This window comes from Halocatena pleomorpha (assembly GCF_003862495.1).
GTDB classification, from domain to species: domain Archaea; phylum Halobacteriota; class Halobacteria; order Halobacteriales; family Haloarculaceae; genus Halocatena; species Halocatena pleomorpha.
Map to the genome: position 1 here is coordinate 56475 of NZ_RRCH01000031.1, position 55869 is coordinate 112343.

A 55869-nucleotide genomic window follows, 5' to 3' on the forward strand; every position below is an offset into this window, starting at 1 on the left:
GGATCGACGGGACTTGGAACGCCCCCTTCGAGGAGGATGCGCTCCGATTCCCGAGTCGGATCCGGAACGGGAACCGCGGACAACAACGCCTCCGTGTATGGATGCTTCTGATCGGAGAACAGTTCGTCTGTGCCAGCAACCTCCACGACCTTCCCGAGATACATCACCGCAACGCGGTCACAAATGTGACGAACTACTGATAAATCGTGTGCAATGAACAGGTAGGTGAGTCCAAACTCCTGTTGGAGATCTTCGAGGAGATTGATGATCTGTGCCTGAACGCTCACGTCGAGCGCACTCACCGGTTCGTCACAGACGATGAAATCCGGATCGACGGCGAGCGCGCGAGCGATGCCGACACGCTGTCGTTGTCCACCCGATAGTTCGTGTGGATACCGGTCACGCTGCGTTGGATCGAGACCAACTTCGCTCAGCAGTTCAGTGATACGGGCGTCCAGGAGATCCCGTTTCGCTCGGTTGATCTCGATCGAGAGTGTCAGTCCCCTGCTTCGTTCACTGATACTAATATCGATATCCTCCTTCGAGAGCACTTCTGTCCGGAGTTCGAGCGAGCCGACTTCTTGATCTCGAATCGTCACGGCGATGTCGCTTTCTTCGCGTTCGACCAGTTCTCCGAGAAGCGATTCAGTACCGGTCAGCTCGACATCTTGGCCGCCGAACACGTTGGCCGAAACGTCGAATGTTGGTTGATCGTGAATTTCGAGCGGCTCAGCGATCGTGCTTCCGACAGTCTGCCGAGGATCCAGACTCGACAGTGGATCCTGAAAAATCATCTGCATGTCCTGGCGCTTCTCTCGGAGTTCTGACCGGCCCAGATCATTGAGCACGTCGCCGGTAAACAGGACCGTTCCGTCGGTCGGCTCGGTTAGCTGTAGAATTGACCGACCAGTCGTCGACTTTCCACAGCCGGATTCACCGACCAACCCCAACGTCTCGCCTTCGTACACGCTGAGGTCGATGTCGTCGACGGCTTTGACCGTTCCTTCCCCGAACAGTTTGCCGAGAATACCGTCAGCTCGGGAGAAATGCTTCGTCAGACCGCGGGCAGACACCAGCGGATCCTCGTCGGTGTCGACATCGTGGCTGGATGTAGCGCTGACCCCCTCCGGACGGTATCGGCTGGTGTCGTAGTCCGGGAGAATGCATTTCGCGCGGTGATCGATCGACTCCGGACCGTTCTGGAGGTAGGGAATCTCACCCTCCTCACACTCGGGCTTGGACCACGGACACCGGGACGCGAAGTGACACCCATCAGGCATGTTGATGAGGTCCGGAACGTTGCCCTCGATTGGTGTGAGTCGATCCGTTCCTTCGTGGGGAATCGATTCGAGGAGCGTGTAAGTGTACGGATGGGACGGGTTGGTGAAAATCTCCTCGACAGGACCTTCTTCGACGATCTCGCCGGCGTACATAACTGCCACACGATCGCACGTTTCAGCGACGACCCCGAGATCGTGTGTAATAAACAGCACAGACATTCCGAGATCGTCCTGAAGATCGTTGATGAGGTCGAGAATTTGGGCCTGAATAGTGACATCGAGCGCCGTCGTCGGCTCGTCGGCAATGAGGAGTTTCGGACGACAGGCGAGCGCAATGGCAACGAGCACGCGCTGGCGCATCCCACCGGAGAACTCGTGTGGGTACTCATCGATTCGCTGAGCAGGTTCAGGAATTCCCACCTCCGCGAGCAGTTCGATCGTCTCCTCCCGGAGTTCCGCACTCATCCGTCCGGGAATGAGTGATTCGCTGATGGCGTTGCGCCACGTATCGGCCTTCTGTTCTCCATGGCGGTGAAGGTTGAGGCTTTCTGCGACCTGCTCGCCCACTGTGAGCGCGGGGTTGAGCGAAGTCATCGGATCCTGAAACACCATTCCGATGTCTCCACCCCGGACATCCCGTAACACCGGTTCGGGCGCAGCCATGAGGTCGACATAGCCGTCCTCGATGTACAGGTAGCCGTCCTCGTTTTCACGCACGATCGCGTCGGGATACAACCGCGCGAGCGATCCGAGCGCGTCGGCCCGGTCCGGGATGGTAACGTCGGGGGGAACAGCCGATCTGTCGACATGACCCTTGTTGATGTAGATAAACCCGTCGTGACGCCCAGTAACGATCTGATCGGGATACTGTTGTGCGACCCGTCTCACAACCTCCGGATCGTGAAACTCGATCTGTCCATCGACGATCTCTCCCGGCGAATCGACAAGATCCATCGTCGACAGGGCAGTGACGGACTTTCCTGATCCACTTTCCCCGACGAGACCCACGGTCTCCCCCTCGCGGATCGTGAGGTCGATCCCGTCAACCGCTTTCACCATACCGCGGTCGGTATCGAACTGTGTTTTAACGCCTGACAGAGAGAGTAAATCGGACACGGTTGGGAGCTGTATGGATAGGACAGTTAAATCGTTTAGGAATTATGATTATGACACGAACTGCCGGAAGACGTGCCAGCGAGGGTGTTCTTGAGGGAGCCACAGCACCGCTCTCAGTTCACACGGTAGTGGTTCTGTTGTCGGCTCTGATCCGATCAAGCAGGTCAGTCAGCGTTTGCTGCGCGAACCGTTCTTTGCGCTCTGTTCGCGCGTCGACACTGTCGATCAGATGCCGGGTGACGGTGGTCTTCGAGTCGTTCGATCCCCACGGTGCGGCGTTGGCGACAGCAATGTAGACGGTCCCGACGGGCTTCTCATCAGTACCACCCTCTGGTCCCGCAATGCCGGTGGTTGCGACACCCCACGTCGTGCCGGCAGTGTCACGGACGGCTTGGGCCATCTGGCGGGCGACCGACTCGCTCACCGCGCCGTGTTCGTCGAGCGCCTCTCGTGTGACAGCGAGTAGCTCCCGTTTAGCTCCGTAGGAGTACGTCACGACCGCGCGATCGAAGTAATCGCTTGATCCCGGAACGTCTGTGAGCAGCGAGCCGACTAGTCCACCGGTGCAGGATTCCGCCACCGAAACTGTGGCGTCCGCCGCCCTGAGTGCGGTCCCTACGCGCCGTTCGATCGGATCCTCGGTGTCATCGTTCTGTGACATACCGCTATGCAGACGATCCACGCCAATGTATCCACTCACTATCGGACCTCTGGGCGGTCACCTCCAGACACGACAAAAACGGATCGCTGTTCGAGGGGCAGTTGCTCCAAAACGCCGTTATCTCCCCACGAACGCCGTGATCGTTGCTGCCACTCGTTCGGGTTCACTCACGATCCCCTGATGGCCCATGCCCTCTAATTCGACCAGTTGGCTGTTCGGGAGTCGCTCGTGGAGCGTTCGGACGCCGTCCCGGAGGTGTTCGGGACCGTCTTCGCTCACCAACAGCAGCGTCGGCACGGAGAGATCGAGCGTCTCGTCCAGTCGGTACCGCTCGATCGCACGGTTCTGTCGAACAGCGATCTCGGCGTGGTCCAGCATTTCGGGAGTGAGAAGGTGATCGATGTGCTCCAATCCCGTCGCTTTCCGGAGATACAGCGCCATGGCTTGGCGTCGTTCTCCCGTCTCGATCAACGACTCCATCTCCGCCGCGAGTGTCGCGTCGTTCCTGTGATTCCCGACGAGTAGCGCCGGCTCATACAGGATGAGACGCTCTACTGGCGTCGTTCGTGCTGCCTCCAGCGCACAGAGTCCGCCGAAGGAGTGACCGAACACGGTTGGTGGCCCGTCGATCTTTTCCACGACCGCGCTGATGTCGTCACTCTCTCGATCGAGGCTGTACGCCGCTGCGTCGCCGCTTTGGCCGTGGCCGCGTCGATACGGCGCGACGACGGTGGTGTCTGTGACCAATTGTGGACGAAGGTGCGTCCAGAGGCTCTCTCCGAGTCCGCCGCCGTGAACGAGCACGAGCGGCGGTCCGTCTCCGACTTCTCTGTAGGCGATTTCCGCGCCATCAGTTGAGGTGACTGTCTGCATCGGTGGACGACGGTCGGAGACCTGTCTGGGTAAGGCGTTCTCTCATCTGTGAGGGCTTTTATACTCGACAAGGGAGTGCTCGATGAGCCACGCCTGTGCGCGCCGCAGACGTTCCGACAGCGACGACGCGGAGATCCCCAGCGTGGTGGCAACCTCTGTGAGCGTCGCGGTTCTGGGAATCTCGAAATATCCCATCTCGTAGGCGGTGTACAAGGCCTCACGCTGGCAGTCGGTCATTTTCGTCGGTTCGTTCCGGCTCTCCCCTAGGGTGGACTCCGTGAGGCGGTGAACGGAGAACGAGGCGGCGTTTTCGCGCCAGAACGCACAGTATTCGAGAAAGGCCGCCCGGTCAGCGAACCACCGCCGTTGAACCCACCCCTCTGGGACGACGGTGATGCGCTCGACGATCGACTCGTTGTCCGACAGCGCCCGAAGCCGTTCAGGTTGAGAGACAGTGGTTCCGAGCTGTTCCTCCATGGAAGCCGCCGGCAGCAGCTGATACTCCCGTGTGCTCCGTCCGCGGGCAATCAGCGAATGGGAGCGAACGAACGTCGACGCCTCGAACGCCCGTTCTAATGCCCCGAACGCCTCACCCGTGGCCCGAGTGACAAATGGCGGAAGGCCGGCCTGGTTTGGCTGACCCACCGTCAGATCGAGCGTCATTTCAGGAACGGCGGTCGCAACGTCGGTGAGCGGGAGCCGCCGGTATGTAACCTGATATTCGGCAATGAGACCCATCCCACTCGATCACGAACCGAGAGGAACATACACGTATTGATCGGATGTCGTACGATTACGGCTGGACAGTACAGCCGATGGGACGGGACGCGACCACCGTGACCGTCGTCGTCTCCGAAAACGGTGTGTAACGGATCCGATGCAGTTCGTCTCGACGGCACCCGCGTGCGTCCCTTTCGACCGCATCGAAAGCGACAGGAACGGCCACACACGAGGAAAGGTATGGAGTACGATCGGCCGCTGTTCTATCACGTCATGGAGTACGCGGCGGCGGCAGAGCGCGACACCGTGGATATGGTGAGCGGTAATCCGGACTGGGGACCGCCGGACGCGCTTCGAGAGGGTCTCATCGAGTACGCGAGCGGCGATCCCAGCCAGTTCCAATATCCACCGAGCGCGGGTCTGTCACAACTCCGCCAAGAGATCGCTGACAGGCGGGCCGTCGAGACGGAGCGGGTCATCGTCACCAACGGCGCTGGGGAAGCCAATCACCTCTCGATGGCTTCTGGCTTAGAGCACCATTCAGGCGACGAAGTGCTGTTGGCCGACCCTGTTTACCCCTACTACGCCGGCCGGACGCGGCTGCTGGGGGCGACACCCACGTTCGTTCCGGCGGACCGAACGGGACAGCTCGATCCGGACCGGGTACGCGAGGCGGCGAGTGAGGAGACGGCACTGATCGTCGTGAACAGCCCGAACAACCCGACGGGAGCGGTGTACGACCGGGATACGATGACTTCGCTCGTCGCCATCGCGGAAGCGAACGACGCGCTGGTGGTGAGCGATGAGGTGTACGACCATTTCGATTACACTGGCACCTTCGAGAGCGCGCTGTCGATCGACTCAGAGCACCGGATCGTGACGAACTCCTTCTCGAAATCGCTGGGCATCACAGGACTCCGCGTCGGATACGCCATCCTCCCAGAACGGTTGGTCGAGTCGATTCGAACCCGCCACATGCTCACGAACGTCGCCGGCAGCCGTCCCGCCCAGCACGCCGTTTACCGGGCACTCCGGGACACCGACCGCTCGTACTACGAACGAAACCGTGAGCGACTGCGCGACCGGATTGAAACGTTCACCGAAGCACTCGACGCGATCGGGGCGGAGTACACCCGTCCCGACGGCGGCTTTTACGTGCTCGCCCGGTTCGACGGCGTTCCCGGAACGCTCGAAAACACAAAACAGCTCATCGACGAGGCAGGCGTCGCTGGGATGCCCGGCGAGGCGTTCGGACAGGCGCGATCGGACTGGTTCCGGTTCGCGCTCGTCACCCAACGAGTCGACGACGCGGCTACCCGGCTCGAAGCCTTCATATCCGGCTGACGACGGTGTGCGCTGTGGAGGGTGAGATCGACGGCTACACAAGTTGGGACGGGATAGTCGGCGTATGAGCGACATCGAGGTCGAGGCGGTCGATTCCATCGAAACCATTGACGAGGAGGCGACGGTGGACGAAACCACCATCCCCTCCGGGGTCGACGCGCCGGAGTACGTCCTCTACGGTGGCAAAGGCGGGGTCGGAAAAACGACGTGTGCGGCCGCAACAGCGCTTGCAAGCGCGAACGACGGCACACCGACGCTGATCGTCTCAACCGATCCAGCGCACTCGTTATCAGATATCCTTCAACTCCCGGTTCCCAACGAACCGGCGCGCATCAGCGAGGAACACCCGTTGTACGGCGTGGAGATCGATCCCGAATCAAACGACGGACAGGGCGGGGCAACCCTCGATGGACTGTTCGATGGACTGGACGGACAGGGGTTCGGATTCGGGGTCGGAACGGGAATGGGTATGGGAATGGACGGTGAAAGCGGCGACACCGGGCCGACTGATCAGACTGCTGTTGATTCGGGACCGATGTTTCCCGGAGCCGATGAAACGGCCGCTGTACAGCTGTTACTCGAATATTTCGACGATCCCCGATTCGACCGCGTCGTCGTCGACACCGCTCCGACCGGCCACACGCTTCGATTGCTGTCTCTGCCCGATATCATGGATTCGATGGTCGGGCGCTTTCTCTCGCTGCGCGAACAGATGCGGGGGGCGCTCGGCTCAATGCCGGGACCGTTCGGTGCGCCGGACGCCGGTGACGGCATGGATCAGTTGGAGGCGTTCAGCGACCGGATCGAACACCTTCGGTCCGTCCTCCGGGATCCGGATCGCACGGAGTTCCGGGTGGTGCTCGTTCCCCAACAGCTGAGCGTCATCGAATCAAAGCGACTGCTCGATCGGCTCGAGGAGTTCGGGATCGCAACCGGTACTATCGTCGTCAACCGCGTCACCGAAACCGTCGAGCACCTCTCGGGCGTTGATCAGGGGGAGGTTGTGACACCCAACGTCGACGACTGTACGTTCTGTCAACACCGATGGGAGAGTCAACAGGAAGCACTCCAGCGCGCCCAATCGGTGTTTCGGGGTCGAGAGATCAAACGCGTCCCGTTGTTCGCGACCGAGATCCGTGGTCCTTCGATGCTCCGTCTGGTTGCAACGTGTCTGGATTGATTTTCGCCGTGATCGGCGTACAGCCAGACACTCGTGAACCGCCTGTTTGGGAACGACAGTCACGACGCCGGACGAAAGCCCAAGAGCAGCACGTCACAGCAACCGAAGGAGCTGTCGATACGCCCAATCACGAACGCCGTCCGGGAGGAATCGTGTTTTGAGCGCCAGTGTCCCGAACGACCCAGCTGGATAGCGCGCGTCGGGGTTAGGCGAGACGCCGGCTTCGAGGATCGTCTCCGCAACCGTTTCGGGAGGGACGGCGATGGGTGATTGCCCCCCGAACACTTCGGTGTCTTCATAAAACGTGTAGACGGCGTCGTAGCCGTCGGACTGATCGAGTTTCGAGAGTTCGGAGTCCGCCCGATCAGCGAACTCGGTCGAAACGGGACCAGCCTGAACGAGCGAAACATCGACGCCGTCGTCTTCGACTTCGACTCGGAGCGCGTCGCTCAGCGCTTCAAGTGCGTGTTTGGAGGCGCTGTACACGCCCATCCCAGGTACGGAAACACGTCCGACGACGCTGGAGACGTTGACGATCGTTCCGGTGCCGTGTTCGCGCATCGACGGAAGAACAGCACGGACGAGCCGGTGGGGTCCGTACACGTTCACGTTGAACTGATCGTCTAGCAGTTCAGTCGGAACGTCCTCGACCGGACCGAATTGTCCGTAGCCAGCGTTGTTCACGAGACAGTCGATCCGGTCCTGTTCGTCAAGGATACGGTCGACGACAGCCGTGATTGAATCCTCATCAGTCACGTCAAGCGCCGCAGTTTCACACCCCGCGTCCGCGAGTGATTCGATATCGTCGGTGTTTCGCGCGGTCGCGTACACCGTCCATTCCTCGTTGAGAAACGCTGTTGCGGTCGCATGGCCGACACCGGACGAACAGCCGGTGATGAGTACTGTCTTGTCCATATGTTGTACTCTCCGTGCGGCCCTACGTAACTGCCGTTTTCGGTTCAGTGATCGGAAAACAGAACCATACCGAGCATCACTCGATCGTGTCTTTGGCCTCGTCGGCAGCAGCGTCGGCCAGCCGAGTCGGTTCGGGAAGCTTATACGCTCCGCGACACCGGTCGATGATCGCCGTGGCGGTATCGGCGCTCAGTCGGTGTCCGGGACTGACGTACACCGGATTGATACGGTGGCTGTTAGGGTACTGGCGGGTCTGGAGCGCGTGACCAACAGTGGTACCGTCCGGTGTACTCATCGTCTCGTCGGCAACGATTTCGACCCGCTCGCCCGCGGCAAGCGCCGCCGTCGAGGACACCGGCTGTCCACAGAGCAGCGTTTTGGCCACGCCGATCGCCGGCAGATCCAGTGCCACGCCGATGTGAGTGGCTAATCCCGCCTCACGGAAGTGGATCCGTCCGCTGCCGTCGAACACGATGACATCCGGGTCGGTGGGCAGCGCCTCGAACGCGTCGAGAATCGGACCGCCCTCCCGAAACGAGAGCAATCCCGGAACATACGGAAACTCGATCGGGGTCGTTGTGTGGGTGCGGGCAACAACCGTCTCACCGCGGGTGAGGACGATCGCGCTCACGATCTGATCGTCAAGAAACGCCTGATCCACACCAGCAACGATCGGCGTCTCCGGCGTCGGTGTGTCGACTGTGACAGTTGTGGGATCGAAGTCGACCGCGTCTTCGAACACGGCCGTCTGGGCGATATCACGCTGGAGCGCCTCCATCTGGGTTCGGTTCATCGACGGATCGGGACGGAACCGCTCTCGGATCTCCGCCATCGTCAGAACGGGCCGCGCGGGCCACGACCTGGACCACCCGGACCTCGGCGGCGGCCGAGTTGGAGCTGACCAGGAGCGCTCATTCCTTGTGATTTCACGCGCTGACCGTACGCCAATCCGATGAGCAGCCCCGCGAGGTGAGCACCGTGTGCGATGCCACCCGCCGCTCCACCGATCATTCCGAGCGTCGACAACGCGGCGTACCCGATCGTGAGCACCCACAGCGGCATCGGAATGACACCGTACAGCCGCACCTGAAGATCCGGGTTCAGAACGGTGAGAACGCCCATAACGGCCATGATCGCACCGCTCGCACCCAACAGCGGCGCAACATCACCAGTCAGATAGCCGATAGCGATCTGGGCGAAGCCAGCGGCGATACCACTCCCCAAGAACAGCGCGGTGAACTTCGTCGATCCGATCTTCCGCTCGACGATCGGCCCGAAGAAGAACAACACGATTCCGTTGAACAGGAGATGAAAGAAGCCGCCGTGAGAGAAGATCGACGTGATCCACGTCCAGGCGTACAACGGATGGGCGGGGTTCAGCGTAAACAGGGCGTACCACAGTTGGGCAGTGAGGACCGTTTTTGAGAGTTCCTGTATGAGAAAGACCACTGCCATGATCGCGAGAAACACGAACGTCATGTTCCCTCGGAAGTAGCCCAACAGCCCGCCCGTTCCCGCGAGCCGCGTTTGCAATGTCGATTCTGACTCGTTCACGCTGTCGTCGAACCCGCTATCGAAGACACCGCCTGGGCTGTCCCAGTCCTCCAATCCAGAGCAGTTGTGACTCTCGGGAAGCCGGTGGTCACCACAGTACGTCCCACCACAGTGACGACACCGATAGGGCATACTTACTTGCTTCCCACAATTATCACATGTCGGCATCACCCCGAAATACGGGACAGCCAACAAAGGGGTTTGGGATGGAGACACTGCTGTGTATCGGCCGCGTCCATTCACGACGCACAAGACAACTACATCCGGCCGTCATCCGACACAGACAGCATCTATCAGAAAACGTAGTATCAAACCGACTGCTTCGATAGATAATGATGCTATCCCATGTTCAGTATAATATGTAACGCAGTATTTTAGGATATCTATCATTTCATGGGTAGCTACAAACAGCGTGCGGAAGCCGTGTAATGTGAATAGATTAACAAGAACTGTATTGTATTCGTCTATATCGACTCTCAATAGTAAAGCTTATAATATATGTGTTGGAACAATTTCCTACTGGGATACAGCCATGGTCCGCCCTTAGTGGCGATCGTTAGCGTGGCACCGTTCCCAGACGATACCCATGAAACGAGCAATCCGCGTTGCGTTGGTCGCGTTCGTGCTGTTGGGCACGATCGTGGGAGCCGGCGCGACACCCGCTATGGCGAGTAGTGCAGACACCACTCATGACGACGACAACTGTGGCGTTGACAACGACGGCGTCGATATTGATGACTCTGGTAACGTCATCATCGACAACGGCGAAGACAACGACCTCCTAGACCTCGGCTTGGATCTCCTGTAGGTGTAGGGTCACACCGTCGTATCGTCAGACAGATTCCTCGCTTTTTGTGTCGTACAAACGACAGCGACAGCTACAGCCCCTCTATCGCCCGTAGTCGGCGCTCGACCGCTGTCGGAGCGCCGCTTGGCGTGTCACGAACGCGGTGGTCGGGAACCACGAGCGGCACGGGATTGGCTCGCAGTGCGTTCCGGACAGTTTCGTGGTCGTCCGCGTCGAGTCCGCTGGTTCGAGCGAGTTGTTCGACATCGACAGATTGCCCGTACGGAATCTTCCGGGTCGATTCGAGCACCGATCGGTGGTCCGTCGACACTGTCAGTCCCGTCTCGACATCTTCGAAAGAGTCCTCACGGCCGTTCAGATACACGACGATCCGATCGAGCAGCGGATGCTCGTGGGCCGCGTTCTCCGGTAGCGATTCTGGAAACGCCACAGAAATCACTCGACCACCGACAACACCGATCTGCACGTACCGATCGAGATGGGCCGATTCGCGGACATAAATCCCAGCTCCCTCCTCGTCCATACCGATCGTACAGCAAACAGCGGCTTGAACGATTCGATCAGCTGTGTCGAGGACGTTGAAACTCCCGATTCAAAGAGTGACGGCTCTGGAGTCACGGGCGCTGTGCGGATTCGCGGCCGCGGTGAGGCTGCTCGCGGTAGAGTTATCAGACATAGTTACGTGTTATCATACATGGTCATCAACGACCGTACTCGCCGGGCGATCACTGCTGCCGTTCTCACGTGGGCCGGAGGCATGGCTGTGCTCGCCGTCGCCGGACTGGCGGCCGGCGTCTGGCGTCTCTCTGACCTGTGGGACCGAGCTGGTGCTGCTTTCTTGAGTGAGTTCGGGCTGATAGCTATCGTCGGCACGTTCCTACTCGTCGGCGGTCCTGTCTTTCTCCGGATACGGTATGCGCTTGTTGCACCGATCATTGGGTTCGTCTGCTATGTTGCCTATTGGGCGTTTCTCGGGGTAACGACGGGTGTCGGTGTCTCCGCACTGTACGTTGGCATCTTGTATGGACCCTACGCACTCGTTGGAATCGCGGTACTCACAGCTCTTGAATGGGTAGTCCGGTTGGGCCGACAACGGCGGGTTGAATCAGTACAGTAAGAAAGCCGGTGGAATCCAGATTCGTCGTGGCGGTTTCTGGCAACTCCAACTCACGAGCTTGATGGCCGTCACGAAGGAGTTCTTCACGGACTGGGTGGTGTTTCTCGGCTAGCGCTGGCGGAAAGTCCAACGCAAGCCTTATGTACAGATAAGTGCATTAGCGTACAATAATGGATGATGAAACGGCAGTAGAAAGTAGTGATCTCGCTCCCGCGGTGGCGTCTATTCTGGCTAGTGCACGCGAGCGGTCGGTGTCGGGCGAGCGGGTCTCCGTTCGTCCTCGGTCACTTCCAGACCGGCTCGATGTGGTCGGAAACGATCGCGTTCCGGTCATCGCGGAAGTGAAGCCGACGAGTCCGACGACAGAGGGGACGCGTACGGACGACCCCGTCGCGCTCGCCAAACAGATGGTGTCCGGTGGAGCGGCGGCGCTGTCGGTGTTGACAGAGCCGGACCATTTCGGCGGTTCGACCGAGACGCTCACGCGGGTTCGGGAGGCGGTCGATGTGCCGGTGCTCCGGAAGGATTTCATCGTTCGGGAATCGCAGTTAGACGCCGTCGAAGCCGACGTGGTGTTGCTGATCGCTCGGTTCGTCGACGATCTCCCGACCCTGCTGGCAGCTGCCCGTGACCGTGGGTTTCAGGTGCTCGTCGAGGTCCACACCGAGTCCGAGCTAGAGCGCGCGATCGACGCGGACGCGACGATCATCGGGATCAACAACCGAGATCTGGCTCGCCTCGAAGTGGAGTTGGAGACGTTCGAACGGTTGGCCCCCGACGTGCCCGACGGCGTGACGCTGATCGCTGAAAGCGGCGTCACGACGCAGGCAGACGCCGCACGAATGCGCCGAGCGGGCGCTGACGGGCTGTTGATCGGCAGCGCCATCATGGACGGTGACGTGGAAGCGAATACACAGCGGTTGACAACACGAGCATGAACGAAACGTTCGGACGATACGGCGGACAGTACGTTCCAGAGGCGTTGATGCCAGCGCTTGAGGAGTTGACCGACGCGTACCAACGGTACGTGTTGGACAACGAAGACGGGTTCATGGACGAGTTCCGCGAGCGATTGCGCGCGTTCGGCGGGCGACCGACGCCGCTCCAACACGCCGAGAAGCTTTCTGAGCGGTACGGAACGTCGGTGTACCTGAAACGAGAGGATCTCGTACACGGCGGTGCCCACAAACTCAACAACGCGCTCGGACAGGTGTTGCTCGCCAAATACATGGGCAAAGAGCGGATCATCGCGGAGACGGGTGCGGGCCAACACGGCACCGCGACGGCGATGGCGGCCGCCCACCTCGACATGCCGTGTGAGATCTACATGGGGCGGACGGACACGAATCGGCAACGCCCAAACGTCTTCAGAATGCGGCTCAACGACGCCGAGGTGACGCCCGTTGATGTCGGCCGGGGCACGCTCAAAGAAGCGATCAGCCAAGCGCTGCGCGATTGGGCACAGAGCGTCGAAACCACCCACTACGTGATCGGTTCGGTCGTCGGACCCCACCCGTTCCCGCAGTTGGTAGACGACTTTCAGGCGGTGATCTCCGAAGAGATCCGAGACCAACTCCACGAACAGACAGGAGGGCTACCCGACAGCGTTGTCGCGTGTGCAGGCGGTGGCTCCAACGCCATGGGGACGTTCCACCACTTCCTTGATGAGGAATCGGTCGACCTGTACGCGATCGAGGCGGGTGGCTCCTCGCTCGCTGTCGATGAAGAGCGCGGCGTGGCTCCCAACTCCGCGTCGCTTACGACCGGCACCGAGGGCGTGCTTCACGGCGCACGAACACGGGTCCTACAGGACAGTGACGGACAGATCATGGAGAGTCACAGCGTCTCAGCCGGGTTGGACTACGCCGGCGTCGGTCCCGAACTCTCTCACCTCGTCGAAACGGAGCGGGTCACACCCGAGTCCGTGGACGACGAGACCGCACTGGCAGGGTTCCACCGGCTCTCACAGACAGAGGGGATCATCCCCGCCCTCGAAACCGCCCACGCCGTCGGGTGGCTCGAAACGGCGACACCCGAACAGTTGGGCGAGCGGGTCGTGCTCACTGTGTCAGGCCGTGGCGACAAGGATCTCGAAACCGTTCTCGAAGAGACCGCTACTCACGACGTTCCGGAAGCACCTGAGATGGACGTGTTTTCGACCACCACGGGAGATGATCGGAATGCGTGAAAGCGATATCACCGCAGCGTTCGAAGACGGTCCGGCGTTCATCCCGTATCTCACGGCGGGCGATCCGACATTTGAATCGTCGATCGAATACGTTGAGGCGCTTGCACGCGGCGGGGCAGACGTTATCGAACTTGGTCTCCCGTTCAGCGAGCCGATCGCGGAGGGACCAACGATTCAACAGGCGATCGTTCGGTCGCTTGAAGGCGGGATGACGCCCGAGCGCTTTTTCGAATTCGTCGAAGCGCTCGACGTGGACGTGCCGCTGGTCTGTATGACGTACTACAACCTCATCTACCAGTACGGAGATGAAGACGGTCCACGGCCGTTCGTTGAGCGCGCGGCGGCGGCCGGAATCGACGGCCTGATAGCGCCGGATCTTCCGGTCGAGGAAGCCACACCCCTGCGAACGGCGTGTGACGCGCTCGGCTTGGATCTCATTTTCATCGTCGCACCGACGACCACTGACGAACGCCTCACGCCCCTGCTGGAGCACAGTTCGGGCTACGTCTACGTGCAGGCGCGCCTCGGTGTAACGGGTGCGCGCAGCGACGTGAGCGACCGCACGAGCCACAGCCTCGACCGACTCGACGGAGACGACCTTCCGGCCGCGGTCGGCTTCGGTATCTCGACGGGCGAACAGGCGGGCGAAATCGTGGCTGCGGGTGCCGACGGCATCATCGTCGGGAGCGCGCTGGTCGATATCGTTGCCGAGGGGTATGAGAACGATCTGGCGACCGAGGAAACCGCTGAGCGTCTTGAAGCGAAAGCGAGAGAACTCACCGCCGGAATCATCGAACAAGGACAGCCACGATCGGAACGGCTTTGAACGAGGCCTGGTAGACAGTAACATGATCATGACTACAGGAGTACGAGCACGTCTCGAACGGATTGGCACAGGGGGACGATACGTAATCGTCCCGATGGATCACGGTATCACACTCGGGGCCATCACTGGTCTCGAACGAATCGAACGGACGATCGACGCGGTCACCAACGGTGGGGCTGACAGCGTCCTCACCCAGAAAGGGATCGCTGAGCGCGTCCATGGCAACGCAAACGGCGCGGGGTACATCGTTCACCTCAATGGATCGACTGTTTCCGGACCCGATACGAACGACAAACGCATCACGGGGACGGTGAAAGCCGCGCTGCGGCGCGGTGCTGACGCGGTGTCGATGCATATCAACGTGGGCAGCGACCACGAGCCAAAGCAGATCGAGGATCTCGCGGAGATCACCGAGCGCGCGGCGGAGTTCGGCCTGCCAGTGTTGGCGATGACCTACGCCCGTGGTCCAGGCGTTGACGAACACGACGCCGACGCGCTCGCTCACGCGGTTCGGCTTGGGGAAGAACTCGGGGCCGACCTTGTCAAAACGGCCTACAGCGGTGATCCGGGCAGCTTCGAGCAGGTAACCGACGCCACCTCGTTGCCGGTCGTCATCGCCGGTGGAAAGCCCGATACGGATTACGAATCATTGCAAGCGGTCCGTGGAGCGATGGACGCCGGAGCGGCGGGCGTCTCGATGGGACGCACCGTCTTCCAGCACGACGATCCCGAGGCCATCACGCGCGCAGTTGTGGATGTCGTTCACGAGGACCGCACCGCAGAGGAAGCGCTGCAACGAGCAGGGCTAACGATCGAAGCGTAACTGATCCTGGTCAGCTCACCGGTATCGATCGAGTGCGCCCGGAAGTTGTGAGACGCCGTCGAGCGTTATCGTCGGTGAATCGATTCCGGCGACCGCGTCGGTCCGGAGCGATGTGTCGTGTGGCACCCACACTGATTCGAGTCCGGCAGCGTGTGCGCCAGCGACGTCGCATCCGATCGAATCACCGACGTGAACCGCGTCCTGAGGGCGAGCGTCGAGCGGGGACAGTGCCCGTTCGAACGGCTCCGTGGCCGGCTTCGCAGGCCGCCCCGGCTCGGAAAATACCGTTATGTCGAACGAGTCATCGATCCCGAGCGTTTCGAGTTTCGTCTGTTGGGTGTCCCGTCCGCCGTTGGTCACGAGACCGACACGGTATTCTGCTGCGATCGTTTTGAGCGCCGTCCGTGCTCCCGCCCGAAACCGAACGTCCGTCGGATCCGGCTCCTCGTAGGCGGTGACGAGATCGTCGGCAACGCTCATGGCTCTTTCTTTCTCTTGAGCGAGTGAACGAAACAGCCGCCGACGGAACTCGTCGGCGCTGTCAGCGTCGATCCCTGTCATCTGGCGACGCATATCGCCCACCCCGAAAAACGGCTCGATCCCGGCGCGCTCAAACGCACTCGCTAGGCGCTCGTCAGTCGGCCGTAACTGCTCACAGATCGTCCCGTCGAGATCGAACAACACCGTCGTAATCGCCATTTGTAATTCTCTCTTTTCATTATGTAAAAATCTATCGCCGGTGCGTCACGACCAGTCACGATTCACCATGCTCAATAGGGTTCATGTCTACCATCCGGTCATGACACGTGCCGTCTGGCTCAAAGCAGACGATGAGGTCGGAGACTGGGAGACCCGACGCAAACGGATCACGATGGGGTTGGAAGCCGGCGTCGACTGGGTGCTCGTCGAGAAAGAGGACGTAGGACGTGTTCGGGAACTGGGCACAGTAAACGTCGCAGCACTGGATACCGACAGTGCACCCGCGACCGACGCCGAGGGAGAACCAACTGAGAACGATCGTCCCGACGCACTCGTTGCCGGGAAGAACAGCGAGGGCGATGGAACGCTCGATCTGCCGGGCGAACATTCCGGCTCGGCGGATATTTCCCTGCTACAGCGGGAAGACGACCCGACAAACGGGGCGTTCGTCCGCATCCGTGGCGAGGAGTACGAAGCGTTCGCGGAAACCGCGGCCGAACACGCCGAGTACACGATCGTCATCGGTGAGGACTGGACGATCATCCCGCTCGAAAATCTCATCGCCCGCATCGGTGAGGAGACGACGCTCATCGCAGGCGTACAAACAGCGGATGAGGCCCAGACGGCCTTCGAGACGCTCGAACAGGGGGCGGATGGCGTATTGCTCGACACCGACGATCCCGACGAGATCCGGCAGACAGTCGAAGTCCGGGACGCCATCGGGCGCGAGACACTGGATCTCAAACCAGCGAGAGTGACCGATATCGAGCAGATCGGCTCGGCTGATCGGGTGTGTGTCGACACGGGAAGTCTCTTTGAACACGAGGAAGGGATGCTCGTCGGAAGCATGAGCCGCGGACTGTTTTTCGTTCACGCCGAAACCGCTGACTCGCCCTATGTGGCGTCTCGTCCGTTCCGCGTGAATGCGGGAGCGGTTCACGCGTATGCCCGAACGCCGGACGGAACCACCAAATACCTCTCGGAACTCGGCAGCGGTGATACGGTGCAGATCGTCGACACCGAAGGCAACACCCGCGAGGCCGTGGTCGGGCGGGCGAAGATCGAGCGCCGCCCGATGTTTCGTGTTCAGGCCGAAGTCGAGGGTGACATGATCGAAACGCTGCTTCAGAACGCAGAAACCATCAAAGTCGCCACGCCCGAGGGCCGAAAATCTGTCACCGATCTCTCTGTGGACGATACGGTGCTCGTGTATCACGAGGACACCGCGCGCCACTTCGGGGAGGCCGTCGAGGAGACCATCATCGAGAAGTAGTAGAAGTTACTCCATATCGATCGAGGCGTCGGCGGGATCGACTACCTCGCCGGTGTCGGGATCGACGCCTACGCGGTCACAGACATCGCCAAGCGGACACGCCTCAGGATCATCCAAACAGGCGGGTTTTCGAGCCGTACAGTACTCCCGCCCGAACTGGATGCTGGCGGTGTGCCCGAAGCCACATTTTGCTGCCGGTACCGTTTCTTCGAGCACCGCACGGACGGCGTCGTGGTCACTATTGGGGGGTGCGATACCGAGCCGTCGGTAGACGCGGTGGACGTGGGTGTCGACCGGGAACACGCCGTCGTGACCGCTGGCGAACAACAACACGCAGTCTGCGGTTTTCGGTCCGACGCCCTTCATATCGAGCAGCGCGTCCCGAACGTCGTCGTACGCACCATCCTGCACGAATGAATCGAACGCCGCAGCGTCGCCGTACTCCTCACACACCCGCGTTGCGATCCGGATGATCGTGTTCGACTTCTGGTTCTGTAGTCCCGCAGAGGAGATGGTTTCCGCTAGTTTCGAGCGGTCGGCATTCGCAAGCGCGGTGGCGAGACCGCTGTCGCCGTACTGATCCACGAGCGCGTCGTGAGCGGGCTGGCTTGCCGCGTCGCTCGTGTTCTGGCTGAGGATCGTCCGGATGAGACACTCGAAGGCGTCTTGCCCGCCGTAGGTCTTCTGCCAGTATAGCTCCCCGAGCCGGTCCACGACCGCCGCAGCTGGTGTCGTTGGGGCGTCGGACTCGAACGCTGGGGATCGGTCCCCATCCGACTGACCACCGCTGATGTTCGTGTGAGGCTCCTCGGTCATACACCCACTCAGAACGGCAGCCACAAACCCTATTCGACCACAAACGTCACGCGCAACTGTGCTCCGGACGCGAGCGCGTCGACCAGCTCCCGGTCCATTTCCGCTGCAGCTGTGTCTGCACCCACCATCACGGTGCGGTCATCGACGTACTCGCTCGTCCGGAGCACCATACTCCGATCGCTCTCGAACGTGAGATCGGGGTGGCCGTGGCCGGTTACCGTCTGTTCGTACTCGCCAGCGGCGAACGTCGCGGTGATGGTCGCTGTCGGCTTTCGACACGCCGTCACGAACGCCGCACTGAAATCGGCCGGCACCCGGTCAGCCTCAACCGCTACGATACAGTCGCCGGCCGGCGTGAGCCAATCATCGCTCGTCACTTCGAGCGTGCTCGCGTGTTCGGCCGTTACGTGTTCGTGACCCTGCGCACGAACGCGCTCCGAACCGAGATCTGATTCAGGGGTCGCGTCTCGATTGCTCATCATCACCACAGCGCATCTCGATCACCTTCATCCGTTCGTTCCCCCCTCCCCCGAAGACGTTCGAATAGTTTATATGTCATCGTTAAACCGTGCTAGCCGTTACCGGGCTTGAGACAGCCGCGTACAGGGGTTTTACCGGTTTTTGCTGGAGAAAGGTTTAAGTAGATCGTATCTGTATTGGTTAATACCAGAACGCCGCTAGCGGTTCGAGGGGCATCGTTTGGCGACTAGAATGAAACGGAACACTGCTTATTCGACGGTTGTTACCCACGCTCGGCCTCTGCTATCGCTAGCGGCGGTAATGGATAGCACTCAAACCAATCATGGCACAGTCAATCGATAAATCCAAGAACGTAGACCTTACAGACGACGAACTCGAAAACAAATCCAAAGGAGAGTTGATCAAACGTGCAGGTCAACTCCGAGACCGACGTAACGAGCTTAATCAGAAAGCTTCGGAGCGTGCATCCAAGCGGGACGAGCTGAACGCCAAGACCCGTGAAAAAGTCGATGAAGCCCAGCACCACCGCGAGAAACGCGACGAACTGAACTCGGACGTTCAAGAGCACAAACAGAAACGAAACGATCTGAACGCAAAGGCGAACGAGCTGTTCTCGAAGGTCGATCAGACCAAATCCGAACTCGATCTCGACGACGGAGAGAGCTTAGAGCAACTCGAAGAGGAGATCGAACAGCTCGAATTCCGTCAGCAGACGGAAGTACTCTCTTCGGAGGACGAACGGGAACTCATCGAGAAGATCGAGTCCAAACGCGACCAGTACCAAGAGCGGAAGGAAAAACTCGATCAGGGTGGCGACATCGAGGAGCTCCGCGAGGAGGCAAAGGAGATCCGTTCGGAAGCGAGCACCCATCACCAGAAAGTGACCGAGCTGGCTGACAAGGCCCAAGAGCATCACAACCAGATGATCGCGGCCTACCGGGAAGCCGACGACATCCGTGATGAGGCCGACGAAGCCCACGAACGCTTTGTGGAGGCCCAAGAATCCGCAGACCGCCACCACGAGGATTTCGTTCGGGTACAAAAGCGCCTGCGCGAACTCGACAAGGAAGAAGAACAAGAGCGTCGGGACGAGCGCGCACAGAAACGCGAGGAAGCGCGCGCGGAAGCCGAAGACATCTACCAGAAGTTCAAGGAAGGCGAAACCCTCGATACCGAGGATCTGATGAAACTCCAGAAATCCGGCCTGTTATAACGCCGATCCGACGCGTCGTGATCGTTTAGAGACGTTGGCTATCGACTCGCACGTTCGTAGTCCGGGAGCCGCAGCGATCGGCTGCTCCCCGTTACGAACGGCAGTTCGACAACCGAGGCGGCACAGTCAGCAGGAGTGTCGACGGTCAGTTCCGTCGTGTCGACCGTGAAATCGATGTACGCGAGCGCGATCGGGTCGTCTCTCAACGGGCTTTGGGCCGCCCGCGTCACCTCACCAACGACAGTGTCCCCAGCACGGACCGACGCGCCCGACGGGGGAACCCCTTCAGGAGCCAGCCCGACGAGTCGTCGGGAGGGCTGGCCGTGGTTTTCGACGCGCGCGACGACTTCCTGACCGACGTAACAGCCTTTCTCGGAATCGATCGCAGCGTGAACGCCGGCAACATTCGGAATGACGCCCGCAAGCTCGGTACCGAACAGCGGCGTGCCGGCTTCGAGCGTGAGTGTGTTCCACGTCGTGTAGCCGAAGGGAGCGGCGTTCAGGCCGTGGTTGACGAGCGTATCGAACGCTCGCTCGGCGTCCGCCGCCTCGCAGATGATCTCGTACCCTTCTTCGCCGGTCAGTCCGTCGCCTGCGATGACGGTGACACCGATATCACCCATCGTTCCCCGCACGAAGGAAAGCGGTCGCTCAGGGACGCTGGGACCGGTCAACACCGAAGCGACCTTTTCAGTCGCTTTCGGACCGTGGACACCGAACACAACGAGATCCGCAGCGAGACGGATCTCCACGTCGTCGATGAACACCTTCGACTGCCACTCCTCGACGAGCGGCTGTGCCCGATCGAACGGGAGGAACAACAGCAGCCGATCGTTCGCGTTGTACACGTACAGCTCCGTCTCGATCGCGCCTTGGGGATCGAGCACCAGCGCGTAACATCCGACGCCATCGTCGCGTGGCACGCTGTTCGAAATGACGTTATCGACGTAGCTAATCCGGTCGGCGCCGGTGATCTCGATGATTCCATACCCGCGTTCGATGACGCCGACGACGTTTCGAACCGCGCGGTGGCTGCGGTCCGGACGACCGTACCCCGCGACGACGCGGGCACCGTTGTGTTCGGTGAACGTCGCGCCGTGGTCTGCGTGGACCGACTCAAGAACAGTCATGCTGCAAGATCGATTCCGAACCCAAATGAACGGCCCGATCGAACGCGACGCTCAGAGCCAGCCACGGAGGCTGTCGGGCAGGCGTTCTCGTAGATGATCAAGTGGTGATTGGGTGTGGTCAGTCTCCTGTTCGTCCGGGATCACGCGATCGACGGGCGTGATCACGAGCTGATCGTCAGTGCGTTCAGCTGCAATGAGTCCATCGTCTTTGAGTGACGAAAGCGCCGTTTCGAGAACGTCGATCTCGACATCGACCCGGGAACGAAGTTCGAGGACGGTCATGCCGTCGTCCGATCGCTCAACGAGGGTGTCGAGGACAGCGACTTCCGTTTCGTTGCGGGTACGAAACTCCCGCTTCGCTCGCATGCGTACACGTATTACCGGGTTGCTATTAACAGTAGTGTAGGCGATCGATATCCCCCCTTCCTTACTAGTCATATTCTCGATCGACTTCCGATAGAAAGAGAAGGATCAGCGCCTCTATGTATCCAACTCCGTATCGAGGGGGAGCCTTTATGGATAAAGCGTGACAAAAACCACCAATGGGGCTCAAATGTTCGTTTCTTGGTCATCAGTTCGAGGAGCCCAGACTCGTTAACGAGCGTGAAGAGCGGGGTGACGACGTTATCGATGTCAAGCGGCGAGTGATGGTCTGCTCTATCTGTGGAGAGCGCCGAGTGCTCGCAGAACGCAAAGAGATAACGAAACAGACAATTGATGAGAGAGAACACGAGAACACCGAGACACTCGACGACGCGTCCGAAACGATCGACGACTCTGATCTGGAAGCCACCGAGTCGGACCAGGAACAAACAGACGATCCCGCAGGGATCGATGACACAGACGCAGAATCGTCTGGATTTGCCGGCGTTGATATCGTCGACAGCGACTCGACCGAACCGACTGAAGCACCCACAGAAGAACACCGCGACGACGGCGTAATTCTCTCCGAGGATGATACGATATCTCGATCGCCATCGAACTGGTCGACTGAATCAGACGACCATCTCGGAGAGTCGTGGCATCCCGCAACGAAGACCCATCCCCACCAGCGGGAAGAACGAGAACTACCGGATGTCATCACCGCTGCGGCGGACGACGGGGAAATCCTCGCGTCGGCGTCCACTGGAGCGACAGAACGTGATACTGCCAGCCGAATGTCGACAGAGGCGACCACAGACGAGTCCACGACAGACACGGAACAGAATTCCTCAGAGTTTAATGAAGAAGTGATATTTTGTTCGACATGTGAGTTTTCGGTCCTCGCGGCGAATTCACCGTTTCGATCCGGAGATATCTGTCCACAGTGCCACGACGCGTATCTCACAGACCGTGCGTCGAGTTGTCACCGTTCCAGGGAGTGAACGGAACGCCTAAACCCATTCTCGTTAACGTCAATCCATGCGCGAGTATAAGATGCGCCGGGGAGAGCATCTTGAAGATCGTATCCCGGATATGAAAGCTACAGTAGAGGAATATTTCGGCCCCATCACTGGGACTGAAATGTATAAAAACAGCGAGCTGTACGTCATTGGGGAGCCGGACAACCCGGTGTTCGACCGCATCATTGCCGGACGGCTCGAATTCAGCAGCAAGAAAGACAAGCTCGTAGTCGAGTTCGAAGAGCGTCCGACCGAAGAGCTCATCGAGGAAGGGAACATCGACGCGGCCCAAGACGCTGTCGCCACGAAAAACGAGTTTCTGCTCGAAGCCACTGGTCGGGACGCTAAGAGCCGCCGTGAGTCGATGAAACGAGCGGTCGAAGACAGCGACGAACCGGATCTTTCCTGACACATCCCCGAAACCGAAGAGGCATCTGGTTCACGCGATCGGATCGAATTGTACAAAAGAGAGAACGGGCATCTTCGCTGAACGTCAGTGGCCCAGCTTTTTCCGACTGATACCGACGCCACTCGGCGCGATGATGAGTTGATCGTCGTCCTTTTGGACGATATCACCGCCAACCTCGTTTGCGACCTGTTTGAGTTCATCAGTGATGTGCTCCATCGCCCGATCTTTCGTGGAGTGACGCGTGAGGTCAGCGATAACGATATCACCGTCGTAGATGGCGTCTTTGATGACGATCACGTCTTGTTTGCTACTCAGTTTAGCGACGTGGATGCGCGTATCGGCGTTCATCACCTCTGTTTCGAAATCGTCGAAATCGATTTCGACGTAATCGTCCGTCGTGGGCTGATGACTATGGCCCCCTCCTTCGCTCAACAGTTTATCCATGAACCCCATAAAACGTGGAGTGCTCGGTGAGCGTATAGTTCTTACGCTGGATGCCAGTTGACGGAGGCGTGCGTCAGCACGAATCAAACGTGTATGTATCCCGCATGGTCTCTGCGAGGAGACCGTCTGGTTCGAGAACGATCTGAACGACGACACAGGGCAGTTCGCGAGGATCCAAGCAGAAGATGGCGTACGGTGGTTCGCTCGCGGTAATTGGTTCAAGGAGCGGATCAAGCGGTTTGATCCCATCGCGGAATTCACTAAACAGTTCTCGCTCACCAGTTTGTTCCGCGAAGGTGTAAAGCACGCCATTGACATCTCCATCGGTTCCTCGTGTGAGCCGTGAGTTCATCGGATCGCCAGCAGTAACGGTTTCGCGCCAACACGCTCGCGCGGCCTCGAAGATGTTGGTCGCGTCGCTGGCGAACGAGATCGTCGTTTCGGTTTCGATCGTCACCGAACCGAATCGGGGTTGGTCATTCGACCAGTCGATCGTTGCGTCGACCGTGTTTCCGGGTTCGATCGCGTCGATCGTGCTGGCTTGTTCTTCGGAGTAGCCCTGTTTGCTGACGTACACCGGGTCAGCGGTCGTCGTATCAAGTAGCAGAAACTCCTCGGCGGAGCGAGGGCTGCAAAGCACGCGGTAAGTCCCATCGGACATCACCGCGTGTACGCCGTGGCTGTTCGTGTGTCTGTCGACTGAACGTCACACGACGCCGAGCGAGACAAGCACGATACCCACGAGCACCACCACGATGAGAAGCGTGAATCCACCAGCGACGAGGAGGTGTGAGCTAGCCGCTTGGCGGTGTTCTTCGACGATTTCCCGTGGAACGAGTTGGTAGACTGCGTGGCGGCCAAGAAGTCCGATCACCACGTCGTCAGTCCACCCCACGATGGGCACGAGATCTGAGAACAGATCGACCGGCGACAGCACGTACGCTGCCGTGAGCACGACAACGACGAGGACACGCTTTTGATTCGGCGTTCGTCGGTCGAGAGCCACACGCACCAGCGTGTACGCCTCTGTGAGTGCCGTCACTGTTGACCGTCTCATTGGGTGTGGTAGGGTGTCGGAGCGTTTATACGATCTGTTCGATCAGGCGATCGTATGCCACTGAGACGACCCAGCGATCAGGATCAGTGCCCGCGATCTTCACTCAAAGGGTTGCTCTCGGTCCCGGTCCGGAACGTCCATTTCCGTCTCACCACTGACGGGAGACCCTTCGTGGAGGTCCGCTTCGATCTCTTCAAGGGAACGCCCCATCGTCTCGGGGACCTTGAAGTAGATGAACACGAACGCGAGGATACAGAACACACCAAGAATCCAGAACGACCAACTCTCACCGATCTGCTCCATCAACGAGAGGAAGGTTAACCCGACAAGGAAGTTCGCTCCCCAGTTGAAGACGCTGGCGACGCCCTCGGCAGTGCCACGGATCTGGAGCGGGTAGATCTCTGAGATCAGCAGCCAGAACACTGGCCCGAGGCTGATCGCGTAGAAGGCGACATAGAGGAGCATGCTCCCGAGTGTCACGTAGCCGACAACGCCCGACAGTCCCGGCAGGAAGAAGCCAAGGCCGAGAATGGCAAGCATGACAGTCATCCCGCCGGTGCCAACGAGTAACAGCGGACGCCGGCCGACGCGGTCAACCAACATGATGGCGATGATCGTCATTCCAACGTTGACGATGCCGACACCGATGGTTCCGGCGATCGAGGCGATGTCACCAAAACCGATGTTGTTGAGGATCGTTGGCGCGTAGTAGATGATCGTATTGATGCCGCTGAACTGCTGGATGATTGCCAGACCGACGCCGACAACGAGCGCGGGGCGAACCCATGGCTTTAGTAGATCTGAGAGACCGCCTTGCTCTTCGATCTCACTGACCTCACGGATCCGCTCGATCTCATCGTCGACCTCGTCTTTGGCACGGATACGAGAGAGGACGGATCGAGCGGTGTCCTCTTCTCCGTGTTCGACGAGCCAGCGCGGACTCTCGGGGACGAAATACACTCCGAGTCCGAGAATGGCCGCCGGGAGCGCACCGAAGACGAACATCCAGCGCCACCCGATCACGCCGAGGAACTCGGGAGCGAAAGCGTAGTTGACGAGATACGCCATCAGGATGCCGATCGTGATCATCAACTGCTGGAGGAATCCGAGCGAGCCCCGGATGTCCGGTGGAGCCGTCTCGGAGATCATCAACGGTCCGACAACCGACGCGATGCCGACGGCAACGCCCTCGATGATCCGCCACGCGATCAGCCACTCGACAGTCGGCGCTAAGGCCATCCCGAACGAGCCGATGAAAAACACTGCTGCGCCCGCGATCGTCAGCCGCCGCCGGCCGAACCGGTCAGCCAATTGCCCCCCGGTTGCCGCACCGATCATCGCTCCCACGAGGACGCTGCTGGTGACCACGCCTTCGAGGAACGGCGACAGCGCGAACGACTGATTGATGTACAATAACGCCCCAGAGATGACGCCAACGTCGAACCCAAACAGCAACCCGTTGAGTGCGGCGATGGCAGCGATGACGTAGACGAAGTTGCTGTGGTCCTTATCAGCGTTGAACAGCGTGCTCGCTACGCTCATCGTTCACCCACGGAGTGGGTGTTCGTGCTTGATTTCCTGTACAATCGGTTTTGATCGGCCCGCACCACATCACGACGTGTGAACGGTGGACTCGATCTCATCACTCAAATGGGTATCCCTCACCGAGTAAATTATTATCGATACGGACAGACCGCTGAACCACCACGATATCCTCACCCGTGTACCGGTAGCTCGTTGTACCACCGAGGTTGGGCGCGGCCAGTTTGGAACCAGCAAGAGCAGGCTGGTTCACGGGGGACGTTTACCGTCTCGGAACAAAGCGGTAGTATGCGTGTCGTGACGCTGCTTCCCTCTGCGACGGAGATCGTTTACGCGCTCGGGATCGAACCAGTGGCCGTCTCTCATGAGTGTGATCACCCGCCTGCGGCGCGATCGAAACCGGTCGTCAACCACGCCCGCATCGATGCGACGAAGAGCGCCGAGATCGACCGGCAGGTGGTACAGGCCGAGCGCAACGGAGGCGTGTACGAGATCGATCTCGATGTGCTCGCAGCTGCTGAGCCGGATCTCATCGTCACACAGGGATTGTGTGACGTGTGTGCCGTTGATCAGGTGCTCGTGGCGGACGCCGTCAGTGAGTTAGGCCTGGACTGTGAGATCCTCACCACGGACCCACACAGCCTCGGGGACATCCGATCGGACATCGAGCGCATCGGCAGGGCAGTGGGACGCTCCGACCGCGCTGGGGAGGTGATCGAAGCGTTCGACAGCCGGATCGATTCGGTTCGAGAAGCGGTCCCAGAGACCGACAGGCAACCCAGTGTCGTGGTACTCGACTGGCTCGATCCCGTCATGACAGCGGGGCACTGGGTGCCTGAGATGGTGTCGATCGCCGGGGGGCGAACGCCCGTCGATAACGAAGCGTCGGTCCCACGGGAATGGGATGAAATCCGCGCCGTCGATCCCGACGTGCTCGTCGTTGCTCCTTGTGGATTCGATCTCGAACAGACGGAACAAAACCGACGGGATCTCACCGAGCGCGAGGGATGGGACGAACTGACTGCCGTTGCTTCGAATCGGGTGTACGCCATCGACGGCCACGAGTACATGAACCGTCCGGGGGTCCGCATGGCTGAATCGCTCGAACAGCTCGCTGGCGTGATCCATCCGGAGCAGTTCGAAGAGCCATCGAAGGAGGCTGTACGATCGTTCGAACGACTCACTGACCAGTGATCGACGATCACTGATAATCGTTCGAATCGCCTATTTCATAGGTGTGCGTCGATAACACGGCTCGACAGGGTGGAGACTATTTTACGGATCGCATTTCGGACACGGCCAACAGGGATCATCGAGGGGGTTGGTGAAACGATCGATGACGTTCGTAGTATTGAGCTCGATAACGCGTTCTATGTGGAAGACGGCACCTGGATCGAGTCGCTAACGATCGGGTCTGATTCACAGTTCGATATCGAAGCCGTCGTCGACCGCCTCTCGGGCGTTCGTCTCTTTCACCACAGAGTCGTCCCGACAGGACCGACATCAGCGGGCATAGAGCGCGTTACGATCGTTGCTAACGAGTCGTACCCATTCATTTTAGGATTGATACTCCGACAGAAAGCAATTCCGAACCGGATTACGTACCGGGACAAGCAGTTTCGGGTTGTTGCGACTGTCCGCGATTGGGAACAGTTCCGATCTATGGCAGACGATATTGATCACAAGCTGGGGAAGTTCGATCTACAGCAAGTAACGGAGATAGAAAACGTTGGGGAACCCCTCGACAGCGGGCGTCTCTCGGAAACGCTGGTAACGAAACTGACCACAGAGCAGATTGAGATCCTCGAAACGGCGTACAATATGGGGTATTTCGAAGTGCCACGACAAGCAGATGGAACGAAGGTCGCTGATCAGTTGGGCATCAGCCAGTCGAATTTTAGTGAGCGGCTCAGAACAGCTGAGAATCGGCTGTTCGAGCTGCTGTTCGGTGCTAACGCGTATCACTCGGAATACACTGAGTGACGGTACAGTGATTCCTTTTGACATCCTCCTCCGGCTTTAGCCGGAGGACTCCCGAGCGTTGGGATATTAGGGTTTGCAGACTCCCTGCTCTCTCGTGTTGAACGACCCGCTTTCGCGGTCGAACAGGAAGACTCTGGGCTGTGCCAACCAGCCGTTACTCATATCCCCCGTCGGGGGACTCTGAGTTATCTTTCGCCGGATATTCACTGCACCGTTTACGTCTGCGTTCATCGTCGTCTCGCACGAGTCACAGACGTACAGACCCCGCTCCACGCGATTCGTGTCACGAATCTGCCCGCAACACGAACACGTCTTTGACGTGTTCCGTTCGTCCACACGGTCAACGAGGATACCGTGTTCCTCGGCCTTGTATTCGAGGAGTCGGGTGAATCGGTCGAACTCCCAGCCGTGGAGTTTCTTGTTCCCTGACTGGCCCCAGTTCCGCGAGTCACCGTGCTCATCCGCGCGGATATCGCTGAGGTCGCCAACCGCTATCGTCTTCACACCTTCTTCGACGCACCGCTCTACAATGTGCTTGCTGAGAGTATGGAGGAAGTGATCTTTGCGCCGGGAGCGTTTCTGTCGAGCCTTCAATGCACGCTTCGACGGCCCGTTCTCACCTTCGGTCTGATACTCCTCGCGGGTGAAGTAGTGTTTGTCCTCTTTCAGCACGTTCCCTGGATACAGTTCGCTCGTGCCACCTTCGTAGTCAATAGCGAGGTAGTTGCTGATGCCGAGGTCGATACCCGCTGTGTTGTCGCCCGGCGCGTCCTCGACGGGAATTTTTTTCTTGCAGACGAGGTGGAGTTCCCACTCGTCGCCGTTCCAGACACCACGTACCTGCTGGATGTTTTCGACTTCTACGTCAGGACGGGTGTCGTACTCTACGAGGATGAAGTCAGACCGGCTCTCTTTCAGGTTGAAGCCTTTCGAGAGACGGAGTTGACAGTGCTTGTCGTCGTGTTTGATATCCTTCTGCTTCCACGTAACGGTGGAGCGCGGGTGGTCGTCGCCACGTTTCCGGTAGCCCGGTGGGTTATTGCCGTCGTCGGAGTTGTACCATGCGTTGAACGCTTCAGCAAGTTCTTCAAGAACTCGCTGTGCTCAAAAATCGAAGATTTTTGGCATCTCAAAAACGCATCGCGTTTTTGACAGAGCTTGACTGAGAATGGATGTCACTGTAGCGTTCGTGGTCTTTCAACGCCGATTTCAGTTCGGCTTCGTCGGGTATCTCACCGTCTTCGTCCCACCGTTCTTGTATGTAGTAGCGGCCGACGTTCCACAGTTTCGAAACGGAGAACCCACACTGGTCAAGATCGTCACGAACCTGACTGTGGTTCGTGATTCGTGCGACGTAGGTGCGAGTTGTCTCCAGCATCGTTTGCGATACATAACCAGTTATGAAAGGGTATCTATTGAAACCAACGATCGAGAAGGGAGACTATCCAGCTGGCGTGTCGTCGGTGAGGTGTCGGTCGGAGTGTCGGATTCATCCCGCGCATAAAGACGCGAGGATTCTCCTTGCTCTTTATAAAGAACGATGATCATCACGCTCGTTCGGGATAAGATGCTTTGTGTCATCCCCGATAGAGGGCATGTCCCATGACAATCAAGGACACATCGGGGGACGTATCGACGCCGCACGACTCGATACGTCGCCTCTCTCGACGCCAGTATCTCCGTGCTTCGCTTCTGGCAGGGGTGAGCGCGGTGGCTGGCTGTAATCGTGCTACAAGCAACATACAGCCCCGCGCACCAAGTGGGGTTCGTGAGAGCGTTCCAACGAAGTACTGGCACGACTGGTCGACGATCGACGCCGACACACCGCCACTCGACTACACCGCACGCGTGGGTGCACCGTTGGATCCGGTGACGGTGGAGTATTCGAGCGAGGACGACCCGTGGATGCGCGAACACGGTTTATTGTTCGAGCGAGCGCTCGACAGTCTCGGGGTTCCATCGAAGCTGATCGATCGACCGTTGAACCAGCTGTACGCTCAAAGTTGGGACACAGCAGGACTCGAAAACGTGATTTCGATGAGTTCACACGGACCAGATCCCCAGCGCGGACTCGATCCGAACCCGTTTTTGATGCGACTCCACAAGGACAACCCCTCGAACTACACCAACTACTGGCACCCGACGATCAACGAACTGTTGAACACGCAGCGTCGACTCACTGGCGAACCGGAGCGCCGCGAGAAGTTGGTCGGCCGCATTCAACGGCTGTTTGCCGCGGATGTCGGTGACATCATCACCCTCTTTCCGAACGTGATCACCGCGGCAAACACCGAAAAGTGGGACGGCTACGTTCCGACGCCGGGCAACGGGTACACCGGTGACGCGTTCCAATGGACGGAGGTAAATCTTCAGCCGAAAACGGACGACACCGCCTATGTGAAGGGGATAACGACATCGATGAACTCGCTCAACCTCCCGTGGGCAGCGGGGGGAGACGAAGAGCTGCGACTGAAGTTCATTTACGACAGTTTGTTCGATGCGTCACCGAATCTCGATATCATTCCGGCACTCGGAACCGACGCCGAAATCACCGGTGACAAAACAATCGAGGTGAAACTCCGGGACGGGGTTACTTGGCACGACGGTACGCCGTTCACGGCAGAGGACGTAAAATTCTCGACAGAATACTACATCGAAAAGAATTCGACGAGCCAAGCGACATTCTACAAACCGATCGAGAGCGTCGACGTGCTGTCGTCCCATCGGGTGCGGTTTAACCTGAAGTGGCCCGACGCGTCGTTTACCACCCAACGACTGGTTCGGAGTGCGATCATCCCGAAACACCAGTGGGAAGATATCGACTCGCCTGCACAGCACAACCCAACCGAGCCGATCGGAACGGGACCGTTCAAATTCGTACGGTGGAATCAAGGGACGCGCTTCGAACTCGAACGCAACGACGAGCACTGGATGTTCGACGACGACTGGCGTGCCACCGCACTCGGAAAGCACGCGACCCGAGGACCGGGGATCGAGCGCGTCATCTGGATCAACGTCGGTAACATCGATGCCATGCTCGGGGCACTCACACAGAGCCAACTCGACGCTGTCGGGTCGACGCTCTCGAACGCACAAGCTGACCGTGTGGCAGCTAGTGACGCCATTAGCAAGCTCTCGACAGAGAACTTCGCGCCCGTCGCTGTCAAGCTCATGCATTCGTGTCCGTTGATTCGTGACAAGGAGTTCCGGATCGCGCTGTCGATGGCCGTAGACAACCGTTCGTTCGTCGAAGACGTCCTCCGCGGGGAAGCCACGTCTTCGGCGGGCGAAAACTACATCTCGGAGCTGGTATCACCGTGGCACACACCCGAGACGCGTCAGTACCGCTACGACCCGACGGAAGCTCGACGGATCCTCGAACGAGCCGGCTACCTGTGGGGAGACAACGGTACGCTTCATTTCCCAAACAAAGATGGATGGGCAGCGTTTCTCGAACGGATTCAAAACGGGAACACGCACAAACGACGGACGGAACTCGGACAGCCGGATTTCTCTAAACAAGCACAGACCACGGAGGACCGATCATGAGCGATTTCAGACGATTCATTGCGAAACGGCTCACCGTATCGGCACTGTTGACGCTCGTTTCGGTCACGATCATTTTCTTCGTGCTACGGCTTCTGCCGGGGAGTCCGTTCGAGACGCTCATCACGACGGGCAACCTCAGCCCCGAACAAGCCGAAGAGGTGTTCGCCCTCTATGGACTCGATAAGCCGCTCTGGCAGCAGTATCTGGTCTATCTCAAGAATCTCCTGACGTTTCAGTTCGGGTATTCGATACTCCAGAGCCGACCAGTATGGGCAATCCTCGGCCCGAAGCTGGCGAACACGCTCATCTTGCTCGTTCCCGCGCTCGTGACGACGGCCGTCGTGAGCACGGCGGTCGGGATGTACGCCGGGTGGAATCGGGGATCGACTGCTGAAACGACGAGCATTGCGGTGACAACGTTTCTGCGATCGACACCGGTGTTCATCACCGCGATCTTCCTCCTAATCGCGTTCTCCTACACGCTCGGATGGGTGCCAGCGTTCGGCATGCGACGCGTGACAGCGACGCCGAACGGGCTTTTAGACACGTATCTCTCGATCGATTTCCTTCACCATTATCTGCTCCCGTTTACCGTGACAGTGCTGTATTACAGCGGTGATTTCCTCTTGTTGGCCCGCAACGGCGTCGTCGAAAAGAAGGGTTCTGAATTTCTGAAACTCCACCGAGCGAAAGGACTGACCGAAAACGAACAACTCGTTCGGGCCGGTCGCAACTCTCTGTTGCCGGTGGTGACGTACTTCGCACTCCGACTTGGAATGATCTTCCAAGGGCTGATCCTTCTCGAAGTCGTGTTCGGCTGGGACGGCATCGGTCGGGCGCTCGTGTTGGCCATTGAACAGCAAGATTATCCGCTCGTTCAGGCAGCAGTGTTCATCATGGCGTTGGCAGTCATCGTCATGAACCTCGTGTCAGACGTGTTGTGTGCGTATCTCGATCCGACGGTAACTGCGAACGGAGGTGCCGCCTGATGAGCACCGGCTCGATTTCGCTCAGAGAACGGATCACTAGTCGTACTGAACACATCTGGTCACATCTCCGATTTCTCGCCGGGGATCGGCTGGCCTGTGCCGGACTAATCACCCTCGGTGTGTTCGTCTTCCTCGGCGTAACCGGTCCGACGATCGCACCGTACCATCCGATCGAGGACTACGTTCGAACTGCCCAAGGTGACATCGTGCGGCTGTCTGCCCCGAGTATGGATACCCCACTCGGAACGACCGAGTACGGAAAAGACGTGCTCAGTCAGTTTCTGGCTGGCGCACAGCCGACGCTCATTGTTGGCCTGTTGGGTGGTGTCGGAACCGGAGCCCTCGGATTTCTCGTCGGACTCGTGAGCGGCTACTTCGGCGGGTGGGTGGATGAGCTACTCATGCGGCTGACTGATCTCACGTTCTCGCTGCCGTTCATGCCGATGGCGCTGTTGTTGCTCACGTTCATCACCCCGAACGTCTGGCTCATCACAGCTATCATCATCTCGTTTCTCTGGAAAATGCCCGCTCGCGTCGTCCGATCAGAAGTGCTATCGACGCGCGAGCGGACGTTCGTGAAATCGGCCCGAGCGAGTGGGGCCAGCCACCTCCGGACCATGTTCCTCCACATCGCACCGAACGTATTGCCCATCGGCTTTCTGTACACAGCCTACGGCGTCGCGTGGGCGATCGCTGCTCAGGCGAGTCTCGCGTTCTTGGGATTCGGCGATCCGACTACGACCAGTTGGGGACGAATGCTTCGGATGGTGTTCGAATCGGGGACGATCCGAATCGCGTGGTGGTGGGTGTTGCCACCGGCAATCGCCATCGCTGCTGTGACCACCTCGGTCTTCTTCATCGGCCGAGCGTACGAAGAAATGATCAATCCAGAAATACAAAACCAATGACATCGGAACAGCCATTACTCGAAGTCGACGATTTACACGTCAGGTACAGTACGAACGGTGGAGACGTTTACGCCGTAAACGGCGTCTCGTTCAGCATCGATACGGGCATTAATTACGGACTTGCAGGTGAGAGTGGCTCAGGAAAATCGACGGTCGCGGAGGCGATTCTCGGATTGTTGCCGGAGAACGGCGCGATCGATCGGGGCGAAATCCGATTCAAGGGGGAGAACCTCCTCGAACTGTCTGCAGCCGAGCGTCGTGATGTGCTCTGGGAAAAAATCGCATACATCCCCCAGAGTGCAATGGATTCGCTCGATCCCGTCATGACGACTGGCGATCAAATACGACAGGCGATCGAGAAACACCGCAACGTCTCAGAAACGAACGCCCGAGAACGGGTCCGTGAACTGTTCGACATGGTCGGTCTCGATCCCGACCGGACCGAGGAGTATCCACACGAGTTCTCCGGTGGAATGCGCCAGCGCGTGACGATCGCAATGGCGCTAGCGCTCGAACCAGACCTCATCATCGCTGATGAACCGACGACGGGGTTAGATGCCATCATTCAGGACAAAATCCTCGATACGATGCTCGACATCCAAGCGCAGATCGACAGCTCTCTTCTGTTGATCACCCACGAGATCGGCGTCATCGCGGAGACGTGTGCGGAACTGTCCCTACTCTATGGCGGGAAAGTGATGGAACAAGGAAGCGTCGATAACGTGTTGATCAACCCGACGAATCCCTACACGATGGGACTCAAAAACTCCTTTCCGGAAATTGAAGGGGGTGACAGTCCGGTTTCCATACCGGGGTCGCCACCGAACCTCAGCCGAGCACCGTCGGCGTGTGCGTTCACGGAGCGGTGCCCGTTTTCCACCGAAGAATGCGAACAGTCCCATCCCGATCTGATGGAACTTCCCAACCGAAATCACCGGTCCGCCTGTCATCACGTCGAACAAGCAGCACAGATGCGGCGCGACGCGACGGAACCTGAAACGTGGGGTGTTGCTGTCGAAGCGGAAAACGAACCCGAGACAGGGGATGTCATCCTCGAAGCCGATAATCTGCGGACGTGGTACGAACAGAGTCAGTCGCTGGTGAGCAAACTCCGTGGAAAAGACCCGACCTACGTCCGTGCAGTCGATGGGGTATCGCTGTCGGTCCGTCGATCGGAGATCCTCGGTATCGCCGGAGAGAGCGGCTGTGGAAAGTCGACGCTCGGAGAAACAATGGCGCTGCTCACGACGCCGACCGACGGGGAACTCGTTTTCGATGGGGTACCGTACGAACAGTATCGAGACGGAAATATGAAGGAGTTCCGCCGGAAGCTCCAGATCATCTTTCAGGATCCGTTCGATTCGTTGAATCCGCGCCAACCCGTCCGTAAACTCGTCGGAGAGCCGCTCACGATACATGACTACCGAACAGATGAACGGACGGCAGCGATCACAGAGACGCTCGAAACAGTTGGCCTCCCAACAACTACGTCGTTTCTCGATCAGCATCCACACGAGCTATCGGGCGGTCAGCGCCAGCGCGTCGCCATCGCCAGAGCACTCGTCCTCGATCCAGACTTTCTCATCTGCGATGAGCCGGCCTCGATGCTGGATGTCTCGCTCAAGGTCAACCTCTTGAATCTGCTTCGGCGGCTGGCTGATACGGAAGATATCGGCATCATCTATATTTCTCACGATCTCGCAAGCTTAGCCGAGGTGTCCGACCGCCTTGCCATCATGTATTTGGGACGGATCGTCGAGCAGGGAGCGGTCGACAGTGTGATACAACAGTCAAAGCATCCCTACACGAATTCGCTGCTATCAGCCGCACCGGAGAAAGATCCCTCCGTCGAGCGTCAACGGGTGCTATTAGAAGGGAAGCCGCCGACGCCTGTGGATCTCCCCGATGGGTGTGTGTTCGCACCTCGGTGTCCAAAAGCCACTACCGAGTGTCACAGTGCGGAGCCGGCCGCCGACGCGGCTGGCGACGAGAACCATCTGGCAGCGTGTTACTTCCCCGATAGCGAGCACGACCCGATCAGTGCCGAGGACTCATCAACCGGCACGGAAAGCGTGAGCGACTGATCGCTCACTCCGGCACCGAACACGTCTCCGTGTACTTCACATCCTCGATGGAATCGATGCCGTACTCCCCACAGACGGGACAGTCGGGGTTTCGTTCGAAGGGAACCGTCTCGAAGGACATCGACGACGCGTCGTAGGTCAGGAGCCGTCCCGCGAGCGTCTCGCCGTGATCAAGCGCAAGCTTGATGGCTTCAGTCGCTTGGATACAGCCGATCGTTCCGGGGAGCACACCGAGCACACCGGCGGTCGCACAGTCGGGAACCGCACCGGCCGGCGGGGCTTCGGGGAAGAGACACCGGTAACACGGCCCAGAAGGGCGGATCGTCGTGGCCTGTCCCTCGAATCGGAGGATCGCCCCGTGGGTGAGCGGGATTCCCGCGAGCACGCAGGCGTCATTGAGGAGATACCGGGTTTGGAAGTTGTCCGAGCCGTCGACAACGATGTCGTAGCCGTCGATGAGCGACCGGACGTTGTCCTTCGTCACACGCGTTTCGTGTGTTTCGACAGTCACATCGGGAGCGTGGCGGTCGACGAACGCCGCGGCGCTGTCGACTTTCGGGCGATCGATATCGTTCTCGCCGTGGATGACTTGGCGTTGGAGATTCGATCGTTCGACCACATCGTCGTCAGCGATACCGAGCGTTCCGATCCCGGCCGCAGCGAGATACTCGATAACTGGTGAGCCGAGTCCACCTGCCCCGACGCACAGCACGCGCGTTTCGAGCAGTTGTTGCTGTCCAGCCGGGCCGACATCGTCCATGATGATGTGCCGAGAGTAGCGATCGAGCTGTGTGGCGTCGAGTTCGAGGGCCGCCATGGATCAGTGTTGATGTGCTGAGCGATAAGCGCCTCGGTGAGCGTCCCGTCCCACAGCGTTTAGGACCGACGCACGTCACGACTGAGCATGGACGAACGCATCCACGAACACGCCCGAATACTCACTGACTGGAGCGCCGACATCGGAGCCGGCGACAACGTCGTGATGATCGTCGAGAACGGTGCTCACGAACTGGCGGTTGCGGTCGCTGAGCAGGTCGGCCAGCGGAACGGAAACCTGCTGACGAAGTACACCTCGGGAGAGATCGATCGCGCGTATCTGCGGGCGCACGAGGGGGAATTCGACTCTGACCCAGCACACGCGCTGTCACTGTATGAAAATGCCGACGTTGTGCTGTCGCTGAACGCCGGCCACAACACGAACGCGTGGACGGACATCCCACACGACACTAAGCAGGCCTACGACACGGCCACCCAAGCCGTTCGAGAAGCCCGACTCGACACGGACTGGGTGAAAACGATTCATCCGACGCGAGCACTCGCCCAACAGGCCGGAATGGCGTATGAAACCTACCAGGACTTCGTGTACGACGCGATCATTCGCGATTGGGAGGGTCTCGCAACGGAGATGGATCGGCTGAAACGACGCCTCGATGCCGGAAGCGAGGTGGCAATCCAGACGGCCGCGGGGACCGACGTCACCATGTCGATCGAGGATCGACTCGCGGTGAACAGCGCCGCCACCGTCCGGTATGATTCGCACAATCTGCCGTCCGGAGAAGTGTTCACCGCCCCGACCGACACGGACGGAACGGTGGTGTTCGACGTGCCACTCACCTACTATGGCGAGCGACTCGAACGCGCGACGCTCACGTTCGAAGACGGGCGTGTTGTGGACTATGCGGGAGATAATGAGGACGTGTTAGCGGAGATCCTCACGACGGACGACGGCGCAAAACGGCTCGGTGAACTCGGCATCGGCATGAACCGGGGTATCGATCGGTTTACGAACAACATTCTGTTCGACGAAAAGATGGGCGACACCGTCCACATGGCGCTCGGTCGAGCGTACGAAGCGTGTCTTCCGGACGATCAGACGGGCAATCAAAGCGCCGTCCACGTTGATATGATCGCGGACATGAGCACTGACGCCACGATCGAAATCGATGGCGAGATTATCCAACGAAACGGAACGTTCCGGTGGGAAGAAGAGTTCGATGCCGCGTGAACGCGTGGATCCGAACGCGCTAATAATGATCGAACGGACACCGACGGCATCGAATTAGCACGCTGACAGTTCGTGGGAGTCTTGTTCGGTCGTTCAACGCGGGGTGATCAGTTCAGGTCAATGTCGGCTGATGAATCGTTGCGTTCGAACGTGATTTCGAGGATGCTGTTGTTGAACGTGGCTTTCGCAGAGTGTTCGTCGACGGTCACCGGCAGTCGAAGCTGATCTTCGTACTCGCGGTGGTCGGTCACAGCGGTGATCGTGAGAGTTTTGCCGTCACATTTCACATCGATAGCGTCCTTCTCGATCCCCGGAAGGTCAGCGACGACGTACACGTGATCGTCGTCCGTTTGTGTGGTGATGTGAACATCGTTTCCAAAGCCGGACTCACCGCCCTGGACGCGCATCTCGAAGTTGTTGCCCATCATCTCGTCCATCATGCGACTAAGTTCGTTGAAGATGTCATCGAACGGGTCCCGGTCGCGCGATCCCATGAATAAAGCTCAGGCTCTGTGTGATCAAAAGCCTTCTGAACGCGCCACTTTGATCCTATCACAATAAAATTCTATCGATATCAGCTGCAGTCAGCCGGTGATACGAGAAACAATCAAATAAAATTCATGAACGTGCGTCAGACAACGACCGACCGTGTCACAGTCCGATGCCGAGCGTTTCGTTCGTCGTCGCAATGCTTTCGTTTGCGTCTGCGGTTTCGGTGACAGCACGGATGGCGTCGACGTTCTCCGGGACGACGTCGCTCTCTTGATGAATGGCTTCGAAGAGATAGAGATCGTTGTCTTCCATGCTGATCGATTCCTCCCAGACGCAGTTTTCCCACACGTCTCCGCGGGGTCGTCCCGCGTCGTGAGCGAACTCCTTGAGTTTGCCCGCGCCGTCGATCGCCATCGACTCAGGGACGAGAAACAGTCGGGACTCCTCGCGCAGCAGGTCGCGCACGTCGGCCGCCGTTGGAGACGATTCGAGCGTGACGTTAACGCTGTGGAGGTGCATGAGCGTCGCAGGCACCTTCATGCCGAGCGTGTCGATGTCGAGATCTGGGAACACGGTGTTCACGTCCGGACCGTGGTGGGAGGGAACCGTGATCGGGTTCGGGAGAATGTCGTTGATCGGTCCACGGGAGGTTTGGCCGGGATCTCCACCGCGCCGAACCAGCGTCACGCGGGCTTTCTCCACGCCGTACTGTTCTTGCAGCGGCGTGAGCAACCGGGAGAGTCCGGTCGTGTTACACGAGACGACGCGAACGTGGGACGCACCCGCAGCGGCGCTGTAGTTCCCGCGGGCGTTGAAACTCGTGTCGACGAGATCGGCGTCCTCGCCGCCTTGGTACAGCGCTGGCGTGTCGAGCGACTCGTACATCGATTTGTTGTCCGCACCGATCCCGGAGGGACAGGCGTCGACCACGACATCGCTTTGCTCCACCAACTCAGAAACCGTGCCAGCGAGACCGATGCCAGCCTCCTCGAACAGTTCGACCCGCTCCTCGACGGCGGTGTACAGCGGGTAATCCTTCCGAACAGCGGTTTGGGCTTCGAAGTTGGGGCGGGTTTTGGCCACCCCGGCGAGTTCCATGTCCGGCTGTTGTGTCACTGCGTCCGCGACGCGTTTCCCGATCGTTCCATACCCGTTGATTCCGACCGTGAGCATACGTGTTCGTGCACCACCGACGACGGTAAACGTTTCTCTCTCGTCGGAGTCTCTCGCGGCGATTTACTCGTATCTGAGTGATCTTCATGGTCGATGACAAGCGGAGCTCTCGAAGGCAACACCTAATCCGTGCTCCCACCAGGTACCGGTATGGCCGATCCAATCACTGAGACAGAGTCATCCGAGCGGGCTGTCGCGGCAGAAACAGCGGTTAACCAGTGCATGGGGCTAGAGCGTGACGAAAGCTGTGTGATCGTGACCGACGCGAAACGTGAGCCGATTGGGGAAGCGTTGTACCGGGCTGCCCGAGAGCAGACGGAGAATGCGACGATCCTCCGGTATCCACCGGGCGACCAACACGGCGAGGAGCCACCCGAACCGGTTGCGGCGGCCATGCGTGAGGGTGACGTGGTGCTTGCCCCGACGACCAAGAGCCTGAGTCACACGCGGGCACGCACGGACGCAACCGACGCCGGTGCGCGGGTCGCTACCCTGCCCGGAATCACCGACGAAGTGTTCACGACCGGACTCGACGCCGATTATGCGGCGATCGAGCGCCACAGCAACGCGGTGTTCGAACAGGTGAACGACGCGACAGAACTCCGTGTGACAGCCCCCGCTGGTACCGACATCACATTCACAGTTGCGAGCCGTGAGTGGCGACAGGACACTGGCATCGTCCACCAACCGGGCGAAATGTCGAACCTACCGGCCGGAGAGACGTTCATCAGTCCCGAATCGGCAAACGGAACGTTCGTCGTCGACGGGACGATGCGACCGTACGGGCTGCTTGCGTCCGAACAGACGCTCGCGTTCGAAGTCGAAGACGGCTACGTCACCTCAATCAGCGATGACCAGATCCGCGAACAGGTCGAAACGGCTGCCGAGGCGGTTGGACAGGACGCGTACAACCTCGCGGAGTTGGGGATCGGCACGAACGTCGCCGTCACTGAGCTGATCGGCTCGGTGTTGCTCGACGAAAAGGCCGCCGGGACCGTTCACATCGCTATCGGTGACGACGCCGGGATCGGTGGCGACACTGACGCCCCGTTGCATCTCGACGGCATCATCCGCAAGCCGACGGTGCACGCCGATGGCGAACTCGTGGAACTGCCCACCCCACAAACGACGGACGACACGAGTGAGTGAACGGACGGCTCTGGTGAGCGACGATCACCTCTGTGGCCGTGACGAACGTCCTTTATCCCTGTAGCGACTATCGACGATATGAGCGATTCGACGCCAACGCACGTACCGGCGCCGTGTCCGGCCTGTTCCCCGGACGTGGCGACGGCCCACGAGCTGCTCTCACCGGGCGGTCAGGCGACTGTCAGATGCACCGAATGCGATCACGTTCACAAGACGCGGATCGAAGAGGACGACACTGTCGAACGAGACGTGATCGTCTCCCAAGGAGGAGAGTCGTTTCACACCAACGTGGACGCCCCGGCGTCCGAAGAGATCGCGGTCGGTGAGGAGTTCATCGTCGACACCGAGGAGATGCTCATGACCGTCCGGATCACGGCGATAGAGCTGCCGGACAAGCGGGTCGAACGCGCGACTGTCGAGGCGGTACAGACGATCTGGACGCGGGCGGTCGACAACGTCTCTGTGTCCATCACGCTGAATCCAACCGAGGGCAGCTACGACGAGACGCGGAGCATCGACGCGCTCGTGCCCGGTGATGAGGAGTTCACCGTCGGAGCGACCGAAGAACTGGGCGACGAGGAGTTCACGATCAAATCGATCAAGCTCCGGGAGAATGCGGCGGGATACGACCACGAACAACTCGATTTTGCCGGCGACACCGCGACCGCGAAGGACATCCAGCGCGTGTACGCCGATGACGAATCGAGCGCCGCGTGGTCGGTGTGGTAACACAGAACAATGTCTCACGAGAACGACCGTGAGCGGCTCGTAGAAGTCCTCTCTCGAAGTGATCGCGTTCACCGAGCGTCCGTACTCGAAGCGATCGGGACCGTGCCCCGCCACGAGTTCGTTCCCGACAACCAGACACAGCAGGCCTACCACGACCGACCACTCCCGATCGGCCACGGTCAGACGATCAGCGCACCCCACATGGTCGCCATCATGACCGATCGATTAGCGCTCTCACCAGAAGATCGAGTGCTTGAGATCGGTACGGGGTGTGGGTATCACGCCGCTGTCGTCGCTGAGATCGTCGACACCCCCGTCTACAGCGTCGAGTACCAAGCCGAGCTCGCTGAATCGGCTCAACAACGGCTTGATCGCCTCGGCTACGATGTCACCGTCACAACCGGCGACGGTCGTGACGGCTGGCCCGAGCACGCGCCCTACGACGCCGCGTATCTGACGTGTGCCACGCCGGAACTCCCGGATCCGGTCATCGAACAACTCGCCACCGGTGGGCGGATCGTCGCACCGGTCGGAACGAGACGGCAACAGCTCATCGTTGCCGAGAAGGAAGCGGATGGATCGCTGACTCGCAGGACCGACGGCTACGTCCAGTTCGTCCCGATGCGGGGGTGAAGAACGAGACAAATGCCCTGATTCTCGAACACAGTGGTGACATCCTCGCCCGTCCCAAGAGGCGAGGAATTTTGCCTGTAGAACGGCAAACAGTCGGTACGTCTCTCGAATTTTATCCGGATAATTTTTACCCGGCTGGTGCAAGTATTGCCACATGAGCCAACAAGTGACGGAAGTACACGAACACTACATCAACGGCGAGTTCGTCGCGGGAGCGGGTGAGGAGACGTTCGAATCGACGAATCCGGCAACAGGAGAGACGCTCGGGACGTTCCAGCGCGGGACCGAAGCGGATGTCGAGCGCGCTATCGACGCCGCAGAGCAAGCGTTCGAGGAGTGGCGCGATCTCTCCCACATCGATCGCGCGGAGTATCTCTGGGAGATCTACCACGAACTCAAAGAGCGAACGGAAGAGTTGGGCGAGATTGTGACCAAAGAATGTGGGAAGGAGATCTCGGAGGGGAAAGCCGACGTGGTCGAAGCCGCCCACATGGTCGAATGGGCAGCCGGCGACGCGCGCCACCCACACGGCGACGTGGTTCCGAGTGAGATTCCGAGCAAAGACGCCTACATGCGTCGCAAGCCGGTGGGCGTCGTCGGCTGTATCACGCCGTGGAACTTCCCGGTGGCAATTCCCTTCTGGCATATGGCCGTCGCGCTCGTGGAAGGCAACACCGTTGTCTGGAAGCCCGCTGAGCAAACGCCGCTGTGTGGACAGGTCATCGCGGAGCTGTTCGAATCGACGGGGATCCCCGACGGCGTGTTCAACATGGTGCAGGGATACGGCGACGCCGGTGCGGAAATCGTTGACTCCCCGACTGTAGATACGGTGTTGTTCACCGGCAGCGCAGAGGTAGGCCACGAGATCGCCGGCACGGTCGCCGCCCGTCCGGGAACGACGTGCGCGTGTGAGATGGGCGGCAAAAACGCGGTGCTCGTCACCGACGAAGCGGATCTCGACGTGGCTGTCCACTCCGCCGTGATGTCCTCGTTCAAAACCACGGGCCAGCGGTGTGTGTCGAGTGAGCGTCTCATCGTTCACGAGGACGTGTACGAGGAGTTCAAAGCGCGATTCGTCGAGTTAGCGGAGAGCGTTGCCGTCGGGGATCCACTCGACGCGAATACGTTCATGGGACCGCTCATCGAACAGCGTCAAGTCGAACGGTTCCACGAGTACAACGATCTCGCACGCGAAGAGGGTGCGAACGTGCTCGTGGATCGGGCCGAACTCGACGACGAGGAAGTCCCCGATGGACACGAGAGCGGGAACTGGATCGGTCCGTTCGTGTACGAAATCGACTACGACGACGCGGGTGAGACGCGGTGTATCCGTGAAGAGGTGTTCGCCCCTCACGTCGCACTCATGAAATACACCGGCGACATCGAGCGCGGGGTCGAGATCCAAAACGACACACCCTACGGATTGGCCGGGGCAATCATCTCCGAGGATTACCGACAGATCAACTACTACCGGGACCACGCCGAACTCGGACTGGCGTACGGCAATCTCCCGTGCATCGGTGCGGAAGTCCACCTGCCGTTCGGTGGCGTGAAAAAGTCGGGCAACGGCTACCCAAGCGCACGCGAAGTCATTGAGGCGGTCACTGAACGAACCGCGTGGACACTCAACAACTCACGGGACATCGAGATGGCACAAGGTCTCTCAGCGGACATCACGACCGAGAAGTAGCGCACGACTTCTGTTTCTCTTCGAAACCGAAAACGACCGAGACGAGGAAGCCGCTGGGATGAGGCCGGCATCCCAGCGACACCGGGCGATGAGGGAGGTGAGTTGTCTTGCCGGTCCGACGAGAAAAGCGTCGACCCGGCAGTTGAATGTTCGTTCGAACGATAATAAATATTCCCACCGCGGCGCGCCGATCGAGCGGTGTTCGTCATCATTGATTATATTCATGCTCAATCTATCATTATAGAACCACACGGTGGAAACGGTGCTACCGTCGGTCATCGAGCGCAGGGAACTCCGCGCGAACCGAGTCGACACGGTCGGGATCGATAGTGGCAGTGACAAGCGTCGGATCGGCACCCGCGCTGGCGACGGCCGTTCCCCATGGGTCATAAACAGTCGAGCGGCCGAGCAGCGTGGCGTCCTCGAACGCACCGGTGCCGTTAGTGGCAGCCACATACCAGAGGTTTTCGACCGCTCGTGCCTTCGCGAGCAGTTTCCAGTGTTCGACTCTGGGATAGGGCCACGCGCTCGGAACGAACACGAGCGTCACGCCGGCGTCGAGAAGAGAGCGGTACAGTTCAGGAAACCGGAGATCATAGCAGGTGGTGAGTCCGACGGTAAAGCCCTCGAAGGAGACCGTCGGAAGCCGTTCGCCGGGAACGAGAAGCTCTGACTCTCGGGAGTCGTACCCGAACAGGTGGCGTTTCCGGTACACCGCTTTCCGTGTCCCATCCCGGTCGAAAAAGACGGCCGTGTTCGCCAACCCCGTCGCGGCCGGTCCCGCATCCGTTTCGGTGAGATCCTCGATGATGGTACCGGCAACCACCGCGATGTTGTTCTCTCGGGCCGCCGCCGACAGCCGCGAAAGCGTGGGTCCCGACAGCCCTTCAGCGTGTTCGGCGTAGGCGGAAAAGGAGAAGTAGCCGACGGTGAACGCCTCCGGGAGACAGACGACATCGACACCCCGGTCGGCGGCGTCAACGATGGCAGCCTCGGCCCGGTCGACGTTGCCCGCAACGTCGCCCGGCTCGATTCGGAGCTGTGCGAGTGCGATCTTCATTTCCGGGGAATCATTCGCCCGAAAACATATACTAACCGGTGGGGAACACCGGAACATGCCGAGTCACCAGAACAAAGGGGTACAGTTCGTTGGTGGATTTCTCGCGTCGGTGATGGTTGCATACTGGATACGCAGGCGTGATGCAGGTGAACGGAAGATCAAAGCCCAAATCTACGGTGCCATCGGCAACGCTATCGGGCTGTTCGTTGGCTGCAAACTGGCCGAGCGAGCCGAGCAGTAGTGCCGTCCGTAGCAGACCGATCACTACCCGGAGCGATTCAAATCGTCGTACAGCGCGTCGCGGAGGTTGCGGAGTTCCTCGTCGAGGTGTCCTTTGAAAAAGCGTTCGACGCCAGGGAGCTTGCCGTCGACCGTGAACTGGTTAGTGAGCTGTGATCCGTCCGCCGTGGCTTCGAGACGGTGCTCACCAATGACGTGGACCGCAGAAGAACGGCCGACGAATCGGACGTACGTGGGCGGCTCACGATCCGTTTCTTCGGTTTCAACCGAGATGGTGCGATTGAGAAGCGGCAGCGGAAGCTCGATCTGCCAAACCGCGGTCCTGTCACCAGTTTCTTCGAACCCGTGGACCACGCTGATGGCACGGGCGCGCTTTTCCGGGTCAGCAATGAAGTTCCATACGGTCTCGGGGGCTGCGCTCACGTCAAACGTCTGGTTTACCCGGACGGTCATGCCTCTGTTTCGCCAGTCGGGATAAAAAGTCCACTACTCCGGCGTAACCCGCCACGTCGTTGACCGCGCACGTCCCCATTTCTCGATCTCGACATCCTCTGCGCTGTCAGCGAGTCGCGGGAGGCGCGCGCCGACCTGTTTGGAAGACAAACCGAGCTGGTCGGCAATCCGTTTAGCACGAAAATATCGCTTGCCCGACTCGACACTCTCGTGGAGGTAATCGAGAATGCGTTGGTCTTCATCGTTCAGTGATCCCATAGGCGGTAAATAGGCGCTCTAGGGATTAATGATTTCGGACGACCCATACACGTGAAGGACAACGATGAGAACGGTACCCGAAAGCATCGCCCCTGCAAATCCCCATCCCGCAAGCAACTGCTGTTCCGTTAGACCCATTGTGAGCATCACGAGCGCTCCGATAAGACCGAGCACACCGAACAGCATCGCCACGCCAGTTCGCATGTCAGTGTCGACGGTCGCTGTCTTCGCCATACCCACCCGAGGGTGCCGGGTGAATAAAATTCCCGCGATTCGTCACTAGCCGTGATCACGATCACTCCGGCGATCCGAGGGTGCTCACGCCGGTACCGAGACACCATCCTTTTGTGAGCCGGGACAGAAACAGTGCCATGGCCGACAACGAAGAACAACCGGACGAATCTGGGAGCGAGGAACCGACTGACGAACTCGAAACCGAGGAGACTCCGGAAAGCGAGGAAAGCGAAGGAGACGAAGAAGAGAAAACGTTCCGCGAGCGCGTCGAAGAGATCAGACAGCGCCGCGAGGAAGAAGGCGAAGGAGACGACGAGCGACCCCAAGAGCCGTTCGGCGGTGGCGGTCCCGGCGGCATGGGTGGCGGCGGCGGGAACCCGTTCGCACAGATGATGGGCGGTATGATGGGCGGTGGCGGTCCCGGCGGCATGGGCGGCATGGGTGGCGGTCCCGGTGGACGAGGCGCTCAGGGACCCGAATCCGAAGGCAACGAGGAACTCGTCCGCGAAGTCCGTAAAGTCCGCGACGAACTCCACGATGTGCGCCGTGAACTCGAACGCATCGCGGACGCCTTAGAAGAGTAGTACCAGTCCGCCCATACGGTCAAAACGCCGACAGAGCGCTCTGGAGGCGCCGGTCGGTCGCGCCTTCAGTGAGTTCGTATCCCACGAGATCCCGAAGATCGACCGCGTACGTTCCTTCGTTCCGATCAAGCACGAGGATTCGTCCTTTCGTTCCGCGAACCGTACCCCGAAAGAGCGTTTCCGGTACCGGCTGTGATCGGAGATCAAGTCCGTACTCGAACGCGAACGTCTCGATGGGATCGTACCCCGCGAGCAGCTCGGTCCACGCAGGAGTAGAAACCGGTCGACCGAGACCGGCGATCTTCTCGGGCACACGGACACGATCAGTAAGATCGGCAGCGATCTCCTGTTCGATTTCGCGGGCAATCCGTCCGTTCGGAACGGTTCGAATGTGTGCCGCCCGGTCTGCACCTTGCTCGCGGAGTCGGGTTTCGAGTCGGTCACGCTTCGTCACACCGACCTTAAACGTCGACGGCGCGAACGCGGCGAGATACACCGCATGCGTCTCATAACAGTCCATCTCCGGTTTCAGACACGTGCCAGTGCAACGCGCACAAACCCACGTCCGTTCATGGATGTCGCAGTACGGGGCCGATGACGCCGCACACTCCATGTGGTCAGCGGCCGTGATCGTCCCAGCACAGTGGCGCTCACCCAGCGTGGAGTCGAGTTCGACGCCCGAATCGAGCGCGATCGACTCGACCAACCCGCCGCTCGCCACCTGAAGCGTTCCGGTGTCTGAACGATACCCGACGACTTGCACAGCATCTCCACACGTTCCCGCGATAAAGCCCTTCCGCGTGTTGAACGTCCGTTTCATCGGGCTGCCTCCCCCTTCAAAGCGGACGGCACGACAAGCACACGCAGGCATAGATCCTATTAGTATACAATGGTTTTTTCATGACATGTGGCCTACCCCATACGGAGAGTTTGACGGTCCTCTCGACGGACAACCGCGGGAGGAAACGATTCCGGTTCCCTGTGAGAGCGGTCGGGTCACAATCCGTGTGAGCAAGACGGCAACCCCATCGCTTGCGATTGATGTCGGATCGCGGTGGAAGGTCGCGTACACGCTCGAACTGGACGGGATGACCCGGACGGAAACGGTGGGCTACGCGTCCACGTACAAAGACGCGGTCTCAGCGGTTCGGTCGTACCTCGCTTCCATCCGGTCGGCACGAGTCAACCGTGATCGGCTGGACGCGCTTGACGTGAAATCACAACTCGATTCGCTCGCCCCATCCGGGTCAATGCCCATGATCACCGGTGTCGAGGAGTGCCGACGGGACAACGAACGACGGTCTCCACCACCAAGCCGACTGTAGCTTCGACGCCGGTCACCGCCTTCATCTCGTTTCTCACCATCGCTGATGGCTGTCCGAACACCGAACCAATTCGTGTGTACGTCTGCCATCAACAACAACGAGGATTTTATTCTCACCCATCACGTAATAAAGAGGCAGCATGATAGTACAAGCTCCCGGTGTGAAACGATCACTACTCAGTATAGAAACACGTCTGTCGGCTCGTCTGAAGGCACTGCAGCGGATCGGCGTTACCGTCCGTTGTTCGAGTATCGATAGACGCCGACACCGCTCGGATCGGTCCGTAGTGGGAGCAGTACAGCGCACGAGCGGAGAGCGATACAGGGCATCGGAGCAGGTCCTGACCGATCGGAGCAACTCGCTCGAGCATCCACCAGCTCCGAGTCCTGTCCGAGAGCGGTGTTCAGTGACCGAGAGAAGCGCGCTCTCGTGTGATGGTCGCATACGCAGGCGAAGAGCCTACCTTGGCTGATAGTGTAGGATCAATAGCACAATCATGTCCAACGACTGGCGGTCGGCGACAGGCATATCACCACACCAGATCTCGCAAGCGAACGAAAAAGAGGAGACAGAGATCGCTACGTCCCTCTCGAACGACACAGTGATCGTCGTTTCGAATCGCCAGCCATACCGACATCGGTATCGACAAAACGAAGACGGCGATCCGACGATCACGGTCGATCGCCCCACAGGTGGACTCACTGCCGGACTGGATCCAGTCATGCAGCGCCTCAACGGCACGTGGATCGCGTGGGGTGACGGCGAAGCAGACCGCGATACGACGGACGAGGACGGGCAGTTGTCAGTTCCCCCGGAGGACCCCCAATACACGCTACAGCGGTTATGGCTCACCGATTCCGACGTAGAGGGCTACTACTACGGGTACAGTAACCGTGCGCTGTGGCCGCTGTGTCACCTCGCAATGGGGAACACGGAATTCGATAGTGCGCAATGGCGACAGTATCAGGCGGTAAATCAGAAGTTCGCGGACGGGGTGCTTGAGCACGCAACCGACGATTCGGTGATATGGTTTCAGGACTATCATCTCGCGTGTGCTCCGAAACTCGTCCGCTCCCAGAGTTCGTCTGACCCGTTTATCCTTCATTTCTGGCACATCCCGTGGCCGCCGGTCGACGCGTTCCGGGCGTGTCCACAGCATCAGGAGCTTCTCGAAGGGTTGCTCGGAAACGACCTTATCGGGTTTCACGTGCCCCAGTACTGTCGGAACTTCATGGAGTGTGTCGAGACGTTGGTCGAACACGCCGAGGTCGAGCACGACAGCGGACGGATCCGTCACGAGGGACGTGAGACGATGGTGAAAGCGTTCCCGATGGGTGTCGACGCAGACACGATCAAGCAGCAAAGTATGAACGTTCCCGAATCAATGTGGCAGGAATTCAAAAACGAATTCGGGTTAGCGTCCGATCACCGGGTTGTTCTCGGGGTGGATCGGCTGGACTACACCAAGGGGATCCCCGAACGGCTCAAGGCGCTCGAACATCTCTGGGCAGAGCGGCCCGAGTGGCGTGGGGAGTTCACGTACGTTCAAAAAGGATCAGAGAGCAGATCGCAGATTCCGGCGTATCAGCAGCTCCAAGAGCGAGTGAGTACCATTACCGAACGGATCAACGATCGCTTTGGGACGGACGACTGGCAGCCGGTGATCATGATCGAGGAAAAACTCCCGAGAGACACGTTGTGTGGTCTGTATCGGTACAGCGACGCCGCCCTTGTGAGTCCACTCCGAGACGGCATGAACCTCGTTGCCCAAGAATACGTCGCCTCACAAGTCGATGACGACGGCGTGCTCGTGTTGAGTGAGCTCGCTGGATCCCACGAACAGCTCGGGGACGCCGTGATTTCGGTCAATCCCTACGATACCGAGTCCCACGCTGACGCGATCGAGCAGGCGATCACGATGCCCGAGACCGAACGACGCCATCGATCGCGCCGGCTCCGGCGGAAAGTACACAACAACAACATCAACGTGTGGCTACACGACATGTTCGACACTGTCGATCAGCTTCGAGGAGACGGGGGGACCTAACGAGGAATGGACGATTCGACAGACACTCAGCACGACACAGTGGCATCGGTTCCTTGGATACTTTCAGAGACCGACCGGCTCGGTCAGCAGTTGGCAACCACCGACGCTCAGCGGCTGTTTCTCGGGCTCGATTTCGATGGGACGCTTGCACCCCACGTCGACGAGCCGTCGGCCGCTGAGCCGACAGCCGAAAATCAGGAGTTGCTCCGAACGCTTAGCCGCCAAGCAGGGGTCGATATCGCGGTGATCAGCGGCCGCGCGTTAGACGACGTGCGCGATCGCGTGGGGATCGACGGCGTCGAGTACGCCGGCAACCACGGACTCGAACTCGATGGCGCATCACCCCTGTCAGATCCCGACGCGACGCGGGCACAGATTCGAACCGTCTGTGACCGCCTCGAAACGGAGATCGATCACGAGGACTGTGCGATCGAAAACAAAGGCATCACGGCAACGGTTCACTACCGGCGGGTCGACGACGAGGAGAGTAAAGCCCGGATCCGATCGATCGTCGAGACCGTCGTTGAAGACGACGCCAGCGATCTCCGGTGTACACGCGGGGCAAACATCGTAGAGATACGACCGGCGATCGACTGGGACAAAGGCGAGGCCGTTCAATGGTTTGTCGATCGCCGTTCCGATGCGTGCCTTCCGATGTATATCGGTGACGACACGACCGATGAGGACGTGTTTCGTGCCATCGCGCCCGACGGGATCGGTGTCCACGTCGGTACCGACGGCACCGCAGCAACCTACCGGGTTGCCGATGTCGAAGCAGTGACAGCGGTGTTACAGTGGCTCGCGGACGCTGGTGTGGACGAGTTGGTTGGTGAGAACAACTCAAACCCCTGAGAGACGCTGCATAATTTCTGCGTCAAGGACGGACGACAACCCCGGCGGCCGGCGAGCGACTCCGGTTTTGGAACGCTCGGATTCACCCTCGCTTCCGACGGCACGCAGATGTTGTAGTGTATCGAACACATTCATCACAACGCTATTCTACGTTAGCGACCCTAGTTACCAAAGAGCACACCATGCGCACCTACGACACCGACAGCATCACGCTCGAAGAGGTGCGGGACAACGTATGGGAGATTCCCCAGTCCGGCGAGATGAACGTGCCGGCGCGAGTACTGGCCAGTGAGTCGCTGTTAGAGGAAATCAGTGGCGACAGAACGCTTCAGCAGCTGAAAAACACGACCGAGCTGCCGGGTATCACCAAATACGCCGTTTGTATGCCCGACGGCCATCAGGGGTACGGCTTCCCGGTCGGTGGTGTCGCAGGGATCGACGCGGAAACCGGCTGTCTCTCGCCCGGCGCTGTGGGGTATGACGTGAACTGCGGCGTCAGGATGATGCGGACGAACCTCACCTATGATGATCTCACTGGAACCGAGACAGAACTGGTCGAGACGCTGTTCGAGGCAATTCCCTGCGGACTCGGTGGCGGCGGCGTGCTTGAAGTGGACCGCAAGACGGTGGATGAACTCCTCAACGCCGGTGTGGAGTGGGCGGTCGATGCCGGCTACGCGGTTGAGGAGGATCTCCGACGGTGTGAAGACGAGGGAAGACGGCCCGAGGCAACTCCAGACGCAGTTTCACAGGAAGCCAAAGACCGGGGAAGATCCCAGATCGGGAGCCTCGGCAGCGGAAACCATTTCCTCGAAGTGCAGCGCGTAACCGACGTGTTCGATCCGGAAATCGCTGACGCGTACGGATTGGAACCCGACCAGATCGTCGTACTCATCCACACCGGAAGCCGAGGCTTGGGGCATCAAGTCTGCACTGATTACCTTGCAGCGATCAAACAGAGCCATTCCGAATTACTCGACTCGCTCCCGGACACCGAGTTGGCGGCCGCACCAGCAGGCAGCGAACTCGCGGCGTCGTACTACACCGCGATGTGTGCGGCGATCAACTTTGCGTGGGTCAACCGGCAGGTGGTGATGCACCAGACCCGAGAGGTGTTCGAGACGGTGTTCGATCGGCCGTGGGAGAGCATGGGAATGGAACTGCTGTACGACGTTGCTCACAACAGCGCGAAGCTGGAAACCCACGAGATTGACGGTGAAAACCGCGAGTTGTACGTCCACCGCAAGGGATCGACGCGGGCGTTCCCGGCGGGCCGTGAGGAGATCCCCGAGACGTATCGGTCGGTCGGACAGCCTGTACTCATTCCCGGGAGCATGGGAACTGGAAGCTACGTTCTGTGTGGCGGTGACGCCGCGATGACCGAGACGTTCGGATCGACCGCACACGGTGCCGGACGGGTGATGAGCCGAACGCAAGCCAAACGGGAGTTCTGGGGCGGTGACGTACAACAGGAGCTACAAGATCAACAGCACATCTACGTGAAAGCCGACAGCGGTGCGACGATCGCAGAAGAGGCCCCCGACGTGTACAAAGACATCGATGAGGTGATTGCGGTTTCGGAGGCGCTGGGAATCGGTAAACCCGTCGCACGGACGTTCCCCGTCTGTAACATCAAGGGGTAGCGAACGAGTCCAGTTGTTCGTACTGGATACGATAGTCGCGTTGTCACCGATCGACACTGCCGAGTACGAGGTCGAGGCTTCCGAGCGAGGCGATCAGATCGGGGACGTACTCGCCTTCGGACATCTCGGGGAGCGCAGACAGGTTATGAAAGCACGGGCTGCGGATTTTGAACCGTGCGGGGGTGTCGGTGCCGTCACTGCGGATGTAGACGCCGAGTTCACCTTTCGCGGATTCGACGGCGCGATAGATCTCGGTGTCGGGATCGGGTTTGAGCGTTCGGGGGACGTTGCTCTGGATCGTCCGGTCGTCAGCGGGCCACGCTTCGAGGCGATCGACACACTGGCGGATGATGTTGGCGCTTTCTTCAACCTCACGGAGGCGAACCAACACGCGCGCATAATTATCACAGCCGTCCTCGGTGACGACGTTCCAGTCGAGTTGGTCGTAGTAGCCGTACGGATCGTCTCGGCGGAGATCGTACTCCACGCCCGACCCACGAGCGACCGGTCCCGTACAGCCGTACTGCTTGGCAGTCTCCGGCTCAAGAACACCCGTGTTCACACACCGGATCTGAAACACTTCGTTGCGCGTCAGGAGATTGTGGTACTCCTCAAGAACCGACGGCAGCTGGTCTAAGAACGCTCGTATCTTCTCGAAGAATTCCTCACGGGGTTCGGGGAGGTCCCACGCGACGCCGCCGATCCGGAAGTAGTAGAACATCATCCGTTGCCCGGTGAGGTCCTCGAGGATGTTTTGAACGAGTTCACGATCCCGGAACGCGTACTGAAAGATCGCCGTGAAATCCCCGTACACGTCGAGCGCGAACGTGCCGACGGCGAGGAAGTGACCCAACATGCGTCCGAATTCGGTCGCCATCGTGCGCAACACCTGCGCATACTCGGGCACGTCGATATCTGCGAGATCCTCAATAGGACGCGCGACGGCCCACTCGTTGGGAAGGTTGGCCGTGTAATCCCACCGGTTGGAGTACGGAATGATCTTGTGTCGGTACGTCCCTTGTTGGCACATCTGTTCTTCACACCGGTGGAGATAGCCGATGTCGGGGGTAACGTCAGCGACTTGTTCGCCGTCAAGCGTCGTTTCGAGGTGGAGCACGCCATGAGTCGCTGGGTGGTGTGGCCCGATGTTGAGAAACATCGTTTCGGTGTCACTGGAAGAAGGTTCATCCACCGGCGCGTCGACCGCGCTGGTTTCACCGACCTGATCACTGTCGGCCGCCCGGCGGTCGGACTCAATCGGATTGACGTGTTCGCGCAGCGCAACAACTTGGTGTCGTTCCTGATCGTAGTCAAGTCGAAGGGGATGGCCTTGCCACGTTTCGGGCAGCAGAATCCGGCGCAGATCCGGATGCCCTGCATACTCGATGCCAACGAGATCGTACGCCTCCCGTTCGTGCCAGTTCGCCGTTTCATACACCGGCGTCGCCGTCTGGCTCACAGGCTGGTCTTTCGGCGTCGGGACGACGACACCCAATTCTCGCGTCGGTTCATCGAAGCTTCGAAGATGGTAGATCGACTCGAAACGGTCGTCGTACTCCTGAGCGGTGAGACACGAGCAATGGTCGAACCCGGCGTTGTCTCGAAGAGCGTACAGCACGTCCTGTACATCGTCCGGACGGATGACGACCGCCTCGGCGTTGCCGTGTTCTTCGCGGTCAATCACGCGATTCCCCAACAGTTCCGTGATCGCGTCGTAGTCCGTTGACGGCAGGTCATCGGTATGAATGGTTTCCGAACTCATGGTTGTGAGGGAGCGGACTTCTCATCACGTTCGAGCGTTCGCCCGGCGGCGTAGGTGACAAACGCCAGCAACACGAACGGAACGACGAGCAGAAAGAGGGAGATACCGAGCATGAACGGGTTCCCGAGGTACGGATCGTACACGGCGAACAAGACGAAAAAGAAGACGAGTATGACCAGTGGAATGATATTCACGGTGATATCGAGGATCGTCTGCCATTCGAGCGCGTACTTACTCATAGGAGAACACCGTATGTGATCCGTGGACAAACGACTATGGGTGGTATATTCAAGCCCAGACGACGCCCGGCCGTAGCTGTCAACGAACGATTCCGATCACGATCGATTCAAGTACGTCATTGCCTGTTCGTCCTGAACCTGATCGAACCGGTCGTAGAACTGCCCGACGGCGCGGAAGTTCGGCGGAGTTTCGAGACAGACAACCGTATCGACCATCGAGCGCAACGCGTCGATCGTTTGTGGTGATCCGACGGGTACTGCCAGTACGACCCGGTCGGTCCCGGCATTGGTGAGGCGCTCGATACAGGCTCGGACGGTCGCTCCCGTGGCGATCCCGTCGTCGACGATGAGCACCGTTTTTCCTTCGATCGTTGGCGGCTCTCGATCGCCGCGATACCGCTGTTCTTTCTCGCGGGCTGCAGTTGCCATCTCCGTCCGCTCGCCGTCAAGATACGCAGTGTCGATGTCGAGCGTCTCGATCGCGTCCTCGTTGAGCCACACGCTGCCGTCGCTCGCAACCGCACCGATCGCGTACTCCGGGTTGTGGGGCGCGCCGATCTTCTTGGCGACAACGATATCAAGCGGAAGATCGAGTGTGTCGGCCACAGCACGACCCAACGGCAACCCCCCTCTCGGAATCGCTAACACGATGTCACCTCCCACACCCCGCTCGGTTAGCTCTGTGCCGAGTCGGTGGCCCGCCTCCGTTCGATCGGCAAAGCTCATACCATAACTTCACGCCCGATCAGTAAGTATACTCGTTTTATAATTATTAATACCATTTCTGGCGGTGCCAGCGGCGTCTCCCCAAAGTGGTCAAAACAGGTCATTCGTGTGGTCGATGGACGTATTCGATCCGCTCCCGAAACTGTTAGTGAATAATGGTACCAAACAACACATCCAGTCAGGGAGGAGCGTACGACCGGCTCCGATCCATCGTGGTAGTCATGCTCCTCGTCGTCAGCGCCCTACTGCTGGCAGGAGTGGCCGTGGTACCGTTGTTGTTCGCGTTCTCTGCGGTTGGAATCGCTCCGACCAGCACCGTCGGCTACGTCATCCTGATCGTAGAACAACAGCTCGTGTTCGGTCTCGTGGCCGTGGTGTACGCGATCTACACCGATCCAGAACTCATCGCCGTTCGACGGCCTACGGTTTGGGGTCTCGGATGGATCGTCGTGGGAATCGTGTTGCTGTTGGGCACCGCTCAGCTGATCAGCGTCTTATTACGATACGGAGGATTCATGGCGGGAACCAACCAGATCGAACAGATCGCTCGCGTCCGTCCGCAGCTACTGCTTTATCTGATACCGCTTGCGATCGTGCTGATCGGGCCGGGAGAAGAGCTGCTGTTTCGGGCTGGTGTTCAGGGTCGGCTTCGTAGGTCGTTCGGAGCGCTTCCGGCGATCGTGCTGGCAAGCGCGCTGTTCGGACTCGTCCACGTTCCAGCGGTGGCCACAAGCACTACCATTGGCGTCGGGAGCTACGTCTTCACTGCGTTCGTTCTCGGATTGGTGCTCGGTGGACTGTACGAACGGACGAACAACCTCCTCGTTCCAGCACTCACACACGGGGTGTACAACGCGATCCTGTTCGGTGCCCTATACGCGTCGCTCACCGGTATCGGATGACGGTTCGGTACAGTTCCGCCCCTGCGAGCGGTCCCCGATCTTCGCGGTGGTTTGAAACCGATCAGAACGATAATGCGCTGTTCACGGACGGAGATCGCGTCGGTCAGTTTCGGCGGTCGGTCCGATCAGTCGTCAGTCGATGCGTGTTCTGTACCCGGAACATCACTTCCGAACTCCGAATCAGTGAGATCCGCCTCGCGCCACGTACCACGCTTGAACCAGAGATACGCGATGACGCCGCCCGCGATGTTCGAGACAGGGAATGCGATCCAGAGTCCGACGGCATCAAGTGCGAGGATGTTGGTTCCGA

Annotated in this window: 59 protein-coding genes and 1 pseudogene (2 of these 60 running past the window's edge); 30 read left to right on the forward strand and 30 right to left on the reverse strand. The window is 59.3% G+C overall.

Annotated elements, in window-relative coordinates:
* The 4 genes from EIK79_RS14445 to EIK79_RS14460 form a co-directional block, all read right to left on the reverse strand.
* Positions 1 to 2339: the 5' portion of a dipeptide ABC transporter ATP-binding protein gene (locus tag EIK79_RS14445; protein WP_394337785.1), read on the reverse strand. It extends 445 nt beyond the left edge of the window; 2339 of the gene's 2784 nt are visible here — the first part of the coding sequence; the start codon lies at positions 2337 to 2339; its stop codon lies off the left edge, out of view.
* 175 nt (positions 2340 to 2514) lie between these two features.
* Positions 2515 to 3057 (reverse strand): CinA family protein, encoded by a 543-nt coding sequence (locus tag EIK79_RS14450; RefSeq protein ID WP_124955908.1) that lies wholly within the window; start codon positions 3055 to 3057, stop codon positions 2515 to 2517.
* Between the two features lie 117 nt (positions 3058 to 3174).
* On the reverse strand, positions 3175 to 3930 hold the full coding sequence (locus EIK79_RS14455; RefSeq protein ID WP_124955910.1) for an alpha/beta fold hydrolase: 756 nt from the start codon (positions 3928 to 3930) through the stop codon (positions 3175 to 3177).
* Between the two features lie 42 nt (positions 3931 to 3972).
* Positions 3973 to 4668, reverse strand: a complete 696-nt coding sequence (locus EIK79_RS14460; RefSeq protein ID WP_124955912.1) for a helix-turn-helix domain-containing protein — start codon at positions 4666 to 4668, stop codon at positions 3973 to 3975.
* Positions 4669 to 4890: 222 nt separating this feature from the next.
* Here EIK79_RS14460 and EIK79_RS14465 point away from each other — a divergent pair, with 222 nt between their 5' ends.
* Together EIK79_RS14465 and EIK79_RS14470 are read left to right on the forward strand one after the other, a co-directional pair.
* Positions 4891 to 5994 carry a pyridoxal phosphate-dependent aminotransferase gene (locus EIK79_RS14465; RefSeq protein WP_124955914.1) on the forward strand — a complete coding sequence of 368 codons (1104 nt, stop codon included), beginning with the start codon at positions 4891 to 4893 and terminating at the stop codon, positions 5992 to 5994.
* Positions 5995 to 6058: 64 nt separating this feature from the next.
* Complete coding sequence (locus tag EIK79_RS14470) at positions 6059 to 7174, forward strand: ArsA family ATPase (protein ID WP_124955916.1); 1116 nt, start codon at positions 6059 to 6061, stop codon at positions 7172 to 7174.
* 93 nt (positions 7175 to 7267) lie between these two features.
* On the opposite strand, the gene EIK79_RS14475 is transcribed toward EIK79_RS14470, so the two are convergent.
* The 3 genes from EIK79_RS14475 to EIK79_RS14485 form a co-directional block, all read right to left on the reverse strand.
* On the reverse strand, positions 7268 to 8089 hold the full coding sequence (locus EIK79_RS14475; protein WP_124955918.1) for an SDR family oxidoreductase: 822 nt from the start codon (positions 8087 to 8089) through the stop codon (positions 7268 to 7270).
* A 76-nt stretch (positions 8090 to 8165) separates the two neighbouring features.
* Positions 8166 to 8921, reverse strand: a complete 756-nt coding sequence (locus EIK79_RS14480; protein WP_124955920.1) for an endonuclease V — start codon at positions 8919 to 8921, stop codon at positions 8166 to 8168.
* 2 nt (positions 8922 to 8923) lie between these two features.
* Complete coding sequence (locus EIK79_RS14485; RefSeq protein WP_124955922.1) at positions 8924 to 9811, reverse strand: rhomboid family intramembrane serine protease; 888 nt, start codon at positions 9809 to 9811, stop codon at positions 8924 to 8926.
* 418 nt (positions 9812 to 10229) lie between these two features.
* Here EIK79_RS14485 and EIK79_RS14490 point away from each other — a divergent pair, with 418 nt between their 5' ends.
* Positions 10230 to 10451 (forward strand): hypothetical protein, encoded by a 222-nt coding sequence (locus tag EIK79_RS14490; protein WP_124955924.1) that lies wholly within the window; start codon positions 10230 to 10232, stop codon positions 10449 to 10451.
* 70 nt (positions 10452 to 10521) lie between these two features.
* On the opposite strand, the gene EIK79_RS14495 is transcribed toward EIK79_RS14490, so the two are convergent.
* A complete protein-coding gene (locus EIK79_RS14495) occupies positions 10522 to 10974 on the reverse strand; it encodes an MGMT family protein (RefSeq protein WP_124955926.1) in 453 nt (150 codons plus the stop codon).
* A gap of 171 nt (positions 10975 to 11145) precedes the next feature.
* Here EIK79_RS14495 and EIK79_RS14500 point away from each other — a divergent pair, with 171 nt between their 5' ends.
* The 5 genes from EIK79_RS14500 (at position 11146) to EIK79_RS14520 (ending at position 15405) form a co-directional block, all read left to right on the forward strand.
* A complete protein-coding gene (locus EIK79_RS14500; protein ID WP_124955928.1) occupies positions 11146 to 11568 on the forward strand; it encodes a hypothetical protein in 423 nt (140 codons plus the stop codon).
* 170 nt (positions 11569 to 11738) lie between these two features.
* Entirely contained in the window at positions 11739 to 12506 is a 768-nt protein-coding gene (gene trpC, locus EIK79_RS14505) for an indole-3-glycerol phosphate synthase (RefSeq protein WP_124955930.1), read from the forward strand.
* Positions 12503 to 13756, forward strand: coding sequence for a tryptophan synthase subunit beta (gene trpB, locus EIK79_RS14510; RefSeq protein ID WP_124955933.1), 1254 nt, complete (start codon positions 12503 to 12505; stop codon positions 13754 to 13756). Before trpC ends, trpB begins: the two co-directional genes overlap by 4 nt.
* Positions 13749 to 14582 (forward strand): tryptophan synthase subunit alpha, encoded by an 834-nt coding sequence (trpA, locus tag EIK79_RS14515; RefSeq protein WP_124955935.1) that lies wholly within the window; start codon positions 13749 to 13751, stop codon positions 14580 to 14582. The genes trpB and trpA overlap by 8 nt, the downstream gene beginning before the upstream one ends.
* A 28-nt stretch (positions 14583 to 14610) precedes the next feature.
* Positions 14611 to 15405, forward strand: a complete 795-nt coding sequence (locus EIK79_RS14520; protein WP_124956033.1) for a 2-amino-3,7-dideoxy-D-threo-hept-6-ulosonate synthase — start codon at positions 14611 to 14613, stop codon at positions 15403 to 15405.
* 15 nt (positions 15406 to 15420) lie between these two features.
* On the opposite strand, the gene EIK79_RS14525 is transcribed toward EIK79_RS14520, so the two are convergent.
* Positions 15421 to 16104: an HAD family hydrolase gene (locus EIK79_RS14525; protein ID WP_124955937.1), complete on the reverse strand. Its 684-nt coding sequence runs from the start codon at positions 16102 to 16104 to the stop codon at positions 15421 to 15423.
* Positions 16105 to 16204: 100 nt separating this feature from the next.
* On the opposite strand from EIK79_RS14525, the gene EIK79_RS14530 reads away from it, so the two are divergent.
* Positions 16205 to 17377 carry a 3-dehydroquinate synthase II gene (locus tag EIK79_RS14530; protein ID WP_124955939.1) on the forward strand — a complete coding sequence of 391 codons (1173 nt, stop codon included), beginning with the start codon at positions 16205 to 16207 and terminating at the stop codon, positions 17375 to 17377.
* A 6-nt stretch (positions 17378 to 17383) separates the two neighbouring features.
* On the opposite strand, the gene EIK79_RS14535 is transcribed toward EIK79_RS14530, so the two are convergent.
* On the reverse strand, positions 17384 to 18193 hold the full coding sequence (locus EIK79_RS14535; protein WP_124955941.1) for an endonuclease III domain-containing protein: 810 nt from the start codon (positions 18191 to 18193) through the stop codon (positions 17384 to 17386).
* A gap of 29 nt (positions 18194 to 18222) precedes the next feature.
* On the reverse strand, positions 18223 to 18672 hold the full coding sequence (locus EIK79_RS14540; protein WP_124955943.1) for a DUF371 domain-containing protein: 450 nt from the start codon (positions 18670 to 18672) through the stop codon (positions 18223 to 18225).
* 323 nt (positions 18673 to 18995) lie between these two features.
* Here EIK79_RS14540 and EIK79_RS14545 point away from each other — a divergent pair, with 323 nt between their 5' ends.
* On the forward strand, positions 18996 to 19886 hold the full coding sequence (locus EIK79_RS14545; RefSeq protein ID WP_124955945.1) for a coiled-coil protein: 891 nt from the start codon (positions 18996 to 18998) through the stop codon (positions 19884 to 19886).
* A gap of 38 nt (positions 19887 to 19924) precedes the next feature.
* Here the strand turns inward: EIK79_RS14545 and ygfZ are convergent, their stop codons facing one another.
* The gene (gene ygfZ / locus EIK79_RS14550; RefSeq protein WP_124955947.1) at positions 19925 to 21016 is read right to left on the reverse strand and encodes a CAF17-like 4Fe-4S cluster assembly/insertion protein YgfZ; all 1092 of its coding nucleotides are present in this window, start codon (positions 21014 to 21016) and stop codon (positions 19925 to 19927) included.
* A gap of 51 nt (positions 21017 to 21067) precedes the next feature.
* Positions 21068 to 21382, reverse strand: a complete 315-nt coding sequence (locus tag EIK79_RS14555) for a DUF6432 family protein (protein WP_124955949.1) — start codon at positions 21380 to 21382, stop codon at positions 21068 to 21070.
* 176 nt (positions 21383 to 21558) lie between these two features.
* Here EIK79_RS14555 and EIK79_RS14560 point away from each other — a divergent pair, with 176 nt between their 5' ends.
* Together EIK79_RS14560 and EIK79_RS14565 are read left to right on the forward strand one after the other, a co-directional pair.
* Positions 21559 to 22380 carry a DUF7093 family protein gene (locus tag EIK79_RS14560; protein WP_124955951.1) on the forward strand — a complete coding sequence of 274 codons (822 nt, stop codon included), beginning with the start codon at positions 21559 to 21561 and terminating at the stop codon, positions 22378 to 22380.
* Between the two features lie 37 nt (positions 22381 to 22417).
* Positions 22418 to 22807, forward strand: coding sequence for a DUF5611 family protein (locus tag EIK79_RS14565; protein ID WP_124955953.1), 390 nt, complete (start codon positions 22418 to 22420; stop codon positions 22805 to 22807).
* Positions 22808 to 22891: 84 nt separating this feature from the next.
* Here EIK79_RS14565 and EIK79_RS14570 read toward each other — a convergent pair whose 3' ends face one another.
* The 4 genes from EIK79_RS14570 to EIK79_RS14585 form a co-directional block, all read right to left on the reverse strand.
* Entirely contained in the window at positions 22892 to 23260 is a 369-nt protein-coding gene (locus EIK79_RS14570) for a cell division protein SepF (protein ID WP_124955955.1), read from the reverse strand.
* Positions 23261 to 23324: 64 nt separating this feature from the next.
* Positions 23325 to 23912, reverse strand: a complete 588-nt coding sequence (locus EIK79_RS14575) for a DUF6663 family protein (RefSeq protein ID WP_124955957.1) — start codon at positions 23910 to 23912, stop codon at positions 23325 to 23327.
* Between the two features lie 45 nt (positions 23913 to 23957).
* Complete coding sequence (locus EIK79_RS14580) at positions 23958 to 24308, reverse strand: YkvA family protein (protein WP_124955959.1); 351 nt, start codon at positions 24306 to 24308, stop codon at positions 23958 to 23960.
* Between the two features lie 99 nt (positions 24309 to 24407).
* Complete coding sequence (locus tag EIK79_RS14585; protein ID WP_124955961.1) at positions 24408 to 25850, reverse strand: sugar porter family MFS transporter; 1443 nt, start codon at positions 25848 to 25850, stop codon at positions 24408 to 24410.
* Positions 25851 to 26138: 288 nt separating this feature from the next.
* On the opposite strand from EIK79_RS14585, the gene EIK79_RS14590 reads away from it, so the two are divergent.
* Complete coding sequence (locus EIK79_RS14590) at positions 26139 to 27044, forward strand: cobalamin-binding protein (protein WP_124955964.1); 906 nt, start codon at positions 26139 to 26141, stop codon at positions 27042 to 27044.
* A gap of 78 nt (positions 27045 to 27122) precedes the next feature.
* Positions 27123 to 27833, forward strand: coding sequence for a helix-turn-helix domain-containing protein (locus EIK79_RS14595; protein ID WP_394337787.1), 711 nt, complete (start codon positions 27123 to 27125; stop codon positions 27831 to 27833).
* Between the two features lie 66 nt (positions 27834 to 27899).
* Here EIK79_RS14595 and EIK79_RS14600 read toward each other — a convergent pair.
* Positions 27900 to 29211, reverse strand: a pseudogene (locus EIK79_RS14600) (RNA-guided endonuclease InsQ/TnpB family protein).
* Positions 29212 to 29435: 224 nt separating this feature from the next.
* On the opposite strand from EIK79_RS14600, the gene EIK79_RS14605 reads away from it, so the two are divergent.
* The 4 genes from EIK79_RS14605 to EIK79_RS14620 are packed head-to-tail and all read left to right on the forward strand — an operon-like array spanning position 29436 to position 35363.
* The gene (locus EIK79_RS14605; RefSeq protein ID WP_124955966.1) at positions 29436 to 31382 is read left to right on the forward strand and encodes an ABC transporter substrate-binding protein; all 1947 of its coding nucleotides are present in this window, start codon (positions 29436 to 29438) and stop codon (positions 31380 to 31382) included.
* The gene (locus tag EIK79_RS14610) at positions 31379 to 32371 is read left to right on the forward strand and encodes an ABC transporter permease (RefSeq protein ID WP_124955968.1); all 993 of its coding nucleotides are present in this window, start codon (positions 31379 to 31381) and stop codon (positions 32369 to 32371) included. The genes EIK79_RS14605 and EIK79_RS14610 overlap by 4 nt, the downstream gene beginning before the upstream one ends.
* Entirely contained in the window at positions 32371 to 33279 is a 909-nt protein-coding gene (locus EIK79_RS14615) for an ABC transporter permease (protein ID WP_124955970.1), read from the forward strand. Before EIK79_RS14610 ends, EIK79_RS14615 begins: the two co-directional genes overlap by 1 nt.
* Positions 33276 to 35363 carry a dipeptide ABC transporter ATP-binding protein gene (locus tag EIK79_RS14620; protein ID WP_124955972.1) on the forward strand — a complete coding sequence of 696 codons (2088 nt, stop codon included), beginning with the start codon at positions 33276 to 33278 and terminating at the stop codon, positions 35361 to 35363. Before EIK79_RS14615 ends, EIK79_RS14620 begins: the two co-directional genes overlap by 4 nt.
* Before the next feature lie 4 nt (positions 35364 to 35367).
* On the opposite strand, the gene ubaA is transcribed toward EIK79_RS14620, so the two are convergent.
* Positions 35368 to 36180 carry an SAMP-activating enzyme E1 gene (ubaA, locus tag EIK79_RS14625; protein WP_124955974.1) on the reverse strand — a complete coding sequence of 271 codons (813 nt, stop codon included), beginning with the start codon at positions 36178 to 36180 and terminating at the stop codon, positions 35368 to 35370.
* An 87-nt stretch (positions 36181 to 36267) separates the two neighbouring features.
* Between ubaA and EIK79_RS14630 the strand changes: the two genes are divergently transcribed.
* Positions 36268 to 37368, forward strand: coding sequence for an aminopeptidase (locus tag EIK79_RS14630; protein ID WP_124955976.1), 1101 nt, complete (start codon positions 36268 to 36270; stop codon positions 37366 to 37368).
* 107 nt (positions 37369 to 37475) lie between these two features.
* Here EIK79_RS14630 and EIK79_RS14635 read toward each other — a convergent pair whose 3' ends face one another.
* On the reverse strand, positions 37476 to 37862 hold the full coding sequence (locus tag EIK79_RS14635; RefSeq protein ID WP_124955978.1) for an Hsp20/alpha crystallin family protein: 387 nt from the start codon (positions 37860 to 37862) through the stop codon (positions 37476 to 37478).
* Positions 37863 to 38019: 157 nt separating this feature from the next.
* Positions 38020 to 39033 (reverse strand): type II glyceraldehyde-3-phosphate dehydrogenase, encoded by a 1014-nt coding sequence (locus EIK79_RS14640; RefSeq protein WP_124955980.1) that lies wholly within the window; start codon positions 39031 to 39033, stop codon positions 38020 to 38022.
* A 150-nt stretch (positions 39034 to 39183) separates the two neighbouring features.
* Here EIK79_RS14640 and EIK79_RS14645 point away from each other — a divergent pair, with 150 nt between their 5' ends.
* The 4 genes from EIK79_RS14645 (at position 39184) to EIK79_RS14660 (ending at position 43234) form a co-directional block, all read left to right on the forward strand.
* Positions 39184 to 40182, forward strand: coding sequence for an aminopeptidase (locus tag EIK79_RS14645; RefSeq protein ID WP_124955982.1), 999 nt, complete (start codon positions 39184 to 39186; stop codon positions 40180 to 40182).
* Between the two features lie 78 nt (positions 40183 to 40260).
* Positions 40261 to 40911 carry an HVO_0476 family zinc finger protein gene (locus tag EIK79_RS14650; protein ID WP_124955984.1) on the forward strand — a complete coding sequence of 217 codons (651 nt, stop codon included), beginning with the start codon at positions 40261 to 40263 and terminating at the stop codon, positions 40909 to 40911.
* A gap of 9 nt (positions 40912 to 40920) precedes the next feature.
* Positions 40921 to 41544 (forward strand): protein-L-isoaspartate(D-aspartate) O-methyltransferase, encoded by a 624-nt coding sequence (locus EIK79_RS14655; RefSeq protein ID WP_124955986.1) that lies wholly within the window; start codon positions 40921 to 40923, stop codon positions 41542 to 41544.
* A 154-nt stretch (positions 41545 to 41698) separates the two neighbouring features.
* Positions 41699 to 43234: an aldehyde dehydrogenase family protein gene (locus EIK79_RS14660; protein ID WP_124955988.1), complete on the forward strand. Its 1536-nt coding sequence runs from the start codon at positions 41699 to 41701 to the stop codon at positions 43232 to 43234.
* Positions 43235 to 43499: 265 nt separating this feature from the next.
* Here EIK79_RS14660 and EIK79_RS14665 read toward each other — a convergent pair whose 3' ends face one another.
* On the reverse strand, positions 43500 to 44294 hold the full coding sequence (locus tag EIK79_RS14665; RefSeq protein ID WP_124955990.1) for a carbon-nitrogen family hydrolase: 795 nt from the start codon (positions 44292 to 44294) through the stop codon (positions 43500 to 43502).
* A 55-nt stretch (positions 44295 to 44349) separates the two neighbouring features.
* On the opposite strand from EIK79_RS14665, the gene EIK79_RS14670 reads away from it, so the two are divergent.
* The gene (locus EIK79_RS14670) at positions 44350 to 44535 is read left to right on the forward strand and encodes a hypothetical protein (RefSeq protein ID WP_124955992.1); all 186 of its coding nucleotides are present in this window, start codon (positions 44350 to 44352) and stop codon (positions 44533 to 44535) included.
* A gap of 23 nt (positions 44536 to 44558) precedes the next feature.
* Here the strand turns inward: EIK79_RS14670 and EIK79_RS14675 are convergent, their stop codons facing one another.
* Genes EIK79_RS14675 through EIK79_RS14685 form a run of 3 tightly spaced genes read right to left on the reverse strand, consistent with a single transcriptional unit; the run spans position 44559 to position 45479 of the window.
* Positions 44559 to 44987: an SRPBCC family protein gene (locus tag EIK79_RS14675; protein WP_124955994.1), complete on the reverse strand. Its 429-nt coding sequence runs from the start codon at positions 44985 to 44987 to the stop codon at positions 44559 to 44561.
* 33 nt (positions 44988 to 45020) lie between these two features.
* Positions 45021 to 45245, reverse strand: coding sequence for a DUF7123 family protein (locus EIK79_RS14680; RefSeq protein ID WP_124955996.1), 225 nt, complete (start codon positions 45243 to 45245; stop codon positions 45021 to 45023).
* Between the two features lie 18 nt (positions 45246 to 45263).
* Positions 45264 to 45479, reverse strand: coding sequence for a DUF7525 family protein (locus EIK79_RS14685; protein WP_124955998.1), 216 nt, complete (start codon positions 45477 to 45479; stop codon positions 45264 to 45266).
* Between the two features lie 137 nt (positions 45480 to 45616).
* On the opposite strand from EIK79_RS14685, the gene EIK79_RS18210 reads away from it, so the two are divergent.
* Positions 45617 to 46063, forward strand: a complete 447-nt coding sequence (locus EIK79_RS18210) for a hypothetical protein (RefSeq protein WP_124956000.1) — start codon at positions 45617 to 45619, stop codon at positions 46061 to 46063.
* A gap of 19 nt (positions 46064 to 46082) precedes the next feature.
* Here EIK79_RS18210 and EIK79_RS14695 read toward each other — a convergent pair whose 3' ends face one another.
* The gene (locus EIK79_RS14695; RefSeq protein WP_124956037.1) at positions 46083 to 46826 is read right to left on the reverse strand and encodes a DUF2797 domain-containing protein; all 744 of its coding nucleotides are present in this window, start codon (positions 46824 to 46826) and stop codon (positions 46083 to 46085) included.
* 142 nt (positions 46827 to 46968) lie between these two features.
* Between EIK79_RS14695 and EIK79_RS14700 the strand changes: the two genes are divergently transcribed.
* From EIK79_RS14700 to EIK79_RS14715, 4 genes are all read left to right on the forward strand, one after another.
* Positions 46969 to 47388: a hypothetical protein gene (locus EIK79_RS14700; protein WP_124956003.1), complete on the forward strand. Its 420-nt coding sequence runs from the start codon at positions 46969 to 46971 to the stop codon at positions 47386 to 47388.
* A 496-nt stretch (positions 47389 to 47884) separates the two neighbouring features.
* Positions 47885 to 49435 carry an alpha,alpha-trehalose-phosphate synthase (UDP-forming) gene (locus EIK79_RS14705; protein WP_124956005.1) on the forward strand — a complete coding sequence of 517 codons (1551 nt, stop codon included), beginning with the start codon at positions 47885 to 47887 and terminating at the stop codon, positions 49433 to 49435.
* A gap of 6 nt (positions 49436 to 49441) precedes the next feature.
* Positions 49442 to 50287 (forward strand): trehalose-phosphatase, encoded by an 846-nt coding sequence (gene otsB / locus EIK79_RS14710; protein WP_124956007.1) that lies wholly within the window; start codon positions 49442 to 49444, stop codon positions 50285 to 50287.
* A 182-nt stretch (positions 50288 to 50469) separates the two neighbouring features.
* Positions 50470 to 51930, forward strand: a complete 1461-nt coding sequence (locus tag EIK79_RS14715; protein WP_124956009.1) for an RtcB family protein — start codon at positions 50470 to 50472, stop codon at positions 51928 to 51930.
* A 43-nt stretch (positions 51931 to 51973) separates the two neighbouring features.
* On the opposite strand, the gene EIK79_RS14720 is transcribed toward EIK79_RS14715, so the two are convergent.
* The 3 genes from EIK79_RS14720 to EIK79_RS14730 all read right to left on the reverse strand — a co-directional run bounded on the left by EIK79_RS14720 (position 51974) and on the right by EIK79_RS14730 (position 54657).
* Positions 51974 to 53692: an NADH-quinone oxidoreductase subunit D gene (locus EIK79_RS14720; protein ID WP_124956011.1), complete on the reverse strand. Its 1719-nt coding sequence runs from the start codon at positions 53690 to 53692 to the stop codon at positions 51974 to 51976.
* On the reverse strand, positions 53689 to 53931 hold the full coding sequence (locus EIK79_RS14725) for a DUF6684 family protein (RefSeq protein WP_124956013.1): 243 nt from the start codon (positions 53929 to 53931) through the stop codon (positions 53689 to 53691). Before EIK79_RS14725 ends, EIK79_RS14720 begins: the two co-directional genes overlap by 4 nt.
* A 96-nt stretch (positions 53932 to 54027) precedes the next feature.
* Positions 54028 to 54657 carry a phosphoribosyltransferase gene (locus EIK79_RS14730; RefSeq protein WP_124956015.1) on the reverse strand — a complete coding sequence of 210 codons (630 nt, stop codon included), beginning with the start codon at positions 54655 to 54657 and terminating at the stop codon, positions 54028 to 54030.
* Positions 54658 to 54812: 155 nt separating this feature from the next.
* Here EIK79_RS14730 and EIK79_RS14735 point away from each other — a divergent pair, with 155 nt between their 5' ends.
* On the forward strand, positions 54813 to 55559 hold the full coding sequence (locus EIK79_RS14735) for a CPBP family intramembrane glutamic endopeptidase (protein ID WP_124956017.1): 747 nt from the start codon (positions 54813 to 54815) through the stop codon (positions 55557 to 55559).
* A gap of 125 nt (positions 55560 to 55684) precedes the next feature.
* Here the strand turns inward: EIK79_RS14735 and EIK79_RS14740 are convergent, their stop codons facing one another.
* A protein-coding gene (locus EIK79_RS14740) for an MATE family efflux transporter (protein WP_124956019.1) crosses the window boundary here: on the reverse strand, positions 55685 to 55869 show its final stretch. 1321 nt of this gene lie beyond the right edge of the window; the window shows 185 of its 1506 coding nt (coding positions 1322-1506); the start codon falls outside the window, past its right edge — the gene reads right to left on this strand; it ends in the stop codon at positions 55685 to 55687.

Bases quoted from the DNA above. Each gene is read 5' to 3' on its own strand.
- EIK79_RS14450 (WP_124955908.1), bottom strand. From the start codon at position 3,057: ATGTCACAGAACGATGACACCGAGGATCCGATCGAACGGCGCGTAGGG.
- EIK79_RS14455 (WP_124955910.1), bottom strand. From the start codon at position 3,930: ATGCAGACAGTCACCTCAACTGATGGCGCGGAAATCGCCTACAGAGAA.
- EIK79_RS14460 (WP_124955912.1), bottom strand. From the start codon at position 4,668: ATGGGTCTCATTGCCGAATATCAGGTTACATACCGGCGGCTCCCGCTC.
- EIK79_RS14465 (WP_124955914.1), top strand. From the start codon at position 4,891: ATGGAGTACGATCGGCCGCTGTTCTATCACGTCATGGAGTACGCGGCG.
- EIK79_RS14470 (WP_124955916.1), top strand. From the start codon at position 6,059: ATGAGCGACATCGAGGTCGAGGCGGTCGATTCCATCGAAACCATTGAC.
- EIK79_RS14475 (WP_124955918.1), bottom strand. From the start codon at position 8,089: ATGGACAAGACAGTACTCATCACCGGCTGTTCGTCCGGTGTCGGCCAT.
- EIK79_RS14480 (WP_124955920.1), bottom strand. From the start codon at position 8,921: ATGGCGGAGATCCGAGAGCGGTTCCGTCCCGATCCGTCGATGAACCGA.
- EIK79_RS14485 (WP_124955922.1), bottom strand. From the start codon at position 9,811: ATGCCGACATGTGATAATTGTGGGAAGCAAGTAAGTATGCCCTATCGG.
- EIK79_RS14490 (WP_124955924.1), top strand. From the start codon at position 10,230: ATGAAACGAGCAATCCGCGTTGCGTTGGTCGCGTTCGTGCTGTTGGGC.
- EIK79_RS14495 (WP_124955926.1), bottom strand. From the start codon at position 10,974: ATGGACGAGGAGGGAGCTGGGATTTATGTCCGCGAATCGGCCCATCTC.
- EIK79_RS14500 (WP_124955928.1), top strand. From the start codon at position 11,146: ATGGTCATCAACGACCGTACTCGCCGGGCGATCACTGCTGCCGTTCTC.
- trpC (WP_124955930.1), top strand. From the start codon at position 11,739: ATGGATGATGAAACGGCAGTAGAAAGTAGTGATCTCGCTCCCGCGGTG.
- trpB (WP_124955933.1), top strand. From the start codon at position 12,503: ATGAACGAAACGTTCGGACGATACGGCGGACAGTACGTTCCAGAGGCG.
- trpA (WP_124955935.1), top strand. From the start codon at position 13,749: ATGCGTGAAAGCGATATCACCGCAGCGTTCGAAGACGGTCCGGCGTTC.
- EIK79_RS14520 (WP_124956033.1), top strand. From the start codon at position 14,611: ATGACTACAGGAGTACGAGCACGTCTCGAACGGATTGGCACAGGGGGA.
- EIK79_RS14525 (WP_124955937.1), bottom strand. From the start codon at position 16,104: ATGGCGATTACGACGGTGTTGTTCGATCTCGACGGGACGATCTGTGAG.
- EIK79_RS14530 (WP_124955939.1), top strand. From the start codon at position 16,205: ATGACACGTGCCGTCTGGCTCAAAGCAGACGATGAGGTCGGAGACTGG.
- EIK79_RS14535 (WP_124955941.1), bottom strand. From the start codon at position 18,193: ATGACCGAGGAGCCTCACACGAACATCAGCGGTGGTCAGTCGGATGGG.
- EIK79_RS14540 (WP_124955943.1), bottom strand. From the start codon at position 18,672: ATGAGCAATCGAGACGCGACCCCTGAATCAGATCTCGGTTCGGAGCGC.
- EIK79_RS14545 (WP_124955945.1), top strand. From the start codon at position 18,996: ATGGCACAGTCAATCGATAAATCCAAGAACGTAGACCTTACAGACGAC.
- ygfZ (WP_124955947.1), bottom strand. From the start codon at position 21,016: ATGACTGTTCTTGAGTCGGTCCACGCAGACCACGGCGCGACGTTCACC.
- EIK79_RS14555 (WP_124955949.1), bottom strand. From the start codon at position 21,382: ATGCGAGCGAAGCGGGAGTTTCGTACCCGCAACGAAACGGAAGTCGCT.
- EIK79_RS14560 (WP_124955951.1), top strand. From the start codon at position 21,559: ATGGGGCTCAAATGTTCGTTTCTTGGTCATCAGTTCGAGGAGCCCAGA.
- EIK79_RS14565 (WP_124955953.1), top strand. From the start codon at position 22,418: ATGCGCGAGTATAAGATGCGCCGGGGAGAGCATCTTGAAGATCGTATC.
- EIK79_RS14570 (WP_124955955.1), bottom strand. From the start codon at position 23,260: ATGGGGTTCATGGATAAACTGTTGAGCGAAGGAGGGGGCCATAGTCAT.
- EIK79_RS14575 (WP_124955957.1), bottom strand. From the start codon at position 23,912: ATGTCCGATGGGACTTACCGCGTGCTTTGCAGCCCTCGCTCCGCCGAG.
- EIK79_RS14580 (WP_124955959.1), bottom strand. From the start codon at position 24,308: ATGAGACGGTCAACAGTGACGGCACTCACAGAGGCGTACACGCTGGTG.
- EIK79_RS14585 (WP_124955961.1), bottom strand. From the start codon at position 25,850: ATGAGCGTAGCGAGCACGCTGTTCAACGCTGATAAGGACCACAGCAAC.
- EIK79_RS14590 (WP_124955964.1), top strand. From the start codon at position 26,139: ATGCGTGTCGTGACGCTGCTTCCCTCTGCGACGGAGATCGTTTACGCG.
- EIK79_RS14605 (WP_124955966.1), top strand. From the start codon at position 29,436: ATGACAATCAAGGACACATCGGGGGACGTATCGACGCCGCACGACTCG.
- EIK79_RS14610 (WP_124955968.1), top strand. From the start codon at position 31,379: ATGAGCGATTTCAGACGATTCATTGCGAAACGGCTCACCGTATCGGCA.
- EIK79_RS14615 (WP_124955970.1), top strand. From the start codon at position 32,371: ATGAGCACCGGCTCGATTTCGCTCAGAGAACGGATCACTAGTCGTACT.
- EIK79_RS14620 (WP_124955972.1), top strand. From the start codon at position 33,276: ATGACATCGGAACAGCCATTACTCGAAGTCGACGATTTACACGTCAGG.
- ubaA (WP_124955974.1), bottom strand. From the start codon at position 36,180: ATGGCGGCCCTCGAACTCGACGCCACACAGCTCGATCGCTACTCTCGG.
- EIK79_RS14630 (WP_124955976.1), top strand. From the start codon at position 36,268: ATGGACGAACGCATCCACGAACACGCCCGAATACTCACTGACTGGAGC.
- EIK79_RS14635 (WP_124955978.1), bottom strand. From the start codon at position 37,862: ATGGGATCGCGCGACCGGGACCCGTTCGATGACATCTTCAACGAACTT.
- EIK79_RS14640 (WP_124955980.1), bottom strand. From the start codon at position 39,033: ATGCTCACGGTCGGAATCAACGGGTATGGAACGATCGGGAAACGCGTC.
- EIK79_RS14645 (WP_124955982.1), top strand. From the start codon at position 39,184: ATGGCCGATCCAATCACTGAGACAGAGTCATCCGAGCGGGCTGTCGCG.
- EIK79_RS14650 (WP_124955984.1), top strand. From the start codon at position 40,261: ATGAGCGATTCGACGCCAACGCACGTACCGGCGCCGTGTCCGGCCTGT.
- EIK79_RS14655 (WP_124955986.1), top strand. From the start codon at position 40,921: ATGTCTCACGAGAACGACCGTGAGCGGCTCGTAGAAGTCCTCTCTCGA.
- EIK79_RS14660 (WP_124955988.1), top strand. From the start codon at position 41,699: ATGAGCCAACAAGTGACGGAAGTACACGAACACTACATCAACGGCGAG.
- EIK79_RS14665 (WP_124955990.1), bottom strand. From the start codon at position 44,294: ATGAAGATCGCACTCGCACAGCTCCGAATCGAGCCGGGCGACGTTGCG.
- EIK79_RS14670 (WP_124955992.1), top strand. From the start codon at position 44,350: ATGCCGAGTCACCAGAACAAAGGGGTACAGTTCGTTGGTGGATTTCTC.
- EIK79_RS14675 (WP_124955994.1), bottom strand. From the start codon at position 44,987: ATGACCGTCCGGGTAAACCAGACGTTTGACGTGAGCGCAGCCCCCGAG.
- EIK79_RS14680 (WP_124955996.1), bottom strand. From the start codon at position 45,245: ATGGGATCACTGAACGATGAAGACCAACGCATTCTCGATTACCTCCAC.
- EIK79_RS14685 (WP_124955998.1), bottom strand. From the start codon at position 45,479: ATGGCGAAGACAGCGACCGTCGACACTGACATGCGAACTGGCGTGGCG.
- EIK79_RS18210 (WP_124956000.1), top strand. From the start codon at position 45,617: ATGGCCGACAACGAAGAACAACCGGACGAATCTGGGAGCGAGGAACCG.
- EIK79_RS14700 (WP_124956003.1), top strand. From the start codon at position 46,969: ATGTGGCCTACCCCATACGGAGAGTTTGACGGTCCTCTCGACGGACAA.
- EIK79_RS14705 (WP_124956005.1), top strand. From the start codon at position 47,885: ATGTCCAACGACTGGCGGTCGGCGACAGGCATATCACCACACCAGATC.
- otsB (WP_124956007.1), top strand. From the start codon at position 49,442: ATGGACGATTCGACAGACACTCAGCACGACACAGTGGCATCGGTTCCT.
- EIK79_RS14715 (WP_124956009.1), top strand. From the start codon at position 50,470: ATGCGCACCTACGACACCGACAGCATCACGCTCGAAGAGGTGCGGGAC.
- EIK79_RS14720 (WP_124956011.1), bottom strand. From the start codon at position 53,692: ATGAGTTCGGAAACCATTCATACCGATGACCTGCCGTCAACGGACTAC.
- EIK79_RS14725 (WP_124956013.1), bottom strand. From the start codon at position 53,931: ATGAGTAAGTACGCGCTCGAATGGCAGACGATCCTCGATATCACCGTG.
- EIK79_RS14730 (WP_124956015.1), bottom strand. From the start codon at position 54,657: ATGAGCTTTGCCGATCGAACGGAGGCGGGCCACCGACTCGGCACAGAG.
- EIK79_RS14735 (WP_124956017.1), top strand. From the start codon at position 54,813: ATGGTACCAAACAACACATCCAGTCAGGGAGGAGCGTACGACCGGCTC.